We start from the raw sequence: 57284 nt of genomic DNA, 5'->3' as shown, positions 1-57284 counted from the left end.
ACGGCCAGGTTCACCGAGCAGCGCCTTTTCCTCGGCCAAGGTCTGGACGACCTCCTCCATGAAGAAGGGGTTGCCCTCCGTCTTTTCCTGGATGCGTTCCTTGAGCGGCCTGAGTTTGGGATCGTCGCCCAAAAGGTTGCTGAGCAGGCCTTGCGCCTCGGATGGATCGAGGGGGTTGAGCCGCAACTCGGTGCAGTAGTTCTTGTGACCCCATCCGGTCTGATACTCGGAACGGTAGTTCGCCAAGAGCAGGATCCGGGCTTTATTCACCCTCTCGATGATGTAGTTCAGAAAGGCTTCCGTCTCGGTATCGAGCCACTGGAGGTCCTCGAACACCAACTGGACGGGCTGCTTATGGCTCTCACTAATCAGCAGGCGCGCGATTATCTCGAACGTGCGCTCGCGCCGGAGACTGGCACTCATGTCCGCCGGCACCGCGCAGAGGTCGCCGATGCCCAACAGGTACAGCAAGTAGGGCATGAGATCTTCAAGGCTACGGCTCAGCGTGAGGATCTTGCCCGTCACCTTTTCCTGGCATCGACGCTGATCATCCTGGGCGGTGAACTGGAAATAGTTCTTCAGCAGTTCGATGAGCGGCAAATAGGCAAAGGCCTTGCCGTGCGACACCGAGAAAGTTTCCAGCACCAGGCAGCCGCGCTCCGAGCATGCCTTAAATTCGTGGAACAACCGCGACTTGCCGACCCCCGCCTCCCCTACCACCACGACAATCTGCCCGTATCCGGCCTTGGACTTCTCCAGCGCCCGGCCTAGCGCCTCAAGCTCGGCCTCCCTGCCCACGAAGCGGGCCAAGCCGCGGTGAGCAGCAACCTGCAGACGCGTGCGCAATGCCCCAAGGCCCAGCACTTCATAGACTGCGAGCGGTTGAGGGACGCCTTTGACCTGGGCCTCCCCAAGCGCCTTGAACTCGAAATACCCTGCCGCGAGCTTGTGGGTTCTATCGCTCACGAGAATGGTCGCGGGCGCCGCCATCGTCTCCATTCGTGCGGCAATGTGGATCGTGTGTCCCACCGGGTCATAGTCAGTGTGCAGGTTATCCTTACGGATCGATCGCACCACCACCTCGCCGGTGTGCACACCCACCCGAATCTGCAGCGAGATGCCCTGTGCGAGCCGGAGTTTGTCGCTCTGCATGCGCATCGCTTCCTGCATGCGCAGCGCCGCGTATATTGCGCGCTGGACATGGTCCTCATGGGCGATGGGCGCGCCGAACAGCGCCAGGATCCCGTCGCCCAAGGACTTAGCCACGTATCCTTCGTAGTAATGCACGGCCTCCATCATCAGTTCGATGACGGGGGTGATAAGCCGGAGGGCCTCCTCCGGATCCCGGTCGTGGATCAGAGCGGTCGATCCCGCCATGTCGGCAAAGAGCACGGTGATGGTCTTGCGTTCGCCCGAAATCTCACCTCGCGCTTCCCGCGCGGCCTGCTCTGCGCGGATGCGCTCGGCAAGGTGGGGAGGTGTGTATTGAACTGGCGTGGCGAACGGCGCGAGGCGCGATTCACCGACGGCCGCGCCACACGCTGTGCAGTAGCGCGCAGCCGGATTCAGTTCGTGCCCACACTGCGGGCAGGGACGTGCCAGCCGGGAGCCGCAATGCTGACAGAAATTGGCCCCCGCATCATTCGCGAATCCACATTTTGTGCACTGCAGCATGATACACCTCTGTGACTTCCCGAATGTATTAAACGTCCCGTCGACTTCTGCCGCAAGTTGTTCGGCGTGATCACCATCCCCCGGGCGCGCCTGACGTTCTCCAGCGCCAGACGCGCCGAAGCCCCGGGCCGGTTCTCGACCAGGACCCGGCGTGCCAAGCGATACGCGCAGCTTCTCGCGAAGCGTGCGCGCGAAGATATCCAGCGCGCCACCGGGCGCAAATCCGATAACGATGCGCGTGGGCGTCTCCGCGGTTGTTGCAGCGGTGGCATGCAAGGAAGCGGCGCCGAAGGCAACCGCCAGCGCGGTTGCCAACCGCCGCAAGGGCGCGCTGTGTCAGCGTCGCGGATCTTCATCCTTCTACCGTGGTGCTGGCATGAGCGATTTCGATCAGTTGTTGCACCGGGCGCCTCGGCGAGGCGATAGGGGTGTAGGGAGAGCTAAATTCAGCATAAAGCCGAGATATGACGCAAATGGATTCACCACGGCCCCAGTGTCCGCTCTACAAAGGTGGCCTCGAGCGGCACGCCGAGAAAGCGCGCGATCTCGACGATCTGCCCGTACAGCATCCATTGCCCGTGATGGATGCGGCAGCCTCGCGCGCGCGCCGCTGCCAGCAGCGCGGTCTCCGGATCGCGCACGACAGCTTCGCAGACCAGCGTGCCGGGGGCCAGGCGCTCGGCCGGCAACGGCAGCGCATCGTCGTCGCGCAGGCCGAGCGACGTGGCATTGACCACCACGTCGAATCCGGCCGGGTCGTCGCCGCCCGCGCGGATAGCCACGTCGGGCAGCGCGGCGCGCAACCGTTCCACCAGCTGCACCGCCTTCTCCGCGGAGCGGTTGTGGACCACCAGTTCCGCTGGCCGTTCCCGCGCGATGGCGAAGGCCATGGCCTTGCCCGCGCCGCCGGCGCCGACCTGCAGGACGCGCTTGCCCGCCAGCGCGTGGCCGCGCTCGCGCAGGCCGGCAACGAAGCCGTCGCCATCGAAGTTGCCGCCGACCCAGAGACGCCGGTCGCGGTCGTAGCGCAGCGCATTGACCGATCCGACCATGCGCGCGGTCTCCGTCAGCTCGGCACACACCCCGACGACCGCTTCCTTGTGCGGCACGGTGACCACCATGCCGGCCAGGTTCTTCATTGCCGGGAGACTGTCGAGCAGCGCACGCAACTGCTGGGGAGCGACGTGGAACGGCACGCAGACCGCATTCAGGCCCTGGCGGGACACCGAGGCGTTGAACAGCTGCGGCGTGCGCACCTGGCCGATGGGGTCGGCGATGATGCCGACAAGCTGGGTATTGCCGTCGATTTGCATGCTCAGATCCCCGCCATGCAGGTGTACTTGATCACCAGGTAGTCCTCGATGCCGTAGTGCGAGCCCTCGCGCCCCACGCCGGACTGCTTGACGCCACCGAAGGGCGCCACCTCGTTGGAGATCAGGCCGGTGTTCACGCCCACCATGCCATATTCCAGCCGTTCGGACACGCGCCAGACGCGGCCCAGGTCGCGCGCATAGAAATAGCTGGCCAGGCCGAACTCGGTATCGTTGGCCATGGCCACCACCTCGTCCTCGGTGTCGAAGCGGAACAGCGGCGCCAGCGGGCCGAAGGTTTCCTCGCGCGCCACCAGCATGCCGGGGCGCACGTCGGCCAGCACCGTGGGCTGGAAGAACGAGTGGCCCAGCGCATGGCGCTGCCCGCCGTGCAGCACGCGCGCGCCCTTGCCCACGGCATCGGCGATATGCTCTTCGACCTTGGCCACCGCCTTGTCGTCGATCAGCGGGCCGATGCGCACGCCGTCTTCCATGCCGTTGCCGACCTGCAGCGCCGCCACCGCGGCCACCAGCTTCTGCGCGAAGGCGTCGTACACGCCCGACTGGACGTAGATGCGGTTGGCGCAGACGCAAGTCTGGCCGGCATTGCGGTACTTCGACACGATCGCGCCTTCCACGGCCGCGTCGAGGTCGGCATCGTCGAACACGATGAAGGGCGCGTTGCCGCCGAGCTCCATCGACACCTTCTTGATGGTCGACGCGGTCTGCGCCATCAGCACGCGGCCGACCTCGGTCGAGCCGGTGAAGGTCAGCTTGCGCACGAGCGGGTTGGTGCTCATCTCGCCGCCGATGGCGCTGGCCGAGCCCGTCACCACCGACAGCACGCCGGCGGGGATGCCGGCGCGCTCGGCCAATGCCACCAGCGCCAGCGCGGTCAGCGGCGTCTGCGAGGCGGGCTTGAGCACCATGGTGCAGCCCACCGCCAGCGCCGGCCCGGCCTTGCGCGTGATCATGGCCGCGGGGAAGTTCCATGGCGTGATCGCCGCGCACACACCCACCGGCTCCTTGGTGACGACGATGCGCTGGTTGCTGACCGGCGCCGGGATGGTGTCGCCGTAGACGCGCTTGCCTTCCTCGGCGAACCATTCGATGAACGAGGCCGCGTAGGCGATCTCGCCGCGCGCCTCGGCGAGCGGCTTGCCTTGTTCGGCGGTCATGATGCGGGCCAGGTCTTCCTGGTTCGCCAGGATCAGCTCGAACCACTTGCGCAGCAGCGCCGAGCGTTCCTTGGCGGTGCGCGCGCGCCACGCCGGCTGCGCGCGGTTGGCGGCCTCGATGGCCTGGCGGGTCTCGTCGGCGCCCAGTTGCGGCACCTGGCCCACGCGTTCGCCGGTGGCCGGGTTGGTGACGGCGATGCGGCGCTCACCGTCGAGCCAGCGGCCGTCGATATAACACTGCTGCCGCAGCAGCGAGGAATCCTGAAGGTTCAGCATAGTCAGTGTGATGGTTAGGCCGTATCAGCCGGCCATATAGAGGCCGCCGTTGACGTGCAGCACCTCGCCCGTGATGAAGCTGGCGGCGCCGCTGCACAGGAAAGCGATCGCGCTGGCGACTTCGCGCGGATGGCCCAGCCGCCGCAGGGGGGTCTGTTCCACCGATTCGGCGCCGCGTGTACGCACCAGTTCGGTCGTCATCGGCGTTTCAATGATGCCGGGCGACACGGCATTGACACGGGTACGCGGCCCCAGTTCGCGCGCCAGGCTGCGCGTGAGGCTCAGCAGCGCCCCTTTGGAGGCCGCATAGTGGGCGTTGCTGTAGGCCCCGCGGTGCGCCGCCACCGAGGTCAGGTTGACGATGGCGCTGCCCTCCCGCAAGGCCGGAATCGCCCGGCGGATCAGGTAGAAGACGCCGTCCAGATTGATGCCAAGCGTCTGGCGCCACTGCGCGTCGGTCATTTCCGCGACCGGCTGGGACTGGTATAGGCCGGCGGACGGCACCAGGAAATCTATGCCGCCAAAGCGCTCGACCGCCGTGGCGACGGCGCGCGCGCTGTCGTCCGGGCTGGCGGCGTCCATGGGCAGCGTCACGATGCGCTCGGGGTCGCCAAGGCTGCGCGCGAAGCCGGCCAGGCCGTCCGCATCCAGGTCGGTCAACACCAGGTTGGCGCCGCCGGCGTGGAACAGGCGCGCGAGCTCGCGGCCGATCCCTCCGTTGGCGCCGGTCAGCAGCAGCGTACGCGATGCAAAGTCAGACATGCAGGGTCTCCGTGCGGTCGGCTCGATTCAGATATGCAGGGCGCGGCCGTAGGCCGCCAGGACGGCCTCGTGCATCGCCTCGGACAGGGTCGGGTGCGGCAGCACGGCCGCCATCAGCTCGGCCTCGGTAGTTTCCAGCGCCTGCGCAATGCCGTAGCCCTGGATCATCTCAGTCACCTCGTCGCCCACCATGTGGGCGCCCAGCAGTTCGCCGCTGCCTTCGTCGAACACCACCTTGACCAGCCCGCCAGTGGCGCCCATCGCGATGGCCTTGCCGTTGGCCGAGAACGGGAACCTGCCGACGCGCACGCGGTGGCCTGCCGCCATCGCCTGCGCTTCGGTCAGGCCGACGCTGGCTACTTGCGGATGGCTGTAGGTGCACGCCGGGATCCGGCGCGGGTCGAGCGGGTGCGGCTGCAGCCCGGCAATGCGCTCAACGCAGATCACGCCTTCATGGCTGGCCTTGTGCGCCAGCCATGGCGGGCCGGCCACGTCGCCGATGGCGTACACGCCCGGCTCGCCAGTACAGCCGTATGCGTCCGTGACGATATGCGTGCGCTCGACCCTGACCCCGGTGCCTTCCAGGCCGAGATCCTCGACATTGCCGACGATGCCGGCCGCGACCAGCACCACGTCGGTCTCAAGCCGCGCGGATTCGCTGCCTGCCAGCGTCACCGTCCAGCCGGACGCACCGCGCTGCACACCCTCCAGGCGGGTGCCGGCGTGGATGGCGATGCCGTCGCGCCGGAGCTGGCTCGCCACCTGCGCGGAGATCTCCGCATCCTCCGTTGGCACGATGCGCTCGGCCATCTCGACCAGCGTAACCTGCACGCCTACCGCGTGATAGAAGCTCGCGAACTCCACCCCGATCGCCCCCGCGCCCACGATCAGCATGCGGCGCGGGATCGTCGGTGGCGCCAGCGCCTCGCGGTAGCTCCAGACGGTGCTGCCATCGACCGGCAATTGCGGCAGCGGCCGCGCGCGCGCGCCGGTGGCCAGGACGATATGGCCGGCGCCAATGGTGCTGGCCTGGCCGTCTGCCGCGCTCACCTGGAGCCGGCCCTTGCCCGCCAGCCGCCCATGGCCGTTGAGCACGGTGATGCCGTGCTTCTTCATCAGGTGCGCCACGCCCTTGTTGAGCTGCGCCGCCACTGCGCGCGAACGCGCCACCATGGCCGGCACATCCGCGCGGGGCTCGCCCACGGCGACGCCATAGGCCGCGGCATCCTTCACCATGCGCAGCACGTCGGCCGAGCGCAGCAGGGCCTTGGTCGGGATGCAGCCCCAGTTCAGGCAGATGCCGCCGAGCGCATCCTTCTCGATCACGGCGGTACGCATGCCCAGTTGCGCGGCGCGGATGGCGGCGACGTAGCCGCCGGGCCCGCCGCCGACGATGGCAAGGTCGAACGAAGATGTCATGGCGCCCCCTTCAGACCAGCATGGCCAGCGGGTTTTCCAGCAGGCGCCGGAACGCGGCCAGCCACTTGGCCGCCAGCGCGCCGTCGATGGCGCGATGGTCGACCGAGAGCGTGCAGCGCATGACCTGGGCCACCTCGACCTTGCCGTTGCGCACCACCGGCATCGCCTGCGCGGCGCCCACCGCCAGGATGGCGGCCTGCGGCGGGTTGATGATCGCGGAAAACTCGCCCACGCCATGCATGCCGAGGTTGCTGACGCTGAAGCTGCCGCCCTGGTATTCGTCCGGGCGCAGCTGGCCCGCGCGCGCACGGGCCGCCAGCTCGGCGATCTCGGCGCTGATCGCCGACAGCGGCTTGCACTCGGCCGCGCGCACGATCGGGGTGATCAGGCCGGTGTCGGTGGACACGGCCACGGCGATGTCGGCCGTGCGGAACTGCCGCAGCGCGGTATCGGTCCATGCCACGTTGGCCTCCGGCACCTCGCGCAGCGCCACGGCCACCGCGCGCACCACGAAGTCGTTGACGGAGATCTTGCGCGCGGCGCCGGCGTTGATCTCGGCGCGCAGCGCCAGCAGCCGGTCCACCTGGCAGTCCGCCGACAGGTAGAAATGCGGGATGGTGGCCTTGCTTTCTGCCAGCCGGCGCGCAATAGTCCGCCGCATATTGCTATGTGGAATCTCGATGAAGCCATCGGCAGCGGCATCCTGCACCGGTGCCGGCCTGCCGGACGCCGGGGCCGCGGCAAGGGCCGGGACCGCGGCAGGGGCCTGAGCCGCCTCCACATCGCGCCTGACGATCCGCCCGTTCGGGCCGCTGCCCGTCAGCTTGGCAAGGTCGAGGCCGCGTTGCGCGGCCAGCCGCCGTGCCAGCGGGCTCGCGAAGATGCGGGCGGGCGCGGTGGCGGGTTCGGCGGCCAGGGGCGCTACAGGCACCGCGGGCTCCTGTGCTGGCGGCTGCGCCCCAGGCACCACGATGGCGCCAGACGACGCGATCAGCGCGTCGATATCGGCATGCGTCTCGCCATTGACCAGCAGCACGCCAATCGGCGCGCCGACCTCCACCTCCTGCCCGGGCCGAGCCAGCATCCGGCCGAGCGTTCCGGCGGTGTCGGCGTTGAGCTCGACCATCGCCTTGTCGGTCTCGATCTCGGCAATACAGTCGCCCACGGCAATCTTGTCGCCCTCCTGCCGGGTCCAGGCCTGCAAGGTGGCGTGGGTGGCATTAGCGGCCACCTCGGGCATGCGCAGCAGGATGGCCATCAGGCATCTCCCTTGGCGATCAGGTCGGGACGATAGCCGGCGATGTCGGTGTACTGGACGATCTCCAGCACGTTGCCCTCCGGGTCGCGGCAGAACGCCAGGTAGGTGCCGGGGCGGACTTCGACGCGGCGGGGACCGGTCATGAACTCGACGCCCTGCGCCAGCATGGCATCGACCACGGCCTGGATGTCGTCGACGATGAAGGTCAGGTACGACGCGTTGGCCTTTTCGAGGATATATGCCGTCGCCGGCTCGGCGGCGGGCGGGTGCTGCGGCGCCAGCAGCTTGATGCGCTCGCCATAAGGGGTCTGCAGGCGCACGACGGTGTAGCCCTGCGCGTGCATCGCCGCCTGCACTGATTTCTCCGCCGGCACCACCACCTCGCTGACAAAGGTGAAGCCCAGCACGTCTTCGTAGAAGCGGCGCATGCGGGGCAGGTCCCGGACCGCGATGCCGACTTCCAGTGGTACCACCATGTTCATCTTCATTTCCATGACTCCCCGGTTCAGGCCAGGCCCTTGTCGCGCATCACATGGCGCAGGCCGTCGATGACTTCTTCGGTGCGCGCCGCCGCCGCCCGCTCGAGCACCTTGGAGATGCTCGGTGCCGCTTCCGCGCCCGCGACGCGCTGCACGGGCTGGTCCAGCCAGTCGAAGCAGCGCCGCTGGAGCTCGTCGGCGAGCCAGCCGCCATAGGAAGTCCCGCGCGCGCCCTGCTCCACGATCAACACATTGTTGGTCTTGCGGATGCTGGCTTCGATGGTCTCCCAGTCCAGGCTGGCGCGGTCGAGCCAGCGCAGGTCGATCACCTCGGCGTCCACGCCGGCCTTCTCCACGGCTTCCAGCGCGTGGCCGACCATCGACAGGTAGGTGATGACCGTGACCTCGCTGCCCTGGCGCCGCACCGCCGCCTTGCCCAGCGGCAGGTGGTAGTCCAGGTCGTCCACCGGGCCGAGCGCGGAACTGTTGTACAGGTCCACGTGCTCGATCACCAGCACCGGGTCCTTGCAGGCCAGTGCGGTATTCATCAGCCCCACATAGTCGAACGGGTTCGACGGCGCCACGATGCGCCAGCCCGGATTGGTCGCGAAGATGCCGGCCGGGTCCATCGAGTGCTGGGAACCGTAGCCGGTGCCCATCGCCACCTTGGTGCGCAGCACCAGCGGCACGTCGCTCTCGCCGCCGAACATGTGCCGGGCCTTGCCGATCTGGTTGAAGACCTGGTCGGCGGCAACCCACATGAAGTCGGGGTACATGAACTCCACCACCGGCTTGAAGCGGCCATCCAGCGCCACGCCGCCGCCCAGGCCGACAAAGGCGTTCTCGCTGATCGGCGTGCCCAGCACGCGTTCCGGGAAGCGGTCGCGCAGCCCGCGCGTGGCGCCGTTGGTGCCGCCCTTGAGCCGGTGGACGTCTTCGCCCATGACCACCACCGTGCTGTCGGTTTCCATGCGCCGGCCCATCACGTCGGCCACCACGTCGACGAACTTGCGGGTGTCGAGCATGCCGGTGAAGGTATCCTGGTCCGCGTAGCGCAGCCCTTCCAGTTCCTTCAGGTCGCTGCGGATGCCCACGTCGCGGAAGTCCGGGCTGGGCCACAGTTCCGGGCGGATGATGCGCTTGCCCGCCTTGCCGGACGGATCGGGCTGCGTCAGCGCCGCCATGGCGGCCTGCATCGCGGCCCTGACGCGCTCGCGCAAGGCCTGCACCTGCTCCGCCGAGAGCAGGCCACGCCCCTGCATGCGGCGCGCCAGCAGGTCCAGCGGGTCGCGCGCGCGCCACTGCTGCTCTTCTTCCTTGCTGCGATAGCCGAACGCGCTGCCCGGGAACGGGCCGTTCTGGTGGAGGAAGCGATACACCTCCGCCTCGATCACGGCCGGGCCGTGGCCGGCGCGCATATGCGCCAGCGCCTGTTGCATCGCCAGGTGCACGGCCAGCGGGTCCATGCCGTCGACCTTCCAGCTGCGGATGCCGAAGCCCGGCCCGCGCGCGGACAGGCGCGGCTCGGCCGTCGATTCCGCCACGGTGGTGGAGACCGCATAGCCGTTGTTCTCGATGAAGAAGCACAACGGCAGTTTCCACGCGGCGGCCAGGTTCATCGTCTCCAGCACCGAGCCGATGTTGACCGCGCCGTCGCCGAAGTAGGTCACGGCCACCGCGTCGGTTCCGGCATGCTGGTGCGCCCAGGCAGCGCCCGCTGCCAGCGGCACGCCGCCGCCGACGATGGCGTTGGTGCCCAGCGCGCCGGCCTCGGCCCATTGCAGGTGCATCGAGCCGCCGCGGCCCTTGCAGAAGCCCTGCGCCAGCCCGAGGATCTCCGCCAGCGTGCGCTGCAGCAGCGTCTGCACGGCGTCGGAAAACGGCGCATCGGGATCCAGCCCTTGCGGCGCCAGGTAGCCCAGCGCCTTGGACAGGAACTGGTGGTGGCCGCGGTGCGAGCCGTTGACCTGGTCCGCGCCGGTCAGGCCGACGATGGAGCCGGCCGCGCCGCCCTCCTGTCCGATGCTGGAGTGCGCCGGCCCGTGGACCAGGCCTTCGGCGGCCAGCTCCAGCACGGCTTCTTCGAAGCCGCGGATCAGGTGCATGTGGGTCAGCATGGTGCCCAGCAGGCCGGGGGCCGCGTTGGCCCAGTCTTCCTCCGTGGTACGCAACTCGACCCAGTCGGCGCCGGGTTGCAGGGCGATGCATTCAGACATGGAATAGTCCTTGGTTCAGGATGTTCGGATCGTGTAGACCGGGCCGCCCGGGCTCAGAAGCCGTCGGCCGTCCAGCCGCCATCGGAGACCAGCGCGTGGCCGGTGATGAACGCGGCCGCGTCCGACGCCAGGAACAGCGCCACCTCGGCCATCTCCTCCGGGGTGCCGAAGCGGCGCAGCGGCGTGCGCGCCATCAGCGCGTCGGCGTCCAGCGCGCGGCGCTCGATCAGCGTGTCGGTCAGCGCGGTGCGCGTATAGCCCGGACAGACGGCATTGACGCGGATATTGTGCTGCGCCCATTCGGCCGCGAGCGACTTGGTCAGCGACACCACGCCGGCCTTGGCCGCGCAATAGGCCAGCCGGTTGGCCGACGACACCAGGCCCCACATCGAAGCAGTGCTCAGGATGACGCCGCCGTTCTGGCGGATCATGCGGCGCGCGGCGGCCTGGGTGCAGTAGAAGACCCCCGAGAGGTCGATGTCGATGGCACGGCGCCACTCAGCCGGCGTCAGGGCAATCGACGGCTTGTTCATCGAGATGCCGGCGTTGTTGAGCAGGATGTCGATGCGGCCGAAGCGCGTCTCGGCCTCGGCGCAGGCGCGCTCGACCGCCTCGTCGTCGGTGGTCGACGCCTGCACGGTCAGCACCTGCAGGCCGGGGAAGGCCGTCTCGAGCTCGTGCCGGGTAGCGGCCAGCCCTTTGGCGTCCAGGTCCAGCAGCACCAGGCGCGCGCCGTGGCGCGCGAAGCCGTGGGCCATGGCGCGGCCGATGCCGCTTGCGCCGCCGGTGTTGAGCACCACCTTGCCTTCCAGGCCCGGGTAGCGGGCCGGGGCAAACGGTTGCGCGCCGGGAAATCCGGCAAAAGAAGGGGCGTTCATACCGCGAGCCAGTCCTTGAGTAGTTGGGGGTTGGAGGTCAGTTGTTCCGGGGTGCCTTCAAACACGATGCGGCCATGGCCCATCACACAGACGCGAATCGACACCTTGAGCGCGATGGCGAGCTTCTGCTCCACCAGCACCACCGAGACGCCGCGCCGGTGGATGTCGCGGATGGCTTCGCCGACCACGGCGACGATCTTGGGCGCCAGGCCTTCGGTCGGCTCGTCGATCAGCATCACCAGCGGGTTGCCCAGCAGCGAGCGGCACATCGTCAGCATCTGCTGCTCGCCGCCGGAAAGGCTGCCGGCCTTGGTATTGCGGCGTTCCTTCAGGCGCGGGAAGTAGTCGAACATCTGCTCCACGGTCCACTGCGGCGCGCCCTCTGGCGCGCGCTGCTCGCCCATGCGCAGGTTCTCGTCGACGGTCAGGTTGGCAAACACCTCGCGCTCTTCGGGCACGTAGGCAATGCCGCTGCGGCAGATTGCATACGAGCGCGCGCCGGTCAGGTCGCGGCCGCGCAGGCGGATGTGTCCGGCCGAGGGCGGCACCAGCCCCATGATCGCCTTGAGCGTGGTCGAGCGGCCGGCGCCGTTGCGGCCGAGCAGGCTAACGACCTCGCCCTGGCCGACCTGGAAGTCCACGCCATGGAGGATGTGGCTCTTGCCGTAGTGCGCGTGCAGCTTTTCCACCGAGAGCAGCGGTGCGGGGTTCATACGCTGACCTCCTCGCCCAGGTAGGCTTCCTTCACGCGGTTGTTGTTGCGGATTTCGTCGGGCGCGCCGGTGGCGATGATCTCGCCGTAGACCAGCACACTGATGCGGTCGCTGAGCGAGAACACCACGTCCATGTCGTGCTCCACGATCATCAGCGTGCGGCCCCGCGTGACCTCGCGGATCAGCCCCGCGGTGTAGCTGGTTTCCTCGTGCGACATGCCGGCCATGGGCTCGTCGAGCATGATCAGTTGCGGGTCGGACGCCAGCGTCATGGCGATCTCCAGCGAGCGCTGCTCCGAGTACGACAGCTCCCCGGCAATCACCTGCGCGCGGCGCGCGAGCCGCACCTGCTCCAGCAGGTGCGCGGCTTCCTCATTGACCGCGCGCGCCTTGTGGGCGAACCGCCACAGCGTGTACTGGAGGCCATGCCGGCGCATCAGCGCCAGGCGCAGGTTCTCGAACACAGTCAGGCCGGCGAAGATATTGGTGATCTGGAACGAGCGGGCCAGGCCACGGCGGTTGATGTCCTGCGGCGAGAGGCCATGGATCGGCTTGCCGCCGAGCAGGATCTCGCCGCGCGTGAGCGGCAGGCGCCCCGAGATCAGGTGGAACAGCGTGGACTTGCCGGCGCCATTGGGGCCGATCAGCGCATGGCGCTCGCCCGGCACGATGTCTAGGTCGACGCCGCGGATGATGTCGACGTCGCCGAACGACTTGCGCAGCCCGCGCAGCGACAGGATGGGGGATGCGGTCATGCGGGGTTCCTCCCGGCCTCGATGGCATCGCCGGCGGCGATGTCCGTGGTTTCAGCGTCCTCGCGCAGCCGCAGCCAGCGCTGGCTGGCATGCCGGGCCAGCATGGCGCCTGCGCCCACCAGCACCGCTGGCGGCAGCCACGTCAGCGCCGACAGCGGCGCCCATTCGCGGCCAAACAGCGGGATCGGCGGCCAGCCGGCGCCACCGTTCAGCGCGGCCAGCGCGCGATAGTCCTGCGAGAAGAAGCGCTGCAGCAGTTCCACGCTGAACACGGTGCCGCCCGCCAGCAGCAGCGTGGCGACAACAAACGTGACGGCGATCGGAAGCAAGCTGCGCGCGCCATAAGTCTTGCTGCCGGCGACCCACCATGTCAGCAGGCCCGAGATGCCGGCCGGCATGAACAGCATCACCAGCACGAACACGATGCCCTGGTACAGCAGCCACGAGCGCGTCAGGTCGGACACCGCGTAGCCGAAGAAGGTCATCAGCGCCGCGCCGAGCGCCGGCCCCAGGAAGACCTTGACGCCGCCGATATAGCTGTTGAGCACCACGGCCGCGGAAACGCCCGCGTCGAACAGGACATAGTTGGCGGCCTCCATGTTGATGGCCTGCAGGCCGCCGGCAATGCCCGAGAACATCGTGGAAATGGCGAACACCAGCACGCCGAGCCGATGGATGTCGTAGCCGAGGAAGCGCAACCGGTTGGCGTTCTCGCGCAGGCCCAGCGTTAGGCGGCCGACCGGCGTCAGCGTGTACAGGTAGAGCAGCGCCAGCGACAGCAGCACCCAGGCCAGCGTCAGGTAGTACACCTGGTTGCTGTCGCCGAAGGTCAGGCCCCAGGCCGGCATGCGCATGGTGGAGATGCCGGCTTCGCCGCCGAACCAGCTCTTGATGTGCGGCGCCAGCGCATGCAGCAGCTCGGCCAGTGCCAGCGTGATCATGGCAAAGTAGACGCCGGTGCGCTTGGTGGCGAACCACCCGGCGACCAGGCCGATGGCAAGCCCGGCAGCGCCGCCCGCCAGCGGCAGCAGCGGCGTGGGCAGCAGGCCATTGCCGCCCACGGCGTTCATGGCGTGGACCGTGGCAAACGCGCCCACGCCAAAATACGCGGCATGGCCGAACGAGAGCATGCCGCCCTGGCCGCTGAGCAGATTGAAGGCCATCGCGAACAGCACCGCGATCAGCATCTGGATGGTGGCGTTGACCAGCGACGGCGACAGCACCGCGGGGGCCGCGACCAGCGCGGCTACGGCGAGCGCCAGCAGGATCGTGCGGGAATGACGCATGCTTACTCCTTTTCGCCCATCAGGCCGGACGGACGGCACAACAGGATCAGCAACATCAGCGCGAACGGGATCGTTGCCGACAGGCTGGACAGTTTCAGGGTCAGCAGCCCGCCCGCGCGGCTGGCCCACTCGCCCGCGCCCACCAGCGCCAGCAGGTCGGCCAGGCTGCGGTCCACACCGACCGACAACGCCGTCATCAGGCCGATCAGGAGCGAAGCCACCATGGCGCCCTCCAGCGAGCCAAGCCCGCCCACCACGACCACCACGAAGACCAGCACGCCCAGTTCCAGCGCCATGTTGGGGTTGGTGGTATAGAAGGCGCCCGCGACCGCCCCGGCCAGGCCGGCCAGCGCCGCGCCGATGCCGAACACGCCCATGAACACCAGCGGCACGTTGTGGCCCAGCGCCTCGGCCATGCGCGGCTTGTAGATGGCCGAGCGCACCACGATGCCGACGCGCGTGCGGGTCAGCAGCAGGTAGATGACCACGAACATCGCGATGGCCACGATGCCCATGAAGACGCGGTAGAACGGGTAGGTTGACGCGCCCACGTGGAACGCGGCGAAATCCAGCGACGCGGGCACCCGGTAGTCGACCGGAAAGTTGCCGAAGAACAGCTTGACCAGCTCGGCGATGATGAACGACAGGCCGAAGGTGAGCAGCAGCTCATGGGCATGGCCGTGATGATGGACACGGCGCAGGAAAAAGCGCTCTACGGCCACACCGACCAGTCCCACCAGCAGCGGCGACACCACGATGGCGGGCCAGAAGCCGATCACGCCCTGCAGCGAGAAGGCAAGGTAGGCACCCAGCATGTAGAACGATGCATGGGCAAAGTTGAGCACGCCCATCATGCCGAAGATGAGCGTCAGGCCGGCGGAGACCATGAACAGCAGCAGGCCGTAGATGGCGCCGTTGAGTAGCGAGACGATGAAGTATTCCATGTGCGCTTCCTGGGGACGAGCCGGGCCGCCGCGCGCCGGGACGTGCCCGTGCGCGCGTGGCGGGTGCGGCCCGGACGGGCCGCGAACGCGGGAGAAGAGGCCTAGGCCGGGCGCTGCATCTTGCAGCTGGCCTGCGGCGGCGTCGCGGCTTCTGCTGCAGAGAAGGTCTTCACCGGCTTGAAGCCCATGTCGGTGCCGTCCACCTTGAACCTTGCCTCCTTGCTGACCACCGACACCACCATCGGCAGCAGCACCTGGTGGTCATCGGCACGCATGCTCAGTTCACCCAGCGGCCCCTTGAGTGTGGCCTTCTCCAGCGACTTGGCCAGCGCTGTGACGTTGAGCTTGCCGCTCTCGGGCTTGACCGTCTTCAGGGCCTGGCCCAGCATCTCGATGCCGAACACCGCCTGCGGCTCGACATAGGCGGGCAGATGCCCTGCCTTGGCTTTGAAGTCGTTGGCGAACTTCTCGCCCTCGGCGCCGCCCGCTTCCGCGTTGAACGGATGGGCGACATAGTGGCCGAGCGCCACCTCGCCGGCGTTGCCGAGATTGCCCGGCTGGTCCAGGAACACCGTGGCGAAGCGGGTCTTGAGGCCTGCCGCCTTGGTGGATTTCATCAGCAGCAGCAAGTCGTTCGACCAGTTGCCGGTCATCGTGGTATCGGCCTTGGTCGCGGCAATCTTGGCCACGTACGGCGAGAAGTCCTGCACCTTGTTGACGTCGTGCAGCGTCTTCTCCACCACCTGGTAGCCGCCCGCGGCCGCGTCCTTGGCGATCGCCTTCTCCATGTCCATGCCCCAGGAATAGTTCTGGTTGATGGAGTACACGCGCGTGCCGAGCGCATTGAGCGGCTTCATCGCGCCGACCAGCGCCTTGACGCGGATCTCGGCGTTGGTGGCGAACTTGAAATGGTAGAAGTGGCACTTCTCGCCGGTCAGCTCGAGCGCTTCGCCGCCAACGTTGAGGAACAGGATCTCCTTGCCCGGATTGCGCAGGTTGTACTTGCGCACGTCCTCGGTCAGCTGGCCCGATACCGCCGACGATGCGCCCTGGACCACGATCTGCACGCCATCGGCAATGGCGGCCTTGAGCTTGTCGGCGGCACCAGCGGGGCCACCCTGGTTGTCGTACTCCACCAGCTGCAGCGGTTCGCCGTTCCAGCCCCCGGCGGCATTGATCTTGTCGATCGCATAGCGCGCCGCAGCGCGGAACATCAGGCCGGTAGAAGCTTGCGGACCCGACAGCGTCTCCACGATGGCGATTTTGACCGGAGCCGCGTATGCGGCGCCCCCCAGCAGCGAAAGGGCCGCGCAAGCGACAAGACGACTGGGAAAACGGCTACCGCTCATGGTTGTCTCCTGTTGTGTTGGTCTGACGGAAGTGGCCGGATCGAGCCAGCCAAATTGGCCTGACCACAACCACAATTGGTCAGACCAATTAAATATAGGGAGTCCGGCGGACACAGTCAATGCCGTATCGGCGGATCTAGGGTTTCCACGGGGGAAGCAATTTCCCGGAAAGCAGTGCGCCGGGCATGCTACATTAACCTGTAAGACCAGTTACACACCCCGATCCATGCAAGGAACCGAGCGCCCGGCCGAGGGAGAAGAATCATGACGTCGAGAGGATCTGCCCAAGTGCTAAAGACACCCAAACGCGCGGAAGGGACATCGTTCTACCCCGAGCCCAAGCACCTGCCCGACGAGATTGCGTCGCGGCTCACGCAAGCCATCCAGGCCGGCGAGTTCGCAATCGGCGACCGGCTGCCCAGCGAGCGCGATCTTTGCGAACAGTTCTCGTGCAGCCGCGCGGTGGTCCGCGAAGCCCTCTCGCAACTCAAGAGCGAAGGACTGGTCTCGTCACGGGCCGGCAGCGGCGTGTTTGTCACCGAGCGCAGCCAAAAGCAGGCATTTCGGATGCAGGACGTCACCATTGACGAGAAGGACTCGCTGGCCATGGTGATGGAACTGCTGGTGACGATCGAAGTGGCAGCAACCCGGTTCGCCGCCATGCGCCGCTCGCCGGAAGACCTCAAGCGCATCAAGCGCGCACTGATCGGAATGGAATACGAGATCGCCAACGACCGGCTGGGCGATGAGGAGGACTTTGCTTTCCACCAGGCGATCGTGGACGCCACGCACAACCCGCATTTCCGGGCGCTGTCGGAGCACCTGGAGCATGGGGCAAGGCGCGTCATCCGGCAGGCACGCAGCAACACCAAGGCGCAGCATGCCGACCTGATCGAGGCCGTGCAGCAAGAGCACAAGGCCATCTATGACGCCATCGCCGCCGGCGATCCGGCGCGCGCTGCGGCAGCCGCGGAAACCCACCTGCGCAACGCCGCGGAACGGCTGAATATGTATCTGAAGGGTTGAAGATCGCCCGCTTTGGGCGGCTCGCGCAGTTGCGGACATCCGGATGAAGCGATATCGAGGCTCGATACCTGGCGGGGCCGATCCCCTCCATCGTGCCAACGGCGACGGACGGGTGATCGCCACCATCGACGCCATCAGGGTCGAGCCGGCGCCGCGCCCAGAAGCTCGAGCGGCCCTCCCTGGGAGCCTCCCCAACTTTTGCACGCTCTCTTCTACGGTTCCGTGAAGAAGGGAAGCCAGCAGGGAAACTGCTGGCAAGATTGTTTCATGATAATGAAACAACACGCCGACACTGTGATGGCTGTCCTCTATGCCGAGGGAACGACCCGACGCCAAGCCAGCATTGCACGGTTGTAGGTCGAGCCTGGCGATTAATTGCGTTTTTATTTTGGCGTGCGACGTGCGACGTCACCTTCATCTCCAGGCAGGCCCGAATAAACTCCGCACTGGCCGCGTCGAGTATCTCGTGCATCACTTAAGGCGCGCGAATTCTCATACTGCGCCACATCCGCGCCAATTTGTGGCGCAGTTTGAAGAACTACGCCACAATCGCGCCACCCTTTAAGCGAACTGCGCCACGGCCCACATGTCCACTGCCCACGCCCTGCTAGAAAGCATTCGGAAAGCCTCCGCGGGATTAATGCTTGCCGAGTTGCTGGCACAGCATCCCGACGTTGCGCGCCGGACTGCACAACGCTGGATCAGCCAATGGATCGATGGCGGACAGATCACGGCGATCGGCGAAGGGCGCGCCCGTCGTTATTTCGTGGCGAAAACGACAGGGGTTGCCGCGACCGCTCCGGAGCGGGATCGCTTCCCGGGTTACATCCCGCTTTCCGCAGACAGCCGCGACATCGTGGCGTATATCGATCAGCCCGCGGCGGCGCGCAAGCCCGTGGGCTACCAACGCGACTTCCTTGACGCCTATCAACCTAATGTCACACGGTATCTGTCGGAATCGCTTCGGCGTCAGCTACACAAGATGGGCAAGACCGCACAGGCTGATGCCCCCGCTGGAACCTATAGCAGGGCCATTCTGAACCGGCTGCTGATCGACCTGTCATGGGCATCGAGTCATTTGGAGGGCAACACCTATTCCCGCCTGGACACCCGTGAGCTGATCGAGCATGGGAAGGCGGCGCAAGGCAAGGCGGCCATCGAAACACAGATGATCCTCAACCACAAGACTGCCATCGAACTGCTGGTGGAGAACATCGGTACGGTCGGTTTCGACCGCTATACCTTGATGAACCTGCATAGCGCCTTGTCGGAGAACCTGTTGCCCAACCCTGCCGATGAAGGCCGGATTCGCCAGCACGCTGTGGACATTGGCAAAAGTGTTTACCGCCCCCTGTCAGCACCACAGCAAATTGATGAGGCACTAGATGTCCTGCTCGAGAAAGTGAATCAGATTGCCGATCCCTTCGAGCAATCATTCTTCGTGCTGGTGCACCTGCCATACCTGCAGCCATTCGCGGACGTCAACAAACGCACCTCGCGCCTGGTGGCCAATCTGCCGCTGTTCCGTGCAAACCTTTGTCCGCTTACGTTCCTGGATGTGCCGGAGCAAGCTTATAGTCGCGCCATCCTTGGCATGTATGAGATGACCCGCGTCGAATTGCTGCGCGATCTCTACGTTTGGGCCTACGAGCGCTCAACGCAAGAGTACCTGGCCATCAAGCAGGATCTGGCGGAACCCGATCCACTACGCCTTGCCTGGCGTGATGTGATCAAACAAACGATCCGGGACGTCGTGCTGCAACCCGATCAGGATGCGCTATCCGTGATTCGGCAGGTCGTCATGGCAAAAGTGCCAGAGGCTGATCGTGACAACGTGCAAGCGCTGATCGTAGAAGAACTCCGGCGGCTGCACGAGGGCGTACTGGCCCGCTACGGCTTGCGCCCCTCGGAACTCGCAGCTTGGAAGGCATTCCAGGTGGCTGGGCCTCCCAACTGATTGTATTGCCGCCGCGTGACCAAGCTCTACACTCTGCACTCCCGAGGTGGAGTGTGTCTCCAAGGGCAAGGCCCCTTAGCCTTACGAGTCCGGCGTGAAGGTGCGTCCGGCGATCACTGGGAGTGGAACGAAGTTGGGGAAGTCGGCAATGCGCCGTGCTCGCCGAGCGTAAGTGCCACTATGGGCTGGCGGCGGCTTCTGCGACGTTGCTGGACACTGGCGTAGGCAAAGCTGTCGCCCGCCCCAATAGGTTGTCAGCGCGCAGACGTCGGTTCAGCGCCCAGACAGTTCGGCCAGGCTTGGTTTGACCAGACTGACACCCTCGTTCAATGCGGAAACGAGCGCGGGGACTGAGTGTCCACGACACGACAATCTGCGTGCCGCGCACGCGTCTCGCATAAAAATCGACAGGAACACCAGGCGGCAGACTACCGGTCATCACCAGATATCGCGGCGGCTGGGCAAGCGTCTCGAAATGAATGATGCAACGCTCCCATTCATTCTGCGCGACGTTTGGCCCTGGCAGCACGGAGCGTCAGCAGCACGCTCAGGTCATCTCGCTGCCGCTGGCCGGGATACGTACCAGCGGCGTCATCTGGCACGCCACCGAGCCGGCCTGCACGTGTTCCAGCTCGAACACCACGCCGTCGTTGGCCGATTGCGCGAAGCTTACGCATACGCCCTGGGACATCCGCGCGCTGCGCGACGCCATGCAATACCTGCTGCTACGACAGAACTAGGGATAATGCAGGCATCGCATGTTCGACTTCCGCCTGCGCATGAACACCGCCCCCCCGCCCCCGCCAAAGCCGCGCCGCAAGCCGGTTCAGGCCCGCTCCTGGCAGACTTCCCTGGCCATCCAGGAGGCCTTTGTTCGGCTTTTGCTGGAGAGTGGCTATGCCGGCGTCAAGATCCGGGCCATCGTGGACCTGGCCGGCGTCGGCCTGGGCACCTTCTATGAGTACTTCTCGAACAAGGAAGAGCTGGTGCGGGTCTGCCTGCACCTGCGCTCCAAGAGCATCGTGGTGGCAATGGGTTCCCGGCTGGAGGAGGTCCGGGGCAAACCCTTGCTGGAGATCACCGACGCGCTGATCGACGTCAATATCGACAGCCACCGGACGACGCCCGAGCGCTGGGGACCGCTCTACCTGCTGGTAGCGCCAATTCTCGGGGCAGCACGCCTACCAGACCATGTACGACCGCTTCATCGCCCAATGGCGGCACGCCTTCGCCGCCGCGGCCGGCTGGCCGGCCGGGGTCGACATGCAGGATGCGGCGACCACCACCCAGGCCATCACCTACGGCCTGATCTCCCGCGCCTGTATCAGCGACGGCGCCGAGGTGGACCTTGCGCGCGTACGCACCCAAGTCCGGCTAGCCGTGCACGGTTATCTGCGCGAGCTGCACCGCCAGTGCGGTGCGGAGCCGGCCTAGCCGCAAGCGCCGCGACAGGTTTGTGCTGGCCATGCCCGCATCGCCGAGGACCCGGTTCATACGGCCCAAACATCTGGCGGATCTGGCAGACCAGCCATTCGTCTGGTTCGACCCGACCCGGTCCGCCGCCCACCATCGTTTCCTGATGACGCAGTGCGAACGCGCCGGTTTCACGCCTCGGGTATCGCAAACACCTCGCTGCGGAATTCGTTGCCTGGCACGAATTCACTGCCGTGGCCCAAAATCCGTCAACTGCTTTCTGAGCAGTTGCCCCCGTGCCACTGCCTTGTCCCGCTATCGGCAAGTTGACAGCGCCGGGCGTCGAGGCGAAGGCCCATCCCGGGACGAAAGGCCCGCTGCGACGCCAGCCATGCCGTGGTGCCTGGCACGGGCCGCGTTCGGGCAACCCACACGGTAGTACGCCAGCATGTCCCATGCGTTCTCGATATCGAGGCCGGCAGCACTCGTCAAGGCACGCTGGCCCTCTTCCGGCAGGTAGTCGAAGAAGTGCTGCAGCGGCCCATCGGGATCAAGCCGCCCGCCCCCCCTCAAAACCCCAACTGCCGCGCGGCCAGGTCTTTCATGATTTCCTCCGATCCGCCGCCGATCATCATGACCTTGACCTCGCGGTATACGCGCTCGCTCAGGGTGCCCCGCATGAAACCCATGCCGCCGAGGATCTGCACGGCCTGGTCGGCGCAGAACTGCATAGCCTGGGTGGCCTGGATCTTGGCCATGCAGGTGCGCGCCACCAGGTGCGCCGGGTCGCCGGCCTGGTGCTGCACGCGGTAGGCCAGATCGTAGACGAGATTGCGGGCGGCTTCGATGCGCAGGGCCATGTCGACCAGCTTGTGGCGGATCACCTGGCGCTCCACCAGCGGCTGGCCGAAGGTGTTGCGCTGGCGCGCCCAGTCCAGCGCCTCCTGCAGGCAGGCTTCGGCATAGCCATAGGCGCAGGCGCTCATTCCCAGCCGCTCCGAGTTGAAGTTGCGCATGATGATCTGGAAGCCGCGATTCTCTTCGCCGATCAGGTTGGCGGCCGGGACGCGGCAGTTGTCGAAATGCAGGTGGGCGGTGTCGGAGGCGAGCCAGCCCATTTTCTTGAGTTCGGTGCGGGTCAGGCCGGGCGGGTTGCCTTCGATCAGCAGCAGGGAGATGCCTCCGGCGCCTTTGTTGGCGGGATCGGTGCGCACGGCCGTGGTGATGAAGTCGGCGCGCATGCCGGAGGTAATGAAGGTCTTCTCGCCGCTGACGATGTAGTGGTCGCCATCGCGCACGGCGGTGGTCTTGAGGCTGGCTACGTCGGAGCCGCCGCCCGGCTCGGTAATGGCCAGGGCGGCGATCTTGTCGCCGGCGATGACTGCCGGCAGCACCCGCTCCTGCAGCGCCTGGCTGCCGGCCGCGACGATGGGCGGCACGCCGATGGAGTGCGAATGGAGCGAAGCGTTGACGCCGCCGGAGCCGCAGCGGGCGAACTCTTCCGCCTGGATCAGGTGATAGAAGATGTCGCCGGGCGTGCCGCCGAAGTGTTCCGGGTAGCCGAGCCCGAGCAGGCCGACTTCCGCGGCGCGGCGGTAGAGCGAGCGGGGAAAGGTCCCTGCTTCGTCCCAGTCGTTCACGTAGGGAGTGATCTCGCGGGCGACGAAGTCGCGCAGCGTGCTGCGGAACTGCTCGTGCTCGGCGGTGAAATAGTGGGCCAGGGGTGGCTGGGTCAGGAGGCTCATCGTGGGTCCTGTGGAGCGTTCGGGTCGGGTCGCATGCGGCAACCTCGACCATAGGCCGCTTCGCGCACTTCGTCTTGCGCTAAGTGGTTGGCCCCGGCAAACCCGAACCCACGCTCAGCCGGGCGGCATGCGATCCAGCTGCCGGGCGGATGCTTCCAGCCCTTGCAGGATGCTGTCCGCCTTTTGCGGGAATCCTTGCGGCAAGGCCGCGCTGACGGTGGCGATGACCGCCGGCGTCAGCGCGATGAGCCGCTGGATGATGCCCTCCGCATTGGGGCCGTGGAAACACTTGGGCGCCATCGCGTTGAAATGCCGGCGCTGCACATCCTTGAACAAGTAGTGCCGGTTCTTGCCGGCCACCGCCATGGCCAGCTTAGCCTTGTGCCACGACCACTGGTTCGCCCCGTTGCCGACCACCGGCCAGATTGACATCACGTCATAGAGCGGCGTCATCCGGTACCGCCCGCCCGGCAGCAGGCGGATGCTGAAATTCTTGGCATGCCCGTCGGGCGCCGCCAGCATCCAGAACAGGATCTGCGTGGTAAGGAAGATCTCGAGATCCTCGTCGGCATGGGTCGATTGCCGCAGGATCTGGGCGATGTCGCGCATGCCCGGGCCACCGTCCGCTTCGTACTTCAGGTGGGGGGCGACGCCGAGCGCCTGGCAAAAGTCCTCCTGCGGCAGGCGCAGTATCCAGCTGCCCGAGGAGTGCAGTTGCCTGTCGAAGCGCTGCACGCTCAGCACCTTCTGACTGGCAAAGGTCTTGATCTCGCCGTGCGCCACGGGCAGGCCGTAGGCGGCGAGGATGGCCAGACAGAGCCACTCGTTCTCGATCGAGGTGCTGAGGTCGGCGCGCTTGTTGCCCGCCAGCCCAAGCGGCAGCTTGAGGATGTGCGTGGTCGGCGTGGCGCCGTGCGGCTTCATCCACTGGTTCCCATGCCACAGCAGCGCCGTCTTCTCCTGCGCGCCGGCCAGGGAGATGCGGAAGTCGTCATCGGCTTCCTGCACGCCCATGCCGGCCGGGCTGATCGTCTGCCGCAGCCACCATTCGATCTCGGTATCGGACTGCGGCGTGCCATCGATGCGGTCATGGCCCGCCGGCTGCTCGTTCTCGGCGAGCAGCTGGACGGCGCCGACGCAATCGCGGCCGATCGCTTCCAGCAGATCGAAGGCTTCCGTGGTGGCCGCCTTGAAGCGCGTGGCGAGGCGCTTGCGGATAGCGTCGCTGTCGGGCAGCAGGTTGTCGAAATAGTTGCGCACCCGGTCGCCCTTGAGCGGGGCTGCATCGACGCCGAACGGCAGCGACAGGGAGAGCGGGCGTCCGGCGGGCGAGTCGATCCAGTCCGGGTCGTACTGCAACTCCATGTCGCTGCGGGTGGGAATGCGCCACGTCCCTACCCGCTCGCCATTGTGCTCGCCAAGATGCGCCAGCACCCGCCCACCATCTTCTCGGGCGTGCCGACCATGGCAATGCTGCTGCTGATGCATCCGGATTCGGCCAAGGTGGATTTCTCCTCCGTCCGGCTCGTGATCGTGGGCAGCGCCACCGTGGATGCCGCCCTGCTGGAGCAACTGCAGGCGCGCATGCCGCAAGCCACGGTGATGAACCTGTACGGCCTGTCCGAATCCTCCGGAGCGATCGTGATGACGCCCTGGGACGCCGAGCGGCAGGACCTGATGCAGTCGATCGGCCGCATCTTCGACAGCGCCGCGGTGCGGGTGGTCTCGTTTGCCGGCGAGGAGGCTGCCACCGGCGAGATCGGCGAGCTCTGCTTTCGCGGCGCGGGGGTTTGCCCGGGCTACGTGGGCGGCGCGGCGGGGGCGGATGGCTTCGATGCCCAGGGCTGGCTGCACTCGGGCGACCTCGGCTATGTGGACGCGCGCGGCTATATCCACCTGAAGGGGCGCAAGAAGGATATGTACATCCAGGGCGGCTTCAACGTCTATCCGGCCGAGATCGAAGGGGTGATCGCGCGTCATCCGGCGGTGATGATGGTGGCCGGCATTGGCGCGCCCGACCCTGTGCTGGGCGAGATCGGCCGCTACTACATCGTCCCCAAGCCCGGGTGCCAGGCCACCGAGCAGGAGATCCGCGCGTACTGCGCCACCCGCCTGGCCGACTACAAGGTGCCGCGCCAGGTAGTGCTGCGCGACGCGCTGCCGCTGACGCCGGCCGGCAAGATCCACAAGGCGGCATTGCGCGCGGAGAATGCCGCGGACACCCCTGCCCGGCCCGGCTAGCCGACGTTGCCCGCCTGGCCGGGCATGCCGCTCCCGACCTCCGCACGCTCGCCAATCAGCGCGAGCTTGCGCGAGCCGGCGAAGATGTCGCTGGGCTTGAGCCCGAAGACCTGGCGGATGGAATGGCTGAAGTGGGTGGAATCAGGGTAGCCGGTGTCCAGCGCCACATGGGCCAGGTTGGAGTCCTGGGTGACATAGTGGAGCAGGCTCCGTGCCCGCTTCCAGGTGCGAAAGCTGCGGAACGGGGTGCCGACGTCTTCCTTGAACAGGTGCAGGAAGCGCGAGAAGGACAGATGGGCCGACGCCGCGCAAGACTCGGCCGTGGCGGTGGCAGATGGGGCATTGCGGATGCGCTGCACCACGGCCTCGATGCGCGGGTCCAGGCGGCGCGGCGCCAGCCGCTCGCCAAAGAAGATCTGGTCGAAGCTGTCCGCCTGCAGTTCCAGCTCGCGGCCGTGCGCGCCCAGGTAGGCATGGGCCTGGCGCACATGGCGCACAAAGGCAGGATCGTCCACCGGTCCTGCCCGGCCGCGTAATACCGAGGGCAGGCGCGCAAGGTCGATGCTTTCGCCCTCCAGCGCCAGGTCGCAGATCATGCGGTCGTCGCAGGCCACCGAGTGCGGCATGTACGCCGGCACCACCGCCAGTTCCGTGGACTCCCAACGACCGTCGTCGAAGCGGATGCGGATAGGTGCGCGCAAAGACACATAAATCAACAACCCGCCCATGGTACGGACCGACGGCGAGCCCAGCAGGCCGGCGTAGAACAGCCGGTCCGGCGTGAGCCACATCACCCGGCCGGCCCCAGCCCTGGCGCCAGATGCCATGGCCGTCGCTGGCGGGCACGCAATGCCGTGTGCTTGCATCTGCATGTCCTTGTCTCCTGCGGGCCTTGTCCGCGCACCCGTGGGTACGTCGTCAGGCCTGCTAGTTATGTGGTCTCCATGCGCCCGCCCTGGAAAGATGCAAAAAAGCGACGCAAAAGGCAGCGTAGTCCGGGGCGCCTGGCTGCGTCTTGCGTCAGGTGGCTATGCCGGCCACGGGGCCGGGCCGGGCTTCGGTACTTGGGCCTCGCTCAATCCGCGCCGTAGTGCTCGCCGTAGTGCTCCCGATACCGCTGGCGCAGCTCGAACTTCTGGATCTTCCCGGTCGAGGTGGCCGGCAATGCCGCCAGCAGCACTACCGCCTTGGGCACCTCGAAGCCGCCGAGATGGGCCTTGCAGTGCGCGCCCAGTTCGTCCTCCTCCACCCGTGCACCGGGCTTCAGGGTCACGAAGGCCGTCACCGCCTCGCCCCACCGCGCATGCGGCAGCCCGACCACCGCCGCGTTGGCCACCGCCGCATGGCGCAGCAGCACTTCCTCGACCTTGATCGAGGGCACGTTCTCGCCGCCGCTCTTGATCATGTCCTTGATGCGGTCAAGGAACAGCAACTGGCCATCCTCGTCCAGCACGCCGAGATCGCCGGAGTGATGCCAGCCGAAGCGCTGCACGCGGGCGGTCGCCTCCGGGTCCTTGTAGTAGCCCAGCATGACGTTGGGCCCGCGGAACACGATCTCGCCAGGTTCGCCCGGGCCGAGCAGGCGGCCGTCGTCGCCCATCACGGCCACCTCGTTGGCCACGGTGCCCACGCCCCAGAAGGCGCCAAAGCGCTTGCGCTGCTCATCCGCCTCGAAGATGGTGGCCGCCGGATACATCTCGGTCTGGCCCGAGCACAGGATGAAGTTGGGGCAGAACGCGTCGAGCAGGCGCAGCAGCAGGTTCTTGGGCAGCGGCGCCATGCCATAGATGCACAGCCGCACGCTGGAGAGATCGGCCGCGGCAAACTGCAGGTGCTCCAGCATGGCCCGGTACATCATCGGCAGCGCCACCACCACGGTGACGCGGTGCCGGGCCAGGTCCGCCAGCACCCGGGCCGGATCGAAGCCGCGCCCGACCACCACGGCATGGCCGCCCAGCAGCGCGCTCATGGTGTTGCCGTGCTGGGCGCAGTGGAACATCGGCAGCAGGCAGGTAAAGACTTCGCGCGACGTGCCGCAGCCGGTATCGACCAGGTTAGCCGCCAGCACGGAATGCACCGAGGCGTGCGAATGCATGACGCCCTTTTGCGGGCCGGTGGTGCCGCTGGTGTACATGATCTGCGCCAGCTGGCCGCTGGCGATGTCCACGTCCGGCAGCGTGGCCGGCTGGCCGGCCAGCGCGTCGGCATGCCTGGTCACGGCCAGCCCGGCCAGCTCGCCCGCGGTTTCGCCGGCAGGCTCCAGCAGCACGACGGGAATGCGCGCCGCGCGGACCAGCTCGCCGATGCCCGGCCGTGCCAGCATGGACGCATCCGCCACCAGGCGGGTCACCTCCGCATGTTCCAGGATGTACCGGATCGCATCCGGCGCCAGCGCCGTGTTGATCGGCACCCACACCATGCCCGCCTTCTGGATGCCCAGCAGCGCCACGATCATGTCGATCGAGTTGTTGCACAGCATGCCGACGCGCTCGGCGCCGCGCATGCCTTGGGCCAGCAGGTAGTGGGCGAACTGGTTGGTGGCGGCGTCCAGCGCCGCATAGCTCAGGCTGTGGTCGTCCTCGATCAGGGCCGTCCGCGCGCCAAAGCGCCGGGCGGAACGGTGGATGACGTCGCCCAGGGCAATGCGCCCTATGCGCTCGCGCGCCTGTTCGGTTGCTGTGCTCATCGTTGTCTCCGGTGGTTCATGGCCACTGCGCCCGCTCAGTTCATCTTGGGCGGCGGCACCAAGTCGCTGGCCGGAATCCACTTGTCGCCCGCCACCTTCATGATGCGGATGCGGTCGTTGCTCAGGCGGTTGCCGGCGGAGACATTGAAGCCCGGGTTGCCCAGCGCGTCAGGCGGCAGCTTGGTCGATTCCATGGCAGCGTTGAACGTCTCCGCGCTCAGGTTGCGGCCGGCCTTGTCGGCGAGGGTGGCAAAGGTGATGTAGGCGTAGTAGCTGAACATCGAATACACGCCCGGATCTTCATTGAAGCGCTTCTTGTACGCGGCGCTCCACTGCCGCACGGCGGGGTTTGGATCGTCAGCGTAGGGCAGCATGGTGAAGGCCGCGGCGTGGACCCCGTCCAGCGCCTTGCCGCCGAGCAGCGGCACCTGGTGCGCATAGTTGGCCGAGGTCCCGGCAAAGACCGGGTTGAAGCCGATCTTGCGCGCCTCCTGCACCGACGCGATGTACTCGCGCATGGTAGAGGCATTGAACACCAGGTCGCAGTTGGCCGCCTTGAGCCGCGCCATCTGCGAGGAAAAATCGGTGGCGCCGCGCTTGTACGAGACCTTTTCCACCAGGGCCATGTTCCTGGTCTTGAGATAGGCCTGGGCGCCCTCCAGCGACTCCCGCCCGTAGTCATCGTCCTGGTACAGCATGCCAATGCGCTGGTAGGGTTTTTGCTTGAGGAAGTAATCCATGATGGTGGTCGACATCAGGAAGTTGGACGGTCCCAGCGCGACTTTGTACGGGCTGGCCGGCTCGTACATGTCGCGCGCCGCGCTCTGCGGCATGAAGTTGAATACCTTGCTTTGCAGCAGGAACGGCAGCGTGGCCATGTTGGGCGCCGTCCCCAGGTGGCCGATGATGGCGAACACGCCGTCCTGCGTGACCAGCTTCTGCGCGGCCAGCACGGCGCGCTTGGGCTCGTAGCCGTTGTCTTCCACCACCACGCGCAGCTTGCGGCCCTGCACGCCGCCGCGCGCGTTGATTTCCTCCACGGCCATGGTCATGCCGTTGCGCGACTCCCGGCCATAGTTGACGATCGGCCCGGACATGTCGGTAATCAGGCCGAGCACGATTTCCTTGTCGGTGACGCCGCGGGTCTGGGCCATCGACCCGGCGCTGAGCGCGAGGGCAATGGCGGCGATGGTGGACTTCAAGATCATGGTGGTCTCCTGGCTGCTTCGATGGATGGCTGGAATGCCCTGGCTTCAATGCACGCTCTGTGGCGGCTTGGGTCCCGACTGGATGCGGCTTGGCACGGACAGCGCGTCCGGCGGTAAAGCGATGTGTGTATTGCCTTGGCCGCCCGGCGCCGGTGCGGACCAGTCGGACAAGCGCTGCCCGCTGCGCGCCAGCGCCGCCAGCAAGGGGGAAATGTCCCAGTAGTCGTAAGCGTTGCCGCGCAGGCGGGCGTAGCGCTCCAGCCCTGCTTTGATGCGGGGCAGGCCAATGCTGTCCGCCTGCCACACCGGGCCGCCGAGATAGTCGGGAAAGCCATAGCCGGCGGTCCACACCATATCGATGTCGCCGGGCCGGCAGGCCACGCCCTCCTCCAGCAGCTTGGCGGCCTCGTTGATCAGCGGGAACAGCAGGCGCTCGACAATCTCGGCATCTGCGATGTCGGCGCGGCGGACGATGCCGTGCGCACGGCCCAGCGCCGCGCAGATGCGTTCGGCCTCCGGGTCCGCCACCGGCTCGTCGTCGGGGTAGCGGTAATAGCCCGCGCCGCTCTTGCAGCCGAGCCGGCCCAGCATGAACAGGGTGCGCACCACCGCGCGATAGGCGGGGTCGGGCGGCAGCCCGCCGGCCTTGCCATACTCCAGCACGATCTTGGCGCCGGTATCGATCCCGGCCAGGTCCAGCATGCGGCACGGCCCCATCGCCATGCCGTAGGCTTCGATCACGGCATCCAGCCGCGCCGGGCTCACGCCTTCCATCAACAGGAACTCGCTCTCGCGCAGGTAAGCCTCGGCCATGCGGTTGCCGATAAAGCCGAAGCACACGCCCGTCACCACCGCCACCTTGCCAAGCCGTCGGGCCAGGCGCATGGCCGTCACCAGCACGTCCGCCGCGGTGGCGCTGCCGCGCACCACCTCGATCAGCCGCCCGCCATTGGCCGGGTTGCGGAAATGCAGGCCCGCGAAATCGTTCGGCCGGCCGCTGGCCTCGGCCAATACCTCCACGTCCAGCGTGGAGGTATTGGTAGCAATGATGGCGCCGGGCTTGCAGATGCGCCCGAGACGGGCGCACACCTGCTGCTTGAGCGCCATGTCCTCCACAACAGCCTCGATCACCAGCTCGCAGCCGGCCAGCGCGCCATGGTCCAGCGTGCCGGCGATTAGGCCCATGCGCTGAGCGACCTGCTCCGGGCGCAGCCGACCGGCCGCGGCGCCCGCCTCGTAATGGGCGCGCACCGCGGCCAGGCCCTTGGCCAGCGCTGTGACGCTGGCTTCGACCAGCGTCACCGGCAGGCCGGCGTCCGCCAGGCTCATGGCGATGCGCCTGCCCATGGTGCCGGCGCCCACCACGCCGGCCGTATGCAGCGCGCGTGGCGTGATGCCCGGCGCCACGCCAGGCACGCGGGCCGCCTGCCGCTCGGCAAAGAACAGGTGGCGCAGCGCCCGCGATTCGGGCGATGCCACGCAGCTGGCGAGCAGGGCGGCCTCCACGGCCTCGCCCTGGGCGAACGGCTGGGTTGCCGCTGCCTGCACCGCCTGCACGATGGCGGCGGCGGCCGGATAGCGCGCGCGCTCCTGCGTGGCGTGGCGCAAGGCTTGTGCGAAGAAGTCCGGTGCAAGCCCGGCGCCAGGCACGGACAGCGTGGACAGCCGGCGCGGCGGCGCCAGCCTTTCCAGCAGGTCTTCCAGAAAATTGAGGCCCGCGGCCAGCGGCTCGCCCGGCACCAGCGCGTCGACAATGCCGGCGGCCAGCGCCGCCTCGGCATCGAGCATGCGCCCGCTCAGCATCAGGTCCAGCGCCAGCTCCACCCCGCAGGCCCGCGGCAGCCGCTGGGACCCCAGCGAGCCGGGCAGCAGCCCCAGCTTGACCTCGGGCAGCCCGACCTGCGTGCCGGGCACGGCCACCCGGTAGTGGCAGGCCAGCGCCAGCTCCAACCCGCCGCCAAGCGCGGTGCCGTGCAGCGCGGCTACCACCAGCCGCTCGCTGGCCTCGATCCGGGCCAGGATGCGGTTGTAAGGCGCCGCCGTGAAATCCGGCGCGTCGAACTGGGCGATGTCCCCACCGGCCACAAAGGTCCGGCCCGCGCACCAGATCAGCAAGCCGTCGAGCGAGCGATCCGCCTCGAAGGCGGCCAACTGCGCGTCCAGTCCCGCCACGGTGGCCACCGACAGTGCATTCACCGGGGGATGGTCGATGCACAGCAGGCCGATGCGGCCATGCCGGACCAGGCTGACGGGGGCGATGCTTCCTGCGTGGCTCATGGCGCCTCCTGTTCCGGGCCGCTTGCTCGGGCCGCTTGCGTGTTTGCGGCTAGCGTTCAGGCCACCTTGGCCAGGTACATCGACTCGATCAGCGCGCTGTACTTGTCGTTGATGAGCTTGCGCTTGAGCTTCATGGTCGGTGTCAGCTCCTCGTCTTCCGCGCCCAGGCGGGTCTCGATCAGGCGGAATGCCTTGATCTGCTCGACCCGCGCGAACTGCTGGTTGACCTTGTCGATCTCCTGCCCCACCAGCGCGATTACCTCCTTGCTGCGGCACAGCGAGCCGTAGTCGGAAAAGTGCACGTTGTGCTCCTGCGCCCACTGCTCCACGTTGTCCTGGTCGATCATCACCAGGCAGCTCAGGTAGGGCCGACGGTCGCCGATGACCACGGCGTCGGTCACATAGGGGCTGAACTTGAGCTGGTTCTCCCACTCGGATGGCGTGACGTTCTTGCCGCCGGCGGTGATGATCAGGTCCTTCATGCGGTCGGTGATGTAGAAATAGCCCTGCTCGTCCACCCGGCCTACGTCGCCGGTGCGCAGCCAGCCGTCGGCCATGGTCTCGGCCGTCTTGGCCGGCAGGTTCAGGTAGCCCATGAAGACTTGCGGGCCCCGCACCAGCAGCTCGCCTTCGTGCGAAACCTTCACTTCGGTATGCGGCAACGCGATGCCGATGCTGCCCGGGCGCGTCCGTCCCGGCGGGTTGCAGGTGGCCGCGCCGGTGATCTCAGTCATGCCCCACAACTCATGCAGCACGATGCCCAGGGCCATGTACCAGCGGATCAGGTCGGGCGAGATCGGCGCCGCGCCGGTCACCGCCAGCTGGACGCGGTTCAGGCCCATCATGCGGCGCACGTTGCCCAGCACCAGCGTATCGGCCAGCCAGAGCTTGAGCCGCGCGCCAAGCGGCAGCGCCCTCGCCTGTCCGTCCTCGTGCACGCGGGCCTGCCCGGCGGCCAGTGCCCACGCATAGGCCCAGCGCTGCAGCCGGGTAGCTTCCCGCACCGCGATGGTGACGCTGGAATACAGCTTTTCCCAAACACGCGGCACGGCCAGGAAGGCGTCGGGCTGGATCTCGCGGATGTTGTCGAAAATGGTGTCGGGGTTCTCGACGAAGTTGACGACTGCGCCGGACAGGATCGAGTAATACTCGCCAAAGATCCGCTCCGAGACGTGGCACAGCGGCAGGAAGGCCATGCGCTCGCCGATGGTGGTGGCGGGCAGGAAGTCGCGCAGCGTCAGGCAGCTGCGCAGCACATTGCGGTGGGACAGCATTGCGCCCTTGGGCCGTCCCGTGGTGCCGGACGTATAGACCAGCACCGCCAGCGCATCGGCGCTGCCGGCGGCCAGGCGCGCCGCTACCAGCCCCGGTTGCCGTGCCCGCGCCTGCCTGCCCAGCGCCCGCAGCGCATCAAAGCCGAGCACGCCGGGATCGTCGAAGCCGGCCAGCCCTTCCAGGTCATACACGACCACCTTGCGCAGCTGTGGCAGGCGCTCGCGCACCTCCAGGTATTTGTCGAGCTGCTCCGCGTTTTCGACGAAGAGCATGACGCTGCCAGAGTCGTGGCACAGGTATTCCACCTGGGCGGGCGAATCGGTGGGATAGATGCCGCTGACCACCGCGCCGGCCGTGAGCGCGCCAAGGTCGCTCCATACCCATTCGCGGTTGGTGCTGGACAGCACCGATACCACCTCGCCCGCCTGCAGGCCCAGCTCGGCAAGCCCGGCGGCGACGTCGGCCACGATCTCGCCCACCTCGCGCCAGCGGTAGCTGCGCCAGACGCCAAGATCCTTCTGCCGCATCATCACGGCATCGCCGCGCTGGGCCACGGCGTGCCAGAACATCTGCGGCAAGGTCTCGAATGCCGCTTCGGAAAGGGGCTGCATGGTGTGCGCTGTCGCCATTGCCATGGATTGCTCTCAATCTGGTGATCAAGCTGGTGATCGTTTGGTGACCTGGCGCCCTAGCGCCAGGTCTTGCGCTTCTTCCAGCGGCGCTCGCCGCGCACGCCGCTGTCCTTCATGCCGAGATAGAACTCCTTGATGTCATCCTTCTCGCGCAGCACGGCGCAGGTACCCTCGGCCACGATGCGGCCGTTTTCCAGTACATAGCCGTAGTCTGCCGCGTTGAGCGCCATGTTGGCGTTCTGCTCCACCAGCAGGATGGTGGTGCCGCGCTCGCGGTTGATGCGCACCACGATCTCGAAGATGTCCTTGGTTAGCTTGGGCGACAGGCCCAGGCTCGGCTCGTCGAGCAGGATCAGTTCGGGCGCCGCCATCAGCGCGCGCGAGATCGCCAGCATCTGCTGCTGGCCGCCCGAGAGCAGGCCCGCGTCCTGCGCCGCGCGTTCGCGCAGCACCGGGAAGTAGCCGTAGACCGTCTCCATGTCGCGTGCCACGCCATCGCGGTCGCTCCGCGTATAGGCGCCCATCAGCAGGTTGTCGCGCACCGACAGCAGCGGAAAGACCTCCCGCCCTTCGGGCACATGGCTCAGGCCTCGCCGCACGATCTGCGCCGGGTCCATCGCGGCGATGCTCTCGCCCTTGAAGGCGATGCTGCCGCGGGTCGGGTCGAGCACGCCGGAAATGGTCTTCAGGATGCTGGTCTTGCCGGCCCCGTTGGCGCCCAGCACGGTGGCGATGCTGCCACGCTGCACGGCAAGGCTCACGCCCCGGATCGCCTTGACCGGGCCGTACGCGCTTTCCACGTTGGCCAGCGCCAGCACGGGCGTGTCCTGCATCGGGGTGGTCTCGCGCATCCCGTCAGCGCCTTCCATCAGGTTCATGCTGTCCTCCGCAGCGAGGCCACGTCGTCCACCGTGCCCAGGTAGGCTTCGATCACGCCGGGATGCGCCTGCACCTCGGCCGGCGTGCCCTGCGCCAGCACCTGGCCCTGGTTCATCGCCAGCACCCGGTCGGACACGCGCGACACCAGGCTCATGTCGTGCTCCACCATCAGCACGGTGATGCCCAGCTCGCGCTGGATATCGCGGATCCACCAGGCCATGTCCTCGGTCTCTTCCACGTTCAGGCCGGAAGATGGCTCATCCAGCAGCAGCAGGCGCGGGCTGCTGCACAAGGCCCGCGCCAGCTCCACCACCTTGCGCACGCCGTAGGGCAGGCCCGCCACCAGCGCGTCGCGGTGCGCCTGCAGTTCCAGCAGCTCGATCATTTCCTCGGCCTTGTGGCGCGCGGCCAGCTCCGAGCGGCGCGCGGCAGGCGTGAACAGCAGGTCCGCCCAGAAACCGGCGGCGCGATGCGTGTGGTGGCCGATCAGCAGGTTCTGCAGCACCGTGGCGTGCTCGAACAGCTCGATGTTCTGGAAGGTACGCGCAATGCCCTGCGCGGCGATCGCATGCGGCGGCAACTGCGTCAGGGCGCTGCCCTGCCACAGGATCTCGCCGCTGGTGGGCGGATAGATGCGACTGATCAGATTGAACACCGTGGTCTTGCCGGCGCCGTTGGGCCCGATCAGCGTAAACACCTCGCCGCGCCGCACGTCGAAGCTCACGCCGACCAGCGCCAGCACGCCGCCAAAGCGCACCGACAGGTCGCGCACGCTGAGAAGCGTCTCCGCCCTGTCCGCCCTGTCTGTCGTGTCAGCAGTCATTGTCATCGGCTGGCTCCCCTATTTCAGGCGCTCGGAGCGCTGGAAGGCCTTCTGGCGCCGGAGCATGCCCTGGCGGTAGAAGGGAAACAGCTCCAGGTAGGTGCGGATCTTGCACCAGCGCCCGTACAGCCCCATCGGCTCGAACAGCACAAAGGCCATCAGCACCAGCCCGTACACCAGCGCCTGCAGTCCGCTCGCCTGCGCCATGGCCGGCGGCAGGAAATCCTTGGCCAGCACGATCGTCTGCGGCATGACGATCAGGAAGATCGCGCCAAGGAACGCGCCATGCACCGAACCCAGCCCGCCCACCACCACCAGCAGCAGCAGGTCGATCGACTGGCCGATGCCGAACTGCTCGGGCGAGATATAGCGCAGCTTATGGGCATAGAGCGCCCCCGCGATGCCGACCAGCGCGGCGGACAGCGCGAACGACAGGGTCTTGTAGCGTGCCAGGTGGATCCCCATGCTCTGCGCCGAGATCTCCGAGTCCCGGATGGCGATGAAGGCCCGGCCCGTGGCGCTGCGCAGCAGGTTGAGCACGGCCAGCGTGGCCAGCAGGCAAACCCCCAGCGCCAGGTAGTAGAACGCCACCGGCCCGTCCAGCACATGGTCCCAGAACTGCGGCGCGGCCACTGCCAGCCCGGAGTTGCCGCCGGTCACGCTGTCCCAGCGCGCCAGCACTTCCTCGACGATCAGTCCGAAGGCCAGCGTGGCGATGGCCAGGTAGATGCCCTTGACGCGCAGCGCCGGCAGCCCCACCATCACGCCGGCCAGCGCCGACAGCGCGCCGGCCGCCAGCAGCGCGGGCACGAACGGCACGCCATGGCTGGTCAGCCAGGCCTGCGTATACGCGCCCACGCCGAGGAACGCCGCATGCCCGATGGACAGCAGCCCGGTATAGCCGGACAACACCATCAGCCCCAGCCCGGCAATGGCATAGATCAGCACAAAGCCAAGCTGCGCGACCCAGTAGCTGCTGGCCCAGCCCGGCGCGACCAGCAGGCAAGCCAGCAGCAGGCCGTACCAGAACTCATGCCCCGGGTGCCTGGCCAGGCGGAGATCCTGGCGATAGTCGGTCTTGAAGAGGAATCGCATCGCGTCTCTACACCTTTTTGCGCAGGTTCTCGCCGAACAGGCCGTTCGGCTTGACCACCAGCATGATCAGCACCACGACATAGGCCGCGACGTCCTTGAAGCCCTCCGGCAGGTAGAAGCCCGCCAGCGACTCCACCACCCCGATCACCAGCCCGCCCACGATCGCGCCCGGCAGGCTGCCGAAGCCGCCCACCACCGCCGCGGGAAAGGCCTTCAGGCCGAGCATGCCCATGCTGGCGTGGACAAAGGTGATGGGTGCCAGCAGCAAGCCCGCGATCGCGGCCACCGACGCCGACAAGCCCCACACCAGGCCGTTCAGCCGCCGCACGGGGATGCCCATGTAGTAAGCGGCCAGCTGGTTCTGCGAGCTGGCCTGCATCGCCACGCCGATGCGGCTGTAGCGGAACACCAGGTAAAGCACCAGGCACAGCGCCGCGGTGACACCGATCACCGCCACCTGTTCCACGCTCAGCACCAGCCCGCCGGTGCGCCACACGATGCCCTGGTAAGGCACCGGCAAGGTATGCGTGCCGGCGCCGATGCCCGGCACCATGGTGATCAGGCCGCGCATCACGTAGCCCATGCCGATGGTCAGCATCACCACCGTGAACTGCGGCTGGCCCAGAATGGGGCGAATCGCCAGCCGCTCCACCAGCATGCCGAAGCCGGCCATGCCCGCCACCGTCAACGGCACCGCCAGGACCAGCGGCAACCCGAGCATGGTCAGCACCACCCCGGCGAAGGCGCCCAGCATCATGAACTCGCCTTGGGCAAAGTTCACCGTCTCTGTGGCCTTGTAGATCAGCACGAAACCTAGGGCGATCAGCGCGTAGATGCAGCCCAGCGCGATCCCCGAGATCGTCAATTGCAGGATCTCCAATCTTGTCTCCTGTGTCGGGCGCCCCTGGCCGCGCACGGCGTGCGGGCGGCCGGGGCAGATCTGGGTATTGGGTGGGCCAAGCGCCCTGGATGGCAGCAGGTGCCGTCGGGCGCGTCGCCGTCTTGTCACTGCTGCCACCGTAACAAAACTACCGGAGTGGCTCTTGTGTGGACTGGCTGTATATGGGTTGGGGATTACCCATGGTTGGCGCGGCGGGCGGGGCTGGCCCGAATGGTGCGCCGGCAGGATCAGCGGCGCACCAGCACCACCGCAAGCTCGAACGCGCCACCAGGGTGCCTCACGGCGCTGAAAGGCGGCTTGGGCCAGTCCCACAGCGGGGCGGGAAACAGCGCACGCACGGCATTGATGTCGCAATGGTACGGCGGCGCTTCCACCACGCCCTGGCCGGCGCTGTCGCGGCGCATCTGCATGAACAAGGCGAACAGGCGCCCGCCAGGACGCAGCCACGCATGAAGCTGGGCGGCATAACGGGTCCAGTGGTCGGGGTGCAGCGCGCACAGGCAGGTCTGCTCATAGACGGCGTCCACCGGCGTGGCCGGCTGCCAATGCAACACGTCCGCCTCTTCCAGGTTCGCCTGCAGCCCCCCCGGTTCCAGCCGGGCAAGCGTGCGGGCCAGCGCCCCGGGCGCGTAGTCGATGCCGCTGACCCGCGCGCCATGCGCGGCCAGCGCGGCGACTTCCCACCCACCGCCACAGCCGGGTACGACCACGCGCTCCCCGGCCTGGATAGCGCCTTGCGCCAGCCAGGCTTGGAGTTGCGGGCTGGCGGCTTCGCGTTCCCACGGCGTTTGCCCGGATTCGAAGCGGGCTTGCCAGAAGTCGATGGTTGGTCCTGCCATTGGGTGCTCCTCTGCGTTCTTACGAAATTTCCCGGGCGAGGTCAGATGTTTCCGGTCCGGCGTGGCAACTGACACACGTTAATCTCCGTTCCTGGCAGGGATAGACGAGCTTGAGTGCGACGCTTCGAGCCGGCCGGTGAATGCGATCAATCATGGAATATCGAATGCAGAACATTGAGCAGCAAGCCTCTCATACCAAGCGCTACAGGGTGAAACGCATTCCCGAGCGAGCAACATACCCTCGCGACGCCACCCACGCGATCATTGACAGCGCCTACCTGTGCCATGTGTCGTTCCTGGATGATGGCTTGCCGAGCGCCATTCCCTTGGTCTGCTGGCGGCAGGGTGATCACCTCTATATTCATGCCGCGAACAAGGGTCGACTGAGCCGCCTGTTGCCGGGGGCACACGTCTGCGCGACGATCACCCTGTTTGACGGTTTGGTTCTCGGACATAGCGCGTTCAATCACTCCTGCAACTATCGCTCCGTGGTCATTCATGGCCAGATGGAGGAAGTGGTGGAACACGCCGCGAAAGTGGCATCCATGCAAGCGCAGATGGACCATATCCTGCCTGGCCGTTGGGAACAGATCCGCCCAGTCAAGGAGCAAGAGATCCGGAGCATCTCGCTGATGCGCATCTCACTCGAGTACGCGGTGGGAAAGGTGCGGGACGAGTTCCCCGATGAAGAGACCCAAACACCCGACTGGCCCACCTGGATCGGCGTGATTCCGGCGAAGACGGCTTTCCTCGCGCCGACACCGGACCCGTCGCGGAATACTGTCCAGGCCCCTCCGCAGAATATTATCGGTTACCCGGGCATAGATACACATGTGCCGCAATCTGAAAAGAAATTCGAAAAATAGCCACCAGCGATAGCGCAGGGGCCCTGCCTATGCCCAAGATCTTGACCACCGCGCCCGCCCCACCACGAAACCATTGACGGGCGATGTGTCGTGGTGCTTCGCGCAGGTAATGGCAGATTGGCGAATGGGCAAGAATTCCTCTACCGGGGGCCCCACCACGAATCCCGGAGGCTGGCTGATTCGTGGCCGGTCAAACCGGTACCGGCAGATGCCCGCCGGCACTCTGGGCCGTACGACGAAACCACCGAGCCCCATAAGCCTTATTGCTCTGCTTCCGGCAGGGTCGGCTTTCTTCTCGTTAGTCTTCTTTGCCGACGCAAAGAAGAGTGACCGGCAGCCCCCGCAGGGGGATGTCGTATGGCTGTTGGATCCAAGGGCCATCGCCTCGCAAAGAAACCGTGACCAATCCCGCAGGGGGATGATGTCGTATGGCTGTTGGGTCCAAAAGCCAAAACCGCTCAAGAAACCACCGCGCCCCCCAGCCATGGATCACACAACACCCCTACTCCAAATCCAGCTCCCTCAACCGCACCTTCAACACCTTCCCCGTCGGATTACGCGGCAACGCCGCCACCACCTGCAACGCCCGCGGCAGCTTGTACCGTGCCAGCTGCGGCTCCGCAAACGCCTGCAAAGCCTCCAGCGTCAGGCTGGCTCCTGGCTTGAGCGCCACCACCGCCACCACATGCTCGCCCCAGCGCGGATCAGGCGCGCCGATCACCGCGACTTCGGCGATGGCCGGATGTTCGTACAGCACGCTTTCCACCTCGGCCGGGTAGACGTTCTCGCCGCCGGTGATGACCATGTCCTTGAGGCGATCGCAGACGTAATAGAAGCCTTCCTCGTCGGCATAGCCGACGTCGCCCGTGCGGAACCAGCCGCCTTCGTAGAAGGCGCCGGCCGTGGCGTCCGGCCGGTTCCAGTAGCCTTTCATGATGTTGCCGCCGCGCGCGCAGATCTCGCCGCGCGCCTGGGGCTCGGTCAGCGGCTTGCCGTCGAAGTCGCGGATGCAGACCTCGGTCATCATGGCCGGCGTGCCGCAGGAGCCGAGCTTGTCCTGTGCGCGTTCGGGGGCCAGGAAGGTCGTGGCGGCGGCGGTCTCGGTCAGGCCGTAGCCCTGGTTGACCGGGATGCCGCGTCCGGCGAACAGGCGCAATAACGGCTCGGGCATGGGGGCGCCGCCGACCGAGATGCTCCGCAGGCTGGACAAATCGGCCCGCTCGAAATCCGGGTGCTGGCTGACAAACAGCAGCATGGCCGGCACCGCGAAGCTGACCGTCACGCGGTGCTCGGCCACAGCCTGCATCACGGCGGCCGGATCGAAGCTGCGCTGCAGCACGAGATGGCCGCCTGCCATCAGGATGGGCAGGGAGACGCAGCACATGCCGCCGACGTGGAACAGGGGCGCGAAATTGAGCGCGACGTCGGTGCTGGCGATGTCGCTCAGCATCATCACATTGAGGTTGTTGGCCCAGAAGTTGCCATGCGTGAGCATGGCGCCCTTGGGGTGGCCGGTGGTGCCCGAGGTGTACATCACCGCCGCCACTTCATCCGGATGGGTGGGCACGGCCGGCGGCGCGGCGCTGGCTTGCGCCATCAGGGGCAGCAGGCTCTCCCAGCCCGGCGCGTCGGCGCGGCGCAGGTAACGCTGGCATTCCAGCGTCGGGCGCACTTCGTCGATCAGGCCCGCATAGTCCTCGTCGGCGAACAGCGTATGCACGCCGGCATCGTTGAGGATAAAGGCCAGTTCCGGCCCGGTGAGCCGGAAATTGAGCGGCACGAAGATGGCGCCCAGCCAGCCGCAGGCAAACTGCGTCACCAGGAACAGCGAATCGTTCAGGCCCAGGTAGCCCACGCGCTGGCCGCGGCCGACGCCGCCTGCGGCCAGCACTGCGGCCATCCTTGCGGCGTCCGCCACCAGTTCGGCATAGGTCCACGTCTGCCCGGCACAGGTCAGCGCGGGGCTGCGGGGGCTGCGCGCGGCGCGGCGGCGCAGCCATTCGGCCATGCCTAGCGCCAGGAAGGCCGCGTTGTCGCCGGCGCCGGCCGGCTGGGTGGACGATGCTGCCGACGATGCCTTGTTCATATGCCGCTCCCCTTGTTCAGACGTTGCAGACACTGCCGGCGCGCCCTGTCCGGCGCGCGCCTCGCTTGTTCTTTACTTGCCGGTCCAGACCGGCCTGCGCTTCTCGTTGAAGGCAGCCAGGCCTTCGCGCGCGTCTTCGGTCATCGCCAGCAAGGCGATCTGGCTTTCGGTATAGGCGATGCCTTCCGTGAAGCTCATCGACGCCATGGCCTGCATGGCGTACTTGCCGCGCCGGATCGCCGTGGGCGACTTGTCGGCCACGCGGGCAACCAGCCATTCCGTGCGGGCGTCCAGCTCGCCCGGCGCGGCGAGGTGGTTGACCAGGCCGGCGGCCTTGGCTTCGGCGGCGGAAAACGGCTCGCCGCTAATGCACCATTCGCGCACCAGCCGGGGCGGCGCCAGCGTTTGCAGCAGGCTCAACACCTGCATCGGGAACACGCCGACCTTGACTTCCGGCAGGCCGAACAAGGCGTTGTCGGTGGCCACCGCCATGTCGGTCATGCACAGCAGGCCCATGCCGCCGGCCATGCAGGTGCCGTTGATGCGGGCGATGCTGGGCAGCGTGGCTTGCTGCGACTCGCGCAGCATGTCCGCATAGTCCACGTTGGGCTGCGACAGGTCGAAGGCAAAGCCCTTGCCCGGCTGCAGGTCGCCACCGGCGCAGAACGCCTTGTCGCCGGCGCCGGTCAGCACGATGGCGCGGATGGCGGGGTCGGCGTGCGCCGCGCGGTAGCCCGCGCGGATGCCGGCCACCACTTCCTTGTTTATGGCGTTGCGCTTGTCCGGCCGGTTGATGGTGATCCAGAACGCGGCGCCGCGTTTTTCATGGAGGACGGCTGGGGTTTCCGATTCGCTCATGGTGGTCCGCCGGGTAGGCTTTGTCTGTGGGTTGGGTAAATGGCTCAGGCGGCCGCCTTGACCGGTTCCGCGGGCGACGCCTCGAACTCGATCTCCGCGATCACGCGCATGGCGGCGGCCTGGTCGCCCACCTGCACGTGCACGGCGCCAACCCGGCCGGCGGCCGGGGCCACGTGGATATGCTCCATCTTCATGGCCTCCAGCGTCACCATGGGCTGGCCCGCCTCGACCTGGTCGCCGGCGGCCACCATGACGTTGACCACCCGGCCATTCATCGAGGCGCGCAGCTTGCCGTCGCCGGCCGCCTCGCCCGCTCTCGCGGCTGCCGCCCGCGTATGGTCCTCGATGCGCAGCGGCGTGCCCTGGTAGTGCAGCAGCAGCGTGCTGGTGTCGCGGTGGAAGGTGGCGCTCTCGACCATGCCATCGCAGCCAAAGCGTATCGAATGCTCGGCTAGCGCGATGGTCTCGAAGGCGAAGCGCGACTCGCCCATCGCGACTTCGAAGCGATTGCCGCTGCTAAATGTCAGGCTGGCCTGATGCTCCACGCCGTTGACCCGGTAGCGCAGGCGGATGGGCAGCGTGGGCGCCAGGCTCGCGGCCGGCGCACCCGGCTGGCGCTCCGGCGAGGTTTCATACAGTAGTAGCGCAGCCAGTGCCGCGGCGCGCTGGCGCAGCGCCGCATCCGGGCGCAACAGCGCCTCCTGATGCTGGCCGATGAAGGCCGTGGTGGCCTCGCCCGCTGCAAACGCAGGATGCGCCAGGCAGCGGCCCAGGAATCCCTGGTTGGTGGTCACGCCGAGCGCCACCAGGTCTTCCAGGCCTCGCGACAGATTGCGCCGCGCTTCGTCGCGTGTGCCGCCGTAGCTGATGAGCTTGGCGATCATGGAGTCGTAGTACGGCGGGATCGCGGCGCCGCTGCACAGCGCGTGCTCCACGCGCAAGGCGGACGGGGCCTGCCACAGCGCAATCTCGCCGCTCTGCGGCATGAAGCCTTGATCGGCGTCTTCGGCGCACAGCCGTACCTCGATGGCGTGGCCGGAAAGGCGTACGTCTTCCTGCTTCAGTGGCAGCGGCTCGCCGGCCGCAATCCGCAGTTGCAGCGCCACCAGGTCCAGGCCGGTGATGGCCTCGGTCACGGGATGCTCCACCTGCAGCCGCGTATTCATTTCCATGAAGTAGTAGTTGCCGTCGCGGTCGAGCAGGAACTCCAGCGTGCCGGCGCCTTCGTAGCCGATCGCCTTGACGGCGGCCACGGCGGTGGCGCCCATGCGGGCCCGCAGCTCGGCGCTGACTGCGGGTGACGGCGCCTCCTCGATCAGCTTCTGATGGCGCCGCTGCACCGAGCAATCCCGCTCACCCAGGTGGATGGCGTTGCCATGGCGGTCGGCCAGGACCTGGATCTCGATATGGCGCGGTTCCACCACGGCGCGCTCCAGGATCACTTCGGGATCGCCGAAGGCGCCCTGCGCCTCCGAGCGCGCGCTGCGCAGCAGTTCGGGAAAGGCCCGCGCATCCGGCACCAGCCGCATGCCTCGCCCGCCCCCGCCAGCCGTGGCCTTGATCATGACCGGAAAGCCGATGCGCCCGGCCTCCGCGCAGAGGCGCGCTTCGTTCTGGTCTTCGCCCTGGTAGCCCGGGATGCAAGGCAAGTCCGCGGCCATCATCAAGCGCTTGGCGCCAGCCTTGTTGCCCATGGCCAGGATGGACTCGGCCGATGGGCCGATAAACACCAGCCCCGCCTCGCGGCAGGCGCGGGCAAAGGCGGCGTTCTCCGCCAGGAAGCCGTAGCCGGGATGGACAGCGTCGGCGCCGCAACGCCGCGCGGCGTCGATGATGGCGTCGATGCGCAGGTAGGATTGCGCCGGCTGCGCCTCGCCGATCCATACCGCCTGGTCGGCTTCCTGGACATGGCGCGCGAGCGCATCCGCGCTGGAATAGACGGCCACCGTGCGGTAGCCCAGCGCGGTGGCGCTGCGCATTACGCGCAAGGCGATTTCACCGCGGTTGGCAATCAGGATCTTGTGGAATGGCGTGGGCTGCTTCATGGTGGCCTGGTCTTGTCTTTGATCTGCCGTAGCGCTTTGCACACTCATTTCGACTGGGGGAAGGTGCCCATGAACTTGCACAGGATCTGCATCATGACCTCGTCGGCGCCGCCGCCGATGGAGGTGAGCCGCCCGTCCCGGAAAATGCGCGAAATCGGGCTCTCCATCACGTAGCCCATGCCGCCCCAGAACTGCAGGCAGCGGTCAGCCACCTCGCGCGACAGCCGGCCCGCCTTGAGCTTGGCCATGGTGGCCAGGCGGGTGGCATCCTCGCCCCGCACCACCATCTCCACGGCACGCCAGCACAGCGCGTGCAGCGCCTCCACCTCGGTCTGCAACTCGGCCAGCGTGTAGTGCACCCACTGGTTGTCCAGGATGGAGCGGCCAAACGCCTTGCGCTCGCGGGTGTATTCGATGGTCAGGTCGATGGCCTTGGCGCAGCGGCTGGCGGAGCTGAGCGCGCCCCACAGGCGCTCCACCTGGAACTGCTCCATCTGATAGGTAAAGCCCATGCCCTCCTCGCCGATGCGATAGCGCTGCGGCACCCGCACATCGTCGAAGTACAGCTGCGCGGTGTCGGACGAGTCCATGCCGATCTTGCGGATCTTCTTGGCCACCGAGACGCCGCGCGTTTTCATGGGCACCACGATCAGGGTCTTGTTGCGGTGCGGGGCGCCATCCGAGGTATTGGCCAGCACGCAGCAGAAGTCCGCCTGGGTGCCGTTGGTGGTCCACATCTTGCCGCCGTTGATGACGTAGTCGTCGCCGTCGCGCCGCGCCGTGGTCTTGATGGAGGCCACGTCGGAGCCGCTGCCCACCTCGGAGACGCCAAGGCACGCCACGTACTCGCCGCGGATGGCGGGCGCCAGGAATTCGCGGCGCAGTTCCACGCTGCCGTGGTGCGCCAGGGCCGGGGTGGCCATGTCGGTCTGCACGCCGATGGCCATCGGCACGCCGCCGCAGTTGATGTCGGACAGCGTTTCCGCGAGCACCGCGCTGTAGGAGTAGTCGAGGCCCATGCCACCGTCCTCTTCCGGTTTGGACAGGCCAAGCAGGCCCAGCTCGCCCATCTTGCGGAAGACTTCATGCGCGGGGAAGATCTCGGCCTCTTCCCAGGCGTCCACATGCGGGTTGATCTGCTCGGCGATGAAGCGCTTGATGGTGGCGCGCAGCGCCTCGTGTTCGGGTGTCAGCAGCATTGGGTCGGTCTCCGTTTTTCGTTCTGGGTGCGGCCGGGGCCGTCAGGGTCGCGCCACGGCGAATTGCATGGCCTGCGGCGTCCTGGCGTCGCCATCGCGGCAGATCGCCAGCACATTGGCCAGCACCGCGCGCGTATTGCGTGGGTCGATCACGCCGTCGTCCAGCACGTGGGCGCTGGTAACGAACACGCTCATCTGCCGGTCGAAGCGCTCGACGATGCCTTTCTGCAGCGCCTCCAGCTGGTCGGCATCGGCCTCCCCGCCTTTGCGCTTCATGGCGGCCTCGGTGACGATGGCCATGGTGCGCGCCGCCTGTTCGCCGCCCATCACCGCGGTCTTGGCATTGGGCCAGGAGAAGCAGAAGCGCGGATGGAAGCCGCGCCCGCACATGCCGTAGTTGCCCGCGCCGAACGACGCGCCGCAATAGATCGTGATCTGCGGCACGGTGGCGTTGCTCACCGCCTGGATCATCTTGGAGCCGTGCTTGATGATGCCGGCTTCCTCATAGCTGCGGCCCACCATGAAGCCGGTGGTGTTGTTCAGGTAGAGGATGGGCGTACGCGACTGGCAGCAGGCCTGGATGAAGTGCGTGGCCTTGGTGGCGCCGGCGGGGTCGATCGGGCCGTTGTTGGTGATGATGCCCAGCGGCCAGCCTTCGATCTTGACATGGCCGCACACGGTGGCGCCGCCGTAGTTCTCGCCGAATTCCAGGAAGTCGGAGTCGTCGGCAATGCGCGCGATCACCTCCTTCATGTCGACCGGGCGCTTATGGTCCATCGGCATGACACCGAGTAGTTCTTCGGCGTCAAAGCGCGGCGGCTTGAAGCTGCGCGGCGCGGCGGCGGGCTGGTCGCGGTTCCAGTCGACTTTGCCCAGGATCTCGCGGGCGATGCGCAGCGCATCGCGGTCGTCCTCGGCCAGGTAGTCGCCCAGGCCGGAGACGGAGGTATGCATCACGGCGCCGCCCAGTTCCTCCTCGGTTGCGACCTCCCCGGTGGCCGCCATCAGCAGCGGCGGCCCGGCGAGGAAGGCGCGCGAGCGGCCGCGCACCATGATGATGTAGTCCGACAATCCCGTCTGGTAGGCCCCGCCGGCAGTGGATGAGCCATGCGTCACCGTCACCACCGGCAGGCCGGCGGCCGACAGGCGCGCCAGGTTGCGGAACAGGTTGCCGCCCCGCACGAAATCCTCGACCTTGTAGGTCATCAGGTTTGCGCCAGCGCTCTCCACCAGTTGCACGTATGGCAGCTTGTTCTCGAGCGCGATCTCCTGCACCCGCAATTGCTTGTCCAGGCCCTTGGGCTGCAAGGCGCCGGCATTGATGCCCGAATCCGAGGCGCTGATCACGCAGCGCACGCCCGACACGAAGCCGATGCCGGCAATCAGCCCGCCGCCGGGAACGCTCTCGTCCAGGTCGAGATTGTCCAGCCCCAGGCCGGCCAGCGACGACAACTCGATAAACGGCGCACCCGGATCCAGCAGCAACGCCAGTCGGTCGCGCGGCAGCAACTGCCCGCGCTTCTCGAAACGCTCGCGCGAGGCGGCGGACGTACTGGCGGCGCGCTGCTCGAAGGCGCGGATACGCTCCAGCAGGGCCAGCATGCCGGCGCGGTTGGCCTGGAATGCTTCACTGCCCGCGGAGAGTCTGGATTCGATATTTGCCATGTGGATTCACTGTTCGAAGGCGATGCGCCGGTGTGAAGCCATGGTAGGGGTGGGAGCCTGCGGGGTCTTGCGAGAACTGGCTGTGCTGGTTTGAGCCTTTGCGCGACAGTTGCAGGAACCACGTCACCCCGCCCGCAAACCCACCCTGAACTTCGGCAACAACGCACTGGGCGCATAGGAAAGCTTGGTCTGCCGGAAGTTATCCAGTCCCATGTCCTGCTCGAAATTCAGCCATGCCACCGGGCGTGGGAACGCCGTGCAGAAGTGATGGAACATGTACTGGTAGATGCCCTTGTAGCCTGCCAGGCCCTTGGCGAAGCGCACGGCGAAGACCGTCGGGCGGATCTCCTGGGCCAGCACGAAGCCAACAGGCTGGCCTGCTACCTCGTACAGGAAGCCTTCCAGGCCGAGGCGGTCAGCATACCGAAGGGCCTCGCCGCAGGGCGTGTCGTCGGCCTCGCCCTGCGCCTTGTGCTTGGCATGCATCCAGCCTTCGTGCACGGCCAAGGCCTTGCCGGCCAGCGCCGGGTGGTATGGGCGCGCCGTGACGGTGTGTGCGGCCAGCAACTGCTTCATCAAGTTGCGTTTCTTGGCCAGCGTGGTGCCGCGATAGTCCGCGAAATTGGCCGCGGGATAGAGATAGTCGGCGTCGGCGCGCGATTCCGTCCAGGTGAAGATGGCGGGATCGAGCCGCACGACCTGGGCCGTGGACAGCGGGTAGAAGCACGCGTGCTCATGCAACAGCGCCCGCAATGCATCAACCGGCGCGGACGCCAGCGCAAACAGCGGCAGCGCGTGGCGCGCGCCGTCATAGGTCACGCCGCTGATATGCGGATGGTCGCCGCCGACATAGCGGTAGGCGTGGGCGTGCCGGAACAGGTACAGGTTGGCGAAGACGTGCTCGGAGAGGCAGGCCTCGCCGGGATCGACGCTGAGCCTGTGCAGCGCTTGATCGATCCCGGCGGCCAGCGCCGGCGTCAACGCTTCGCCGGACTCGATCCGCGTGGGAGCGGCCGTGCCGCTCACCCTGCCGAAGCCGTGCGCAATACGCGCGTGCCGGCGGCTGGCCCGGTGGCCGGCGGCCCGGCGAAGCATTGGGCTTGCGACAGCCATTGCCGGGCCGGGCCGCCGCTGTATTGCAGGCGGGTATCGTCCAGATGGCGGCGCTGCGTGACCAGCAGGCAGAAATCTTCGGCGCTGCCGCGCACGTAGTTGTCCAGCTGCCCCTCGTTCCAGGTCCACTCGCTGCCGTCCGGCGCGCTCAGCGCGACATGGGGCGCTGGTCCCGGCACCGGTTCGCCGCGGTTGACGAAGGTCCAGCCATAGGTGGTGGCGCCGATATGGGCGATGTGCTTGAGGCGGGCGGTGGGCGCGCGGGCCCGGCCTGCCGTATCCCAGACGTCCTGCCCATGGGCCCAAGTCTCCATCAGCCGGGCGGTGGCGAAGCTGCGGGCGCTCATCGGCGGCCCGTACCAGGGCAGGCGGGCCTTGGAGTCGAACGCGGCCAGCGTCTGCACCAGCCGCTCATACAGCGGCTGCCAGTACGCCAGCAAGGCGGAGCCGTCCAGGTGGCCGTAGGTATCACGCGCCACCGCGCTGATATGGCCGCCCCCCGCCATCAGCGTGTTGAGCGCTTGTGCGCCGCGCAGAAAGGCTTCCGGGTCGGTGGCCGCCTGCAGCGCGGTCTGGTCGAAGTAGCACAGGTGGGCGATCTCGTCCCAGGCGCTCCAGTCGTAGAAGGCGCTCGGCTCGCGCCATTGCGCGGGGGTGAGCGTGGCGCAAAGCGTGGCCAGCTCGCGGTATTCGGCAAGCAGATCCTGGCAGGTTGCTTTCATGGGGCGTATCCGGCTGCCGTTGGCGGCAGGCTTGGTGAGGGTCGATGGCTTCGATTCTGGCGCGCGGCGCGCCGTTGGTCTTGCGCAAAGTGGTCGCCACCCGGCCAGCTACGCGGGGCGATAGGCGGTCATCGGCGGCAGGCCGTGCAGCGCGAGCTTGCGCGAGCCCGCGAAGATGTCGCGCGGCTTGAGCCCGTACACGCGGCGTATGGAGTGGCTGAAATGCGTGGAATCCGGATAGCCCGTATCCAGCGCGACCTCGGCCAGGTTGGCCTCCTGGGTGACGTAGTGCAGCAGGCTGCGGGCGCGCTTCCAGGTGCGGAAGGTGCGGAACGGTGTGCCGACCTCTTCCTTGAACAGGTGCAGGAAGCGGGAAAACGACAAGTTGGCATCGCGTGCATGGTCGCTGGCGGCGCTACGCCCGCCTGGGTCGGCCTTGATCTGGCGCACCGCCGCCTCGATGCGCGAATCGAGCGCGCGCGGCAGCAACGGCTGGCCCAGCAACAAGGTATCGAGCAGCCCGGCGTCCAGCTCTGGGCGCCGCATGCCGCGCAACTGGGCGATCAGGTCGCGGGCATGCTGCGCCAGCCTTGGCGCAGCCAGTGCGCCGCCCGGTCCGCGCAGCAACAAGGGCAGGCGCGACATGTCGACGGTTTCGGGCTCGACGAGGAAGCCGCACAGGCTGCGGCTGTCGGACGCGATGCGGTGCGGCACGTAGGGCGGCACGAAGCCGATCTCGGCGGTCTCCCACTCGCCATCCGCCACGCTCAGGCGAAACGGCGCGTCCAGCGCCACATAAAGCAGGATCGCGCCGATGGAGCGCACCGACGGCGCGCCGAGCAGGCCGACGTAGAGCACGCGGTCGGGGTCGATCCACATGAAGCTTCCGCTCGGGCGCCCGCACGGCTGGCCCGTGGCATCCGGTATGCATGGCAAAACTGGCAGCATCTGGGTCTCACTGTTCGCGGCGCCGCGAGTGGTTCATGTGGCTGACGGCTGGCGCCTGGTTCGGCAAGAAGGCGCGGACAGCCGCCCCGCGGCTTTGCGCACCGCCATCATCATGCCAGCGAAGGCGGCCGAACAGCCGCCGGATGGGGGTTTATCCCGATGCCCGCATGGCGTCGGGCATCCGGCCTGGCTCAAGCGCCCAGTGTCCGCGCCAGCGCCGGCGGCACCCGCACCGGCATGGCCAGCAGGACCTGTCCCATCCCCTTGCCCAGCGGATCGTTGCGCAACGAGGCCATGCCGCCGCCGCCCAGCGCTTGCTCGCACAGGAAGTTGAAGGCGCCGATGCCGGGCAGGGAATAGCGCGTCACCCTGCCCTTCACGTTGTGCGCCAGGAACGCGGCCACCGCGGCCTCGGTGAGCTGCGCTTCGATCAGCGGCAGGTAGGCGGCGTCGCGCGCGATGATGCCGATGTTGGAGAAATCGCCCTTGTCGCCGCTGCGGCCGTACGCCAGCCGGATCAGTGGCACGTCGACCCAATCGGCGCCCGGCTTCGTGGCGGCCGGCGGCGTCGACGCGCAGGCAGGCTCGGAAGCCGGTACCATGCTGGTCCGTGCGTCGGTCCCGCTGACGAAGGTTGCCGGCAGTGACACCGGCTGCTCGTCAAGCCAGACGGCGGGCTGCACCCGCGTTTTCGGCACCAGGAAGGGAAACTGCTTGATGGCCATGCTGACCGATGGCCGTCCGCCCACGCCAGTGGTGCCGGGCGACCATGACGTCCCGGCAGGCGCGATTTCGCGCGCAAACAACTCCAGCGCGCGCTTGTCCGGATGCGTCACCGCCAGCCACATCACGGCCTCGAACAAGGACGGCTGCGGCACGTGCGGGCCGAAGGACGCGGCGGTGCCCAGCACGTCCAGCCGCGTCTCGGTGAAATCCGGCAGCCCTGCCCGGGCCAGCATGCCGCGGGTGCGCTCCAGGAAGGCCTCGCCGCTGCGGCGTGCCTTGCCCACGGCATCGAAGCCCACGATGGTCAGTTGCGCCGAGCAGCGGTAGCCATCGGCATACGTGGCCGACACCTTGTAGCTTGGCGTCGGCGCCCGGCCCCTGGCACCCTGGACTTCCACCAGGTCCGGCCCCGCCTGGCGCAGCGTCACGCCGCTGAAATCGCAGATCACGTCGGGCAGCAGGTAGGCCGCGGGATCGCCGATCTCATACAGCATCTGCTCGCCGACGGTGGCGGCGCTGACCAGCCCGCCGGTGCCGGGCGGCTTTCCGACCAGGAAGGTGCCGTCCGCCCGGCAGGTCACCACCGGATAGCCGATATTGGCCCAGTCAGGCACCTGCTCCCAGTCGGTGTGCAGGCCGCCGGTGGCCTGGCAGCCGCACTCGATGATGTGTCCCGCCAGGCTGCCCGCGGCCAGCAGGTCGTAGTCGGTGGGACGCCAGCCGAACTCGTGCATCAGCACGCCCAGCGTCACCGCGCTGTCCACGCAGCGCCCGGTGATCACGATATCCGCGCCGGCATCCAGCGCGGCCTGGATTGGCACCGCGCCCAGATAGGCATTGGCCGTCAGTATGCGCGCCGGCATCGCGGCGCCGCTTTGCATGTCGCGGATGCCAGCCTCGCGCAGCGCGTCGAGCTGCGGCAGGAGGTCGTCGCCATCGACCACCGCTACCCGCACCGTCACGCCCAGTTCCTCGGCCAGCTTGCGCACCGCTGCCGCGCAGGCCCGCGGGTTCACGCCGCCTGCATTGCTGACGATGCGGATGCCCTTGGCCATGGCAGGCTTGAGCACCGCGCGCAGGGCGCCGGTGACGAAATCCAGCGCATAGCCGGCTTCCGGGTTCTTCAGGCGCGCCGCCGCCAGCAGCGACATGGTGAGCTCGGCCAGGTAGTCGAACACCAGGTAGTCGATGTCGCCCTTGTCCACCAGCTGGACCGGGCCGATCGCGCTGTCGCCCCAGAAACCGGAGGCGCCGCCTATCCGCACCTTGTCCTTGCCCTGCCGACCTTGCTTGTTCATGGACACGCTTCCCCTTTTTGCCTCTATGATCGATCCTCAGTGATCGATTTCCGTCGTCATCGGCGAGTCATGGCTCGCCGGCCTTGCAGGCACGATAGCGACACGCCGGGGCGGCGTCTTGCGTCAATTGGCTTTGGCGCCGCAATGGCACCCCATCGTATCCCTATATGCAAAGTGCAAATGGTTATTTCCCAAAAGCGCCGGCTTTATATTCGACCGCTTTCGCCGGCATGCTGGCCTGCCGGCGCCCCCATCCCCGCTGTTGGAGCATTGCCTTAAGTTACGTCCTTACGCTCGGCGACACCCTTTCCTGGCCCTCGCGCTACCTGCCGCGCAAGACCGCGCTGGTCGCCGGCTTGGGACCGAGCCGCCGCACCTGGACCTATGCCGAGCTGGACGCTGAGGTAAACCGCCACGCCCACGCGCTGCTGTCTATCGGCGTGGGCCATGGCGATGTGGTCGCGGCCTTCCTCTACAACACGCCGGCCTTTGTCTTCAGTCTGCTGGCGGCAGCGCGGGCGCGATCTTCAACCCGATCAACTACCGCCTGGCCGCCCAGGAATTTGCCTTCATCCTCGAAGACGGCAAGGCCAGCGCCCTGCTGTTCGAGCAGGAAGGCTCCGCCGTCGTGGAAAAGGCCCGCGAGCTGGCCACGGGCACGGCGCGTTGGATCTATGCCGACCCCGAGCCGGCGCCGGCTTTTGCCACGCATCACCTCGGCACGCTGGCCGCGGACCAGCCGCATGACGCGCCCGGCATCGTCGTGGACGAGAACGACCCCTGCATCCTGATGTACACCAGCGGCACCACCGGCCCCAAGGGCGTGCTGCACACGCACCGCAGCAAGCGCGCACACAACGCGATGATGCACCAGGTGATGACGCTGTCGCGCGAGGACGTCGGCTTGTCTATTGCGCCGCCGAACCATACGGCCGAGCTCCACACCAGCTTCCTGCCGCGCCTGCACCTTGGCGCCACGCAGGTGTTGCAGCGGCGCTTCGATGCCGGCGAGGCCCGGCAACTGGTCGATGCCGAGAAAGTCACGCACTTTTTCGCCGCGCCGACCATGGCCGGCATGCTGCTCAACCACCCAGACGCCCACACCCGCGACGTGTCATCGCTGCGGCTGGTGGAATACGGCGGCGCATCGATGGCGCCGCACCTGATCCGCGAGTGGGACTGTGTGGTTGGCGCGGTGCCCAGATGCTCGAGCGGCCCTACCTGGGAGCCTCCCCAACTTTTGCACGCTCTCCTTCTCTTCACGCCTGTCGACCACCATGTCAATCTGAGTTGAATATTGGAAGTTGAAGTTGTGACCTGCTGTACGACCAGCAGTTGCCTACCTGGACATGCGCAATGGGTAACCGTCGGGTGTGAAGCTCCGGGGACAATGTACTTCTCGACAGACGGACCGTCCTGGCGACAGGGGCCGACACTGCCAGCAGCCGCGCGGCGTGAAGGCTAGGGAAATGCTTATGTGGACGCCTCCCGGATTGCAAGCCGATTGTTGTCGAATGTGACAAGGCAAGAATGAGCTTTGCCATCCCAACATCATCCCGCTTGACGCGCGGCGGACGGCGACACGTGTCGCACTTGAAACCGTCTCTAAGGAACATGATCATCAGCGGCGCTGAGAACGTCTACCCGGCCGAGGTGGAGAGCGTTCTGTACGAGCATCCCACCGAGGCGTTTCCAACCCGCAGCCAATTGGCGCAAGACGCGGGCTGCCTTCGCTTGTAAGGTGCCGCTATGCCGTTGGGGGTTCAGCTTCGCCATCCCACTCGGCCAACACGCTCCAGGGCGCCCACACGCGCACCGGGCCAGCGGGGACACCATGACCACGCAACGAGAAGCAGCCCGCCTGACGAGCCAGGCCGCAGGCTTGACCATTGCCGCCCTGTGGCGCCAGCAGGTGGCGCGCAGCCCGGAGCAGGTTGCGCTGCAGCAGGGCGATCACCAGCTGCGCTATGCCGAGCTTGACCAGCGCGTGAGCCGCCTGGCCAACGCCATCCGCGCGCACGGCGTGCAGCGCGGCGACCGCGTGGCGGTGCTGGCAGAGAATCGCTTCGAGTACATCGAACTGGAATTGGCCGCCGCGCTGCTCGGCGTGATCCTGGCCTGCCAGAACTGGCGACAGGCGGACGAGGAACTGCTGCACTGTATCCGCCTGGTGTCGCCGCGTATGCTGTTCGTCTCCGCGCGCTATGCCGACACGCTGGCCCGCCTCGCGCATAATGTGCCCAGGGTGATCGAACTGGAAACGGAGTACGAGCCGCTGCTGGCCGCCGCGCCGGATACCCCGCAACCGCAAGATCCCGAGCCCGAGGACAGTCTCATCATCCTCTACACCAGCGGCACCACCGGCTTGCCCAAGGGCGCGCTGATCAGCCATCGCGCCATGCTCGCCCGTTCGATGATTAGCCGCGCCGACGGCCTGCAGGCGCCTGGCGACACCTTCATCGCCTGGGCGCCGCTGTGCCACATGGTCTCCACCGATTCCGTCTACGGGCTGCTGACCAGCGGCGGCAAGGTGATCGTGATGGACGGGCCGGACGCCGACCAGATCGTGGCCCTGAGCGCCAGCGAGAAGATCGGCCACCTGACGCTGATTCCCGGCATGGTGGAGCGCGTCATCGAGGCCGCGCGGCGCGCCACAGTTGGTCCGCTAGCCGCGCGCACGCTCGGCTGCATGGCTGACCTTGTGCCTGCCGCGCAGATCGCCGAGGTCACGCGCCTCTTCAACGCGCCGTTCCTGAACTCCTTCGGCTCCACCGAAACCGGCGCCGCGCCGGCCAGCCGCCACCTGATTCCCGTGGGCGAGCTACCCCGTTCGCTGTCCAAGTGGCAGAACTCGCATTGCGTGGTGCGGCTTGTGGATACCGACGGCGCGGAGGTGCCGGACGGCAGCCCGGGCGAACTCGCCATGCGCGGCCCCAGCCTGTTCAGCGGCTACTGGGGCGCGCCGGAGGCCACGGCCAACGATTTCCGCGACGGCTGGTTCCACATGGGCGACGTGTTTGTTCGCAACCCGGACGGCAGCCTGGACTACGTGGACCGCCGCAAATACCTGATCAAGTCCGGTGGCGAGAACATCTATCCGGCCGAGATCGAGCGCGTGCTGCTGGCCTGGGAGCGGATCGCCGACGCCGTGGTGGTGCGCCGTGCCGATGCGCGCTGGGGCGAGGCACCGGTGGCCTTCGTGGTCAAGGCGGATGCGTCGCTCACTGGCGAACAGGTGGTGGCCCACTGCCGCGGCCGCATAGCCGATTACAAGCTGCCCAAGTCCGTGTTCTTCATCGATGCCGCCGAGGTGCCGCGCAGCACAACCGGCAAGGTCAAGCGGCATGAGCTGGAGGCGCGGCTCGCTTCGTCGTAGTCGCCGTACAGCGCAGCGGCCTGTGCCGCCGCATCTTCCCTGTCTGAAGGAGTGCCATGTTCCACGTTGAATCCCCGCGTCAGTCTGGTCCGCTGCTTGCCGCGCTCTCCGCAGCGACGCTGCTGGCATTCTCGCCCGCTCAAGCCGAAACTGTGCGCATTGCCTACATCGATCCCCTTTCCGGCCCTTTCGCCGCCACCGGCGAGAACGTGCTCAAGAGCTGGCAGATGGTGGCCGACATCGCCAACCGCGAGCACTGGGCCGGCGACAACGTGATCGAGGTCACTGGCTTCGACAACAAGGGCAGCCCGCAGGAAACGCTCACCGTGCTCAAGACCGTGATCGACCGCGGCTACCGCTACGTAGCCCAGGGCTTTGGCTCGGGCGCCGGGCTGGCGCTGCTCGACGCCATCGACAAACACAATGCGCGCAACCCTGGCAAGGAGATCGTCTACCTGAACACCTCGGCCGGTGATCCTGCCATGACAAATGCCAAATGCAGCTTCTGGCATTTCCGCCTGGATGCGCACTCGGACATGAAGATCAAGGCGCTGACCAGCTTCATTATTGCCGACAAGGCGGCGAAGAAGGTCTACCTGGTCAACCCCGACTACGCCTTCGGCCAGCAAGTCACGCGCGCCGCGCGCGCCGACCTGACGGACAAGCGGCCCGACCTACAGATCGTCGGCGAGGTGCTGCACCCATTCGGGCAGGTGAAGGACTTCACGCCCTACGTGACCAAGATCGTCGCGTCCGGCGCCGATACCGTGATAACCGGTGACGCCGGCAGCGACTTGGCGCTCTTTGTCAAGGCCGCGCGCGAAGGTGGGCTGAAGGCGAATCTGTACACGCTGTTCGGCGGCAGCAGCGGCGTACCGGCCGCAATGGGCGCGGCGGGCGCGGAGCGCGTCAAAAGCGTGCCGTACTGGCATCCCAACAACGAGACCTTCGCCGGCAAGGAAATCGTCGAGGCCTTCCGCAAGAAGTACAACGATGACTACTACTCCGGCGCCACCTATGCCGGCGTGGCGCTGCTGTCGCACGGCATCAAGCAGGCCGGCAGCACCAACCCGGTCAAGGTGGCCTTCGCTATGGAGGGCATGAAGTTCAAGAGCCTGAATGGCGACGTGGAGATGCGTAAGAGCGACCACCAATTGCAGCAGCCGCTGTATATCGCCACCTGGGTCAAGGTCAATGGTCGTGACGTGCGTTACGACCAGGAGGGCACCGGCTACGGCTGGCAGACCAACCGCAAGATCGACACCGACGGCGCGACGCTGCCGACCATCTGCCATATGAAGCGGCCCAATCCCGCTTGATGCTGACAAATAGCCAGAAGGAAGCCCCATGCGCAACGCCACCAGCTGTCGATGGCTGTGTAAATCCGCACAAATCTGGCGGCATCGGATGTCGTGAAGGAGAGCGTGCAAAAGTTTGGGAGGTCGATTTCATCAGGCGCCCTGGCTTGCGGCAAGGGTTGCACGGTCTGTTCTGTTCGTTGCTCGGTGCCGGTTTGGCGATGCTGTCCCGATGCATTTGCCGTGACGCGAGGCGGCTATCTCGAGCGCCGAGACGCAGCGGGGCGAGAATTCCCCGTTCAAAATCGCGACCCTGACCTGCTCTATGCAGTGCGCCCCTTCGTCAGTCCAGCGCATCTGTCGCTTCTTGGCCATGCGATGGCTGACGACCTGGTTCACCGCGGACTCGGCGATGCTGCTGCTGATCGGCAGGCCCTTGCGATGCCGAGCGCCATAGTTGACCAACGTGTGTGCGTTATTCCTCAGGTACCCGTAGACGGTGTTCAGATTCCACCACAGCGTACTGAATTCGTACCCTTTCTTCCCTCGTCAGCAGCCGATTGTCCAGTGCCTTGATCCGCTCCACCGCCTTGCTGCCCTTGCCATGCCAGGCCAACCACTTGGCGTGGGTGATTTCGGTCTCCACCGACTCCCGTTCCAGCGAGGCGATCATCTTGCTGCCGAACACAGAACGCTGCGCCGCCTTTAACTTCATCGCGATATGGAACCAATCGAGGATCCGGCCGCGAGCCAGCTGACTGCCCTGGACGGTCTTCTCAAATTCACCAGCGTCGTCGCTGATCACGGTCACGCGTTCATCGGTCGCCACACCGTTTCGACTGAGGAACTGATCGAGTCGCGCTGCAGCCGAGGTGACTGTTGCAGATCGCTAATTCTGAGACTGGCGACCACTAATTCTGCGAACGTGGCGTGTCGGCGAGGTGTCGGTATCGCTTCCGACGCCGGACCCGCTCCTCGCCCGATCCGACTGATCACAGCATTGAGATTTCCTCGCTTGAGCAGTGTGGACGAAGGGATGGTCTCGAGGCGGCGGCCGTGAATTTCACAGGCCGTCGCAGCCGGATTCAGCCATTCTCTTTTCCAGCGGGGCGAGAAGATATCGAAGGGGTTCAGAACGAGGCACTCGAAGCAGTACGGAAGGTTGCTACGGTCGGACACCCACGCTGCTGGTGTTTGGATCGCCACCATTCTGTCGACGCCAACATGGGTTAGGGCCGAGAGACGGGCCAGCACCAACTCGTCAACCGGCGGAAACAGCAGCCATCCACTGCGGGTCAAGTCGGGGAATGCCCCGAGCTGCGCGCTAGCCCACAAGTCGGCGACGCCGATCCGATACTTCGCTGCCAGACGCCCCAGCCAACCGCCAAACGCTTCGTCGTCAAACGGACGCGAAGGCCTCCGATTCTTTCCACCTGGAAATTTCGAAGCGTGTGAACCGGCTCACCATCTGCGGGTCCGTCTGCAACGCCATTACTGCGTCTTGGGTGCCAACGAGGACGATGGAGATTCTCAAGTCATTCGCCAGGAACTTCAGTAGATTCAAGGACGCCCGCTGTTCCCTGTAGTTTC

At 66.9% G+C, this 57284-nt stretch carries 46 protein-coding genes and 3 pseudogenes (1 of these 49 running past the window's edge); 10 read left to right on the top strand and 39 right to left on the bottom strand.

The genetic code is table 11. The features are described 5' to 3' along the window. From ACW4E8_RS36440 to ACW4E8_RS36375, 14 genes are all read right to left on the bottom strand, one after another. Nucleotides 1-1674, bottom strand: partial view of an adenylate/guanylate cyclase domain-containing protein gene (locus tag ACW4E8_RS36440; RefSeq protein WP_456808938.1) — the 5' end (the start) only. 1734 nt of this gene lie to the left of the window's left edge; 1674 of the gene's 3408 nt are visible here — the first part of the coding sequence; it begins with the start codon at nucleotides 1672-1674; the stop codon falls past the left edge of the window. A gap of 479 nt (nucleotides 1675-2153) precedes the next feature. Then, complete coding sequence (locus tag ACW4E8_RS36435) at nucleotides 2154-2987, bottom strand: shikimate dehydrogenase family protein (protein ID WP_456808934.1); 834 nt, start codon at nucleotides 2985-2987, stop codon at nucleotides 2154-2156. Between the two features lie 2 nt (nucleotides 2988-2989). Then, nucleotides 2990-4438, bottom strand: coding sequence for an NADP-dependent succinate-semialdehyde dehydrogenase (gene gabD / locus ACW4E8_RS36430; protein WP_456808933.1), 1449 nt, complete (start codon nucleotides 4436-4438; stop codon nucleotides 2990-2992). A gap of 24 nt (nucleotides 4439-4462) precedes the next feature. Continuing rightward, complete coding sequence (locus tag ACW4E8_RS36425) at nucleotides 4463-5200, bottom strand: SDR family NAD(P)-dependent oxidoreductase (RefSeq protein WP_456808932.1); 738 nt, start codon at nucleotides 5198-5200, stop codon at nucleotides 4463-4465. Nucleotides 5201-5227: 27 nt separating this feature from the next. Beyond that, the gene (gene lpdA, locus ACW4E8_RS36420) at nucleotides 5228-6619 is read right to left on the bottom strand and encodes a dihydrolipoyl dehydrogenase (RefSeq protein ID WP_456808931.1); all 1392 of its coding nucleotides are present in this window, start codon (nucleotides 6617-6619) and stop codon (nucleotides 5228-5230) included. 10 nt (nucleotides 6620-6629) lie between these two features. Continuing rightward, nucleotides 6630-7877: a pyruvate dehydrogenase complex dihydrolipoamide acetyltransferase gene (locus ACW4E8_RS36415; RefSeq protein WP_456808930.1), complete on the bottom strand. Its 1248-nt coding sequence runs from the start codon at nucleotides 7875-7877 to the stop codon at nucleotides 6630-6632. Further along, a complete protein-coding gene (locus ACW4E8_RS36410; RefSeq protein WP_456808929.1) occupies nucleotides 7877-8365 on the bottom strand; it encodes a VOC family protein in 489 nt (162 codons plus the stop codon). The genes ACW4E8_RS36415 and ACW4E8_RS36410 overlap by 1 nt, the downstream gene beginning before the upstream one ends. A 17-nt stretch (nucleotides 8366-8382) precedes the next feature. Next, a complete protein-coding gene (locus ACW4E8_RS36405; RefSeq protein WP_456808928.1) occupies nucleotides 8383-10572 on the bottom strand; it encodes an alpha-ketoacid dehydrogenase subunit alpha/beta in 2190 nt (729 codons plus the stop codon). A gap of 53 nt (nucleotides 10573-10625) precedes the next feature. Then, nucleotides 10626-11450 carry an SDR family NAD(P)-dependent oxidoreductase gene (locus ACW4E8_RS36400; protein ID WP_456808927.1) on the bottom strand — a complete coding sequence of 275 codons (825 nt, stop codon included), beginning with the start codon at nucleotides 11448-11450 and terminating at the stop codon, nucleotides 10626-10628. Next, on the bottom strand, nucleotides 11447-12163 hold the full coding sequence (locus tag ACW4E8_RS36395) for an ABC transporter ATP-binding protein (RefSeq protein ID WP_456808926.1): 717 nt from the start codon (nucleotides 12161-12163) through the stop codon (nucleotides 11447-11449). Before ACW4E8_RS36395 ends, ACW4E8_RS36400 begins: the two co-directional genes overlap by 4 nt. After that, nucleotides 12160-12918: an ABC transporter ATP-binding protein gene (locus tag ACW4E8_RS36390; RefSeq protein WP_456808925.1), complete on the bottom strand. Its 759-nt coding sequence runs from the start codon at nucleotides 12916-12918 to the stop codon at nucleotides 12160-12162. The genes ACW4E8_RS36395 and ACW4E8_RS36390 overlap by 4 nt, the downstream gene beginning before the upstream one ends. Beyond that, the gene (locus ACW4E8_RS36385) at nucleotides 12915-14204 is read right to left on the bottom strand and encodes a branched-chain amino acid ABC transporter permease (RefSeq protein ID WP_456808924.1); all 1290 of its coding nucleotides are present in this window, start codon (nucleotides 14202-14204) and stop codon (nucleotides 12915-12917) included. The genes ACW4E8_RS36390 and ACW4E8_RS36385 overlap by 4 nt, the downstream gene beginning before the upstream one ends. Before the next feature lie 2 nt (nucleotides 14205-14206). Beyond that, on the bottom strand, nucleotides 14207-15148 hold the full coding sequence (locus ACW4E8_RS36380; RefSeq protein ID WP_456808923.1) for a branched-chain amino acid ABC transporter permease: 942 nt from the start codon (nucleotides 15146-15148) through the stop codon (nucleotides 14207-14209). A gap of 101 nt (nucleotides 15149-15249) precedes the next feature. Beyond that, nucleotides 15250-16497 (bottom strand): branched-chain amino acid ABC transporter substrate-binding protein, encoded by a 1248-nt coding sequence (locus tag ACW4E8_RS36375; RefSeq protein WP_456808922.1) that lies wholly within the window; start codon nucleotides 16495-16497, stop codon nucleotides 15250-15252. A 288-nt stretch (nucleotides 16498-16785) separates the two neighbouring features. On the opposite strand from ACW4E8_RS36375, the gene ACW4E8_RS36370 reads away from it, so the two are divergent. Both ACW4E8_RS36370 and ACW4E8_RS36365 read left to right on the top strand, forming a co-directional pair. Next, the gene (locus ACW4E8_RS36370) at nucleotides 16786-17523 is read left to right on the top strand and encodes a FadR/GntR family transcriptional regulator (RefSeq protein WP_456808921.1); all 738 of its coding nucleotides are present in this window, start codon (nucleotides 16786-16788) and stop codon (nucleotides 17521-17523) included. A 586-nt stretch (nucleotides 17524-18109) separates the two neighbouring features. Continuing rightward, a complete protein-coding gene (locus ACW4E8_RS36365; protein WP_456808920.1) occupies nucleotides 18110-19480 on the top strand; it encodes a Fic family protein in 1371 nt (456 codons plus the stop codon). Nucleotides 19481-20027: 547 nt separating this feature from the next. Here the strand turns inward: ACW4E8_RS36365 and ACW4E8_RS36360 are convergent. Further along, nucleotides 20028-20192 carry a hypothetical protein gene (locus tag ACW4E8_RS36360; RefSeq protein ID WP_456808919.1) on the bottom strand — a complete coding sequence of 55 codons (165 nt, stop codon included), beginning with the start codon at nucleotides 20190-20192 and terminating at the stop codon, nucleotides 20028-20030. Between the two features lie 46 nt (nucleotides 20193-20238). Between ACW4E8_RS36360 and ACW4E8_RS36355 the strand changes: the two are divergent. The 3 genes and pseudogenes from ACW4E8_RS36355 to ACW4E8_RS36345 all read left to right on the top strand — a co-directional run. Then, nucleotides 20239-20415: pseudogene (locus ACW4E8_RS36355) on the top strand (TetR/AcrR family transcriptional regulator); the annotation flags it as partial. A gap of 256 nt (nucleotides 20416-20671) precedes the next feature. Then, nucleotides 20672-20914: a hypothetical protein gene (locus tag ACW4E8_RS36350; RefSeq protein WP_456808939.1), complete on the top strand. Its 243-nt coding sequence runs from the start codon at nucleotides 20672-20674 to the stop codon at nucleotides 20912-20914. 13 nt (nucleotides 20915-20927) lie between these two features. Beyond that, a pseudogene (locus ACW4E8_RS36345) lies at nucleotides 20928-21104 on the top strand (LysR substrate-binding domain-containing protein); the annotation flags it as partial. Between the two features lie 358 nt (nucleotides 21105-21462). Here ACW4E8_RS36345 and ACW4E8_RS36340 read toward each other — a convergent pair. Together ACW4E8_RS36340 and ACW4E8_RS36335 are read right to left on the bottom strand one after the other, a co-directional pair. Next, on the bottom strand, nucleotides 21463-22638 hold the full coding sequence (locus ACW4E8_RS36340) for an acyl-CoA dehydrogenase family protein (RefSeq protein ID WP_456808918.1): 1176 nt from the start codon (nucleotides 22636-22638) through the stop codon (nucleotides 21463-21465). 114 nt (nucleotides 22639-22752) lie between these two features. Beyond that, entirely contained in the window at nucleotides 22753-24072 is a 1320-nt protein-coding gene (locus ACW4E8_RS36335) for a type II toxin-antitoxin system HipA family toxin (protein ID WP_456808917.1), read from the bottom strand. Between ACW4E8_RS36335 and ACW4E8_RS36330 the strand changes: the two genes are divergently transcribed. After that, the gene (locus ACW4E8_RS36330) at nucleotides 24061-24879 is read left to right on the top strand and encodes a class I adenylate-forming enzyme family protein (protein WP_456808916.1); all 819 of its coding nucleotides are present in this window, start codon (nucleotides 24061-24063) and stop codon (nucleotides 24877-24879) included. The two genes, ACW4E8_RS36335 and ACW4E8_RS36330, sit on opposite strands and share 12 nt — an antisense overlap. Here ACW4E8_RS36330 and ACW4E8_RS36325 read toward each other — a convergent pair. The 10 genes from ACW4E8_RS36325 to ACW4E8_RS36280 form a co-directional block, all read right to left on the bottom strand. Next, entirely contained in the window at nucleotides 24876-25751 is an 876-nt protein-coding gene (locus tag ACW4E8_RS36325) for a helix-turn-helix domain-containing protein (RefSeq protein ID WP_456808915.1), read from the bottom strand. The genes ACW4E8_RS36330 and ACW4E8_RS36325 overlap by 4 nt on opposite strands. Before the next feature lie 203 nt (nucleotides 25752-25954). Continuing rightward, nucleotides 25955-27565 (bottom strand): class I adenylate-forming enzyme family protein, encoded by a 1611-nt coding sequence (locus ACW4E8_RS36320; RefSeq protein WP_456808914.1) that lies wholly within the window; start codon nucleotides 27563-27565, stop codon nucleotides 25955-25957. A gap of 35 nt (nucleotides 27566-27600) precedes the next feature. Continuing rightward, entirely contained in the window at nucleotides 27601-28773 is a 1173-nt protein-coding gene (locus ACW4E8_RS36315; protein WP_456808913.1) for an ABC transporter substrate-binding protein, read from the bottom strand. A 45-nt stretch (nucleotides 28774-28818) separates the two neighbouring features. After that, a complete protein-coding gene (locus ACW4E8_RS36310; RefSeq protein WP_456808912.1) occupies nucleotides 28819-31050 on the bottom strand; it encodes a 3-hydroxyacyl-CoA dehydrogenase NAD-binding domain-containing protein in 2232 nt (743 codons plus the stop codon). Between the two features lie 56 nt (nucleotides 31051-31106). After that, nucleotides 31107-32960: an AMP-dependent synthetase/ligase gene (locus tag ACW4E8_RS36305; protein WP_456808911.1), complete on the bottom strand. Its 1854-nt coding sequence runs from the start codon at nucleotides 32958-32960 to the stop codon at nucleotides 31107-31109. 53 nt (nucleotides 32961-33013) lie between these two features. Further along, nucleotides 33014-33826, bottom strand: coding sequence for an ABC transporter ATP-binding protein (locus tag ACW4E8_RS36300; RefSeq protein ID WP_456808937.1), 813 nt, complete (start codon nucleotides 33824-33826; stop codon nucleotides 33014-33016). A gap of 5 nt (nucleotides 33827-33831) precedes the next feature. Further along, nucleotides 33832-34665 carry an ABC transporter ATP-binding protein gene (locus ACW4E8_RS36295; RefSeq protein WP_456808910.1) on the bottom strand — a complete coding sequence of 278 codons (834 nt, stop codon included), beginning with the start codon at nucleotides 34663-34665 and terminating at the stop codon, nucleotides 33832-33834. Nucleotides 34666-34677: 12 nt separating this feature from the next. Next, nucleotides 34678-35754, bottom strand: a complete 1077-nt coding sequence (locus ACW4E8_RS36290; RefSeq protein ID WP_456808909.1) for a branched-chain amino acid ABC transporter permease — start codon at nucleotides 35752-35754, stop codon at nucleotides 34678-34680. Nucleotides 35755-35761: 7 nt separating this feature from the next. Continuing rightward, complete coding sequence (locus ACW4E8_RS36285) at nucleotides 35762-36634, bottom strand: branched-chain amino acid ABC transporter permease (RefSeq protein WP_456808908.1); 873 nt, start codon at nucleotides 36632-36634, stop codon at nucleotides 35762-35764. A gap of 248 nt (nucleotides 36635-36882) precedes the next feature. Then, nucleotides 36883-37494, bottom strand: coding sequence for a methyltransferase domain-containing protein (locus ACW4E8_RS36280; protein ID WP_456808907.1), 612 nt, complete (start codon nucleotides 37492-37494; stop codon nucleotides 36883-36885). A gap of 164 nt (nucleotides 37495-37658) precedes the next feature. Between ACW4E8_RS36280 and ACW4E8_RS36275 the strand changes: the two genes are divergently transcribed. Then, entirely contained in the window at nucleotides 37659-38360 is a 702-nt protein-coding gene (locus ACW4E8_RS36275) for a pyridoxamine 5'-phosphate oxidase family protein (RefSeq protein ID WP_456808906.1), read from the top strand. A 502-nt stretch (nucleotides 38361-38862) separates the two neighbouring features. On the opposite strand, the gene ACW4E8_RS36270 is transcribed toward ACW4E8_RS36275, so the two are convergent. From ACW4E8_RS36270 to ACW4E8_RS36230, 9 genes are all read right to left on the bottom strand, one after another. Further along, on the bottom strand, nucleotides 38863-40446 hold the full coding sequence (locus ACW4E8_RS36270; RefSeq protein WP_456808905.1) for an acyl-CoA synthetase: 1584 nt from the start codon (nucleotides 40444-40446) through the stop codon (nucleotides 38863-38865). Nucleotides 40447-40518: 72 nt separating this feature from the next. Further along, nucleotides 40519-41304 (bottom strand): enoyl-CoA hydratase/isomerase family protein, encoded by a 786-nt coding sequence (locus ACW4E8_RS36265; RefSeq protein ID WP_456808904.1) that lies wholly within the window; start codon nucleotides 41302-41304, stop codon nucleotides 40519-40521. A 44-nt stretch (nucleotides 41305-41348) separates the two neighbouring features. After that, entirely contained in the window at nucleotides 41349-43349 is a 2001-nt protein-coding gene (locus tag ACW4E8_RS36260) for an acetyl-CoA carboxylase biotin carboxylase subunit (protein WP_456808903.1), read from the bottom strand. Nucleotides 43350-43393: 44 nt separating this feature from the next. After that, a complete protein-coding gene (locus ACW4E8_RS36255) occupies nucleotides 43394-44548 on the bottom strand; it encodes an acyl-CoA dehydrogenase family protein (protein ID WP_456808902.1) in 1155 nt (384 codons plus the stop codon). 42 nt (nucleotides 44549-44590) lie between these two features. Continuing rightward, complete coding sequence (locus ACW4E8_RS36250; protein WP_456808901.1) at nucleotides 44591-46213, bottom strand: acyl-CoA carboxylase subunit beta; 1623 nt, start codon at nucleotides 46211-46213, stop codon at nucleotides 44591-44593. A 123-nt stretch (nucleotides 46214-46336) separates the two neighbouring features. Then, nucleotides 46337-47239, bottom strand: coding sequence for a phosphatidylglycerol lysyltransferase domain-containing protein (locus tag ACW4E8_RS36245; RefSeq protein WP_456808900.1), 903 nt, complete (start codon nucleotides 47237-47239; stop codon nucleotides 46337-46339). Further along, nucleotides 47236-48048, bottom strand: coding sequence for a TIGR03084 family metal-binding protein (locus ACW4E8_RS36240; RefSeq protein ID WP_456808899.1), 813 nt, complete (start codon nucleotides 48046-48048; stop codon nucleotides 47236-47238). Before ACW4E8_RS36240 ends, ACW4E8_RS36245 begins: the two co-directional genes overlap by 4 nt. A 108-nt stretch (nucleotides 48049-48156) precedes the next feature. Further along, nucleotides 48157-48927, bottom strand: coding sequence for a helix-turn-helix domain-containing protein (locus ACW4E8_RS36235; protein WP_456808898.1), 771 nt, complete (start codon nucleotides 48925-48927; stop codon nucleotides 48157-48159). A 260-nt stretch (nucleotides 48928-49187) separates the two neighbouring features. Next, nucleotides 49188-51020 (bottom strand): acyclic terpene utilization AtuA family protein, encoded by a 1833-nt coding sequence (locus ACW4E8_RS36230; protein WP_456808897.1) that lies wholly within the window; start codon nucleotides 51018-51020, stop codon nucleotides 49188-49190. Between the two features lie 167 nt (nucleotides 51021-51187). On the opposite strand from ACW4E8_RS36230, the pseudogene ACW4E8_RS36225 reads away from it, so the two are divergent. The 3 genes and pseudogenes from ACW4E8_RS36225 (at nucleotide 51188) to ACW4E8_RS36215 (ending at nucleotide 55715) form a co-directional block, all read left to right on the top strand. Then, nucleotides 51188-52314, top strand: a pseudogene (locus ACW4E8_RS36225) (AMP-binding protein). A 540-nt stretch (nucleotides 52315-52854) separates the two neighbouring features. Beyond that, nucleotides 52855-54396 (top strand): class I adenylate-forming enzyme family protein, encoded by a 1542-nt coding sequence (locus ACW4E8_RS36220; protein ID WP_456808896.1) that lies wholly within the window; start codon nucleotides 52855-52857, stop codon nucleotides 54394-54396. A 56-nt stretch (nucleotides 54397-54452) separates the two neighbouring features. Next, nucleotides 54453-55715 carry a branched-chain amino acid ABC transporter substrate-binding protein gene (locus tag ACW4E8_RS36215; protein ID WP_456808895.1) on the top strand — a complete coding sequence of 421 codons (1263 nt, stop codon included), beginning with the start codon at nucleotides 54453-54455 and terminating at the stop codon, nucleotides 55713-55715. A gap of 454 nt (nucleotides 55716-56169) precedes the next feature. Here ACW4E8_RS36215 and ACW4E8_RS36210 read toward each other — a convergent pair whose 3' ends face one another. From ACW4E8_RS36210 to ACW4E8_RS36200, 3 genes are all read right to left on the bottom strand, one after another. Continuing rightward, on the bottom strand, nucleotides 56170-56523 hold the full coding sequence (locus ACW4E8_RS36210) for a hypothetical protein (RefSeq protein WP_456808894.1): 354 nt from the start codon (nucleotides 56521-56523) through the stop codon (nucleotides 56170-56172). After that, entirely contained in the window at nucleotides 56502-57044 is a 543-nt protein-coding gene (locus ACW4E8_RS36205; RefSeq protein ID WP_456808936.1) for a hypothetical protein, read from the bottom strand. Before ACW4E8_RS36205 ends, ACW4E8_RS36210 begins: the two co-directional genes overlap by 22 nt. Before the next feature lie 49 nt (nucleotides 57045-57093). Beyond that, nucleotides 57094-57284, bottom strand: a 191-nt coding sequence (locus ACW4E8_RS36200; RefSeq protein WP_456808893.1) for a TniB family NTP-binding protein, incomplete at its 5' end; no start/stop codon positions are given.

Source organism: Cupriavidus sp. CP313 (assembly GCF_054072015.1).
Note: the sequence above shows the minus strand (reverse complement) of the source record. Positions and strands in the feature narration are given on the sequence as shown.

What these genes read in the sequence shown, in the direction of transcription:
- ACW4E8_RS36435 (WP_456808934.1), bottom strand. Translation starts at nt 2,987, where the DNA reads ATGCAAATCGACGGCAATACCCAGCTTGTCGGCATCATCGCCGACCCC.
- gabD (WP_456808933.1), bottom strand. Translation starts at nt 4,438, where the DNA reads ATGCTGAACCTTCAGGATTCCTCGCTGCTGCGGCAGCAGTGTTATATC.
- ACW4E8_RS36425 (WP_456808932.1), bottom strand. Translation starts at nt 5,200, where the DNA reads ATGTCTGACTTTGCATCGCGTACGCTGCTGCTGACCGGCGCCAACGGA.
- lpdA (WP_456808931.1), bottom strand. Translation starts at nt 6,619, where the DNA reads ATGACATCTTCGTTCGACCTTGCCATCGTCGGCGGCGGGCCCGGCGGC.
- ACW4E8_RS36415 (WP_456808930.1), bottom strand. Translation starts at nt 7,877, where the DNA reads ATGGCCATCCTGCTGCGCATGCCCGAGGTGGCCGCTAATGCCACCCAC.
- ACW4E8_RS36410 (WP_456808929.1), bottom strand. Translation starts at nt 8,365, where the DNA reads ATGAAGATGAACATGGTGGTACCACTGGAAGTCGGCATCGCGGTCCGG.
- ACW4E8_RS36405 (WP_456808928.1), bottom strand. Translation starts at nt 10,572, where the DNA reads ATGTCTGAATGCATCGCCCTGCAACCCGGCGCCGACTGGGTCGAGTTG.
- ACW4E8_RS36400 (WP_456808927.1), bottom strand. Translation starts at nt 11,450, where the DNA reads ATGAACGCCCCTTCTTTTGCCGGATTTCCCGGCGCGCAACCGTTTGCC.
- ACW4E8_RS36395 (WP_456808926.1), bottom strand. Translation starts at nt 12,163, where the DNA reads ATGAACCCCGCACCGCTGCTCTCGGTGGAAAAGCTGCACGCGCACTAC.
- ACW4E8_RS36390 (WP_456808925.1), bottom strand. Translation starts at nt 12,918, where the DNA reads ATGACCGCATCCCCCATCCTGTCGCTGCGCGGGCTGCGCAAGTCGTTC.
- ACW4E8_RS36385 (WP_456808924.1), bottom strand. Translation starts at nt 14,204, where the DNA reads ATGCGTCATTCCCGCACGATCCTGCTGGCGCTCGCCGTAGCCGCGCTG.
- ACW4E8_RS36380 (WP_456808923.1), bottom strand. Translation starts at nt 15,148, where the DNA reads ATGGAATACTTCATCGTCTCGCTACTCAACGGCGCCATCTACGGCCTG.
- ACW4E8_RS36375 (WP_456808922.1), bottom strand. Translation starts at nt 16,497, where the DNA reads ATGAGCGGTAGCCGTTTTCCCAGTCGTCTTGTCGCTTGCGCGGCCCTT.
- ACW4E8_RS36365 (WP_456808920.1), top strand. Translation starts at nt 18,110, where the DNA reads ATGTCCACTGCCCACGCCCTGCTAGAAAGCATTCGGAAAGCCTCCGCG.
- ACW4E8_RS36360 (WP_456808919.1), bottom strand. Translation starts at nt 20,192, where the DNA reads ATGGCGTCGCGCAGCGCGCGGATGTCCCAGGGCGTATGCGTAAGCTTC.
- ACW4E8_RS36350 (WP_456808939.1), top strand. Translation starts at nt 20,672, where the DNA reads ATGTACGACCGCTTCATCGCCCAATGGCGGCACGCCTTCGCCGCCGCG.
- ACW4E8_RS36340 (WP_456808918.1), bottom strand. Translation starts at nt 22,638, where the DNA reads ATGAGCCTCCTGACCCAGCCACCCCTGGCCCACTATTTCACCGCCGAG.
- ACW4E8_RS36330 (WP_456808916.1), top strand. Translation starts at nt 24,061, where the DNA reads ATGCGCCAGCACCCGCCCACCATCTTCTCGGGCGTGCCGACCATGGCA.
- ACW4E8_RS36325 (WP_456808915.1), bottom strand. Translation starts at nt 25,751, where the DNA reads ATGCAGATGCAAGCACACGGCATTGCGTGCCCGCCAGCGACGGCCATG.
- ACW4E8_RS36320 (WP_456808914.1), bottom strand. Translation starts at nt 27,565, where the DNA reads ATGAGCACAGCAACCGAACAGGCGCGCGAGCGCATAGGGCGCATTGCC.
- ACW4E8_RS36315 (WP_456808913.1), bottom strand. Translation starts at nt 28,773, where the DNA reads ATGATCTTGAAGTCCACCATCGCCGCCATTGCCCTCGCGCTCAGCGCC.
- ACW4E8_RS36310 (WP_456808912.1), bottom strand. Translation starts at nt 31,050, where the DNA reads ATGAGCCACGCAGGAAGCATCGCCCCCGTCAGCCTGGTCCGGCATGGC.
- ACW4E8_RS36305 (WP_456808911.1), bottom strand. Translation starts at nt 32,960, where the DNA reads ATGGCAATGGCGACAGCGCACACCATGCAGCCCCTTTCCGAAGCGGCA.
- ACW4E8_RS36300 (WP_456808937.1), bottom strand. Translation starts at nt 33,826, where the DNA reads ATGGAAGGCGCTGACGGGATGCGCGAGACCACCCCGATGCAGGACACG.
- ACW4E8_RS36295 (WP_456808910.1), bottom strand. Translation starts at nt 34,665, where the DNA reads ATGACAATGACTGCTGACACGACAGACAGGGCGGACAGGGCGGAGACG.
- ACW4E8_RS36290 (WP_456808909.1), bottom strand. Translation starts at nt 35,754, where the DNA reads ATGCGATTCCTCTTCAAGACCGACTATCGCCAGGATCTCCGCCTGGCC.
- ACW4E8_RS36280 (WP_456808907.1), bottom strand. Translation starts at nt 37,494, where the DNA reads ATGGCAGGACCAACCATCGACTTCTGGCAAGCCCGCTTCGAATCCGGG.
- ACW4E8_RS36275 (WP_456808906.1), top strand. Translation starts at nt 37,659, where the DNA reads ATGCAGAACATTGAGCAGCAAGCCTCTCATACCAAGCGCTACAGGGTG.
- ACW4E8_RS36270 (WP_456808905.1), bottom strand. Translation starts at nt 40,446, where the DNA reads ATGAACAAGGCATCGTCGGCAGCATCGTCCACCCAGCCGGCCGGCGCC.
- ACW4E8_RS36265 (WP_456808904.1), bottom strand. Translation starts at nt 41,304, where the DNA reads ATGAGCGAATCGGAAACCCCAGCCGTCCTCCATGAAAAACGCGGCGCC.
- ACW4E8_RS36260 (WP_456808903.1), bottom strand. Translation starts at nt 43,349, where the DNA reads ATGAAGCAGCCCACGCCATTCCACAAGATCCTGATTGCCAACCGCGGT.
- ACW4E8_RS36255 (WP_456808902.1), bottom strand. Translation starts at nt 44,548, where the DNA reads ATGCTGCTGACACCCGAACACGAGGCGCTGCGCGCCACCATCAAGCGC.
- ACW4E8_RS36250 (WP_456808901.1), bottom strand. Translation starts at nt 46,213, where the DNA reads ATGGCAAATATCGAATCCAGACTCTCCGCGGGCAGTGAAGCATTCCAG.
- ACW4E8_RS36240 (WP_456808899.1), bottom strand. Translation starts at nt 48,048, where the DNA reads ATGAAAGCAACCTGCCAGGATCTGCTTGCCGAATACCGCGAGCTGGCC.
- ACW4E8_RS36235 (WP_456808898.1), bottom strand. Translation starts at nt 48,927, where the DNA reads ATGTGGATCGACCCCGACCGCGTGCTCTACGTCGGCCTGCTCGGCGCG.
- ACW4E8_RS36230 (WP_456808897.1), bottom strand. Translation starts at nt 51,020, where the DNA reads ATGAACAAGCAAGGTCGGCAGGGCAAGGACAAGGTGCGGATAGGCGGC.
- ACW4E8_RS36220 (WP_456808896.1), top strand. Translation starts at nt 52,855, where the DNA reads ATGACCACGCAACGAGAAGCAGCCCGCCTGACGAGCCAGGCCGCAGGC.
- ACW4E8_RS36215 (WP_456808895.1), top strand. Translation starts at nt 54,453, where the DNA reads ATGTTCCACGTTGAATCCCCGCGTCAGTCTGGTCCGCTGCTTGCCGCG.